This window comes from Pseudomonas sp. PDNC002 (assembly GCF_016919445.1).
Lineage (GTDB): Bacteria > Pseudomonadota > Gammaproteobacteria > Pseudomonadales > Pseudomonadaceae > Pseudomonas.
In genome coordinates this window covers 4,212,815-4,269,894 of the sequence record NZ_CP070356.1, presented here as the reverse complement: position 1 = coordinate 4,269,894, position 57,080 = coordinate 4,212,815, and the positions used below count along the sequence as shown (strand labels likewise).

The window sequence follows — 57,080 nt, the reverse complement described above, 5'->3', positions numbered from 1 at the left end:
GTTCAGGGAAAAACCATGCATTCGCCTAACCTGCTGGGAGATTATGTTGGCATGGTGCTGCATGGCGTTATCCAGGTACAGACTGCCCCATAGAGCCTTCTTGGTATTTGGAATCACATAGCACGGCATTCCAGCGCCCTTTGCATACTTAAGACCTGGGACAGTAAGATTTTCAATGGGCTGCCAGTCACCAATAATCGCATCAGCCAAGACATCTACCGCATCCTGGGCACTCACTTCGCTCCTAAATACCAACCGTTTTGCCAGTACGCACTCGCTGCAACTCTCAACAGCAGCAATCATCCAGAATCTGCTAATCAGCCGCCGAACCACAATGCCAGGTGTGGGCTCGATGAGAATTGTGAAATGCCCATCAACATAATAAGCATCTAGCTGAACCACGTCATATGGGGTGATCGCCTCAATTAACCGTTTGTCACCCGTCCCTACCTGTATGTGTGCACGCCCACCCACGTCAGCCATTGCGGTCACGGCAGATTCGAAATCTCCTGCTAAGATAGAGTCCACCAAATGCAAAACGCTACGCTTCCCACCGGAAGGCAAGCAAAAAGGCCATTCAGTGTCTTTGACGCCCGCGTCTCTTAGCAGGCGAATAAACTCAGCATAATAGAATGCCTTCTTGTATTTTAGGCCGCGAAAAGCATCAGTATTCTCCTGCAAAACAATTGCTGCAAATTCACCCAGAAGTCCCGGATGACTCCGTAGCGTTAGATCCATTATTCCGCTAAGCCCTCCCCGCTGCTCCGTTCTTTTACTAAACTCAAAGTCACTCCTTGAATACTTCTTTATGTGCCTATTAGGCACAAGGCCATTTTCACCCTGATAGCCGCCGCGGGAGTCCATGGAACAAAACCTATCCATGAACCGACAAACTTCAGAGCCTGGAATTCCAGTTAGCTCAAATATTCTCGCCAGATCAACGCCATCTAGTCGCAACTCAACGGCTTTTCTCCTGCGCAAAAATAACTGCTGATCTGCTACTGGCAAGCAAGAAACCTCAATCTTACCGTAACCGACCCGCTCCAACTCCTTCAATGAAATACATTTCTTCATAGCAACACCCATCTCGTGCTTTTAGAGAAGAATGATCTTTCAAATTCAACATCAACAACTCCCTCCAAGTATTCCTTGCAGAAGACATACAAAATCAAATCAATATCATAATTACCAAACTCCAAGAGAAAATCATTCAGCCTCCCAGCTTTTCGGCTATACAAATAGCTTTGGGCATCCATAAGAAAGGTCGAAGGCACATAGCAGTCACGCCCCGCGGACAAACATGCCGCGACCCTAAGAAGAGGCATAATTCTGATTTTGTTCGGAAACAAGTCAGAGTCATTAAATATCAAATACCTAGCATTGCACCGTTCGGCAATAGCGCGCTGCAGGTCTATCTGCTCATTCGAAAGTGCTTGCTTATCAAAATTGCCCATTTTAACTTCATGGAACTCTAATGGACCATGCTTAAGCACTACTTCTGCGTCGAATATGGTTTGCTTTGAGTGCAGCTGATCACCCAATGAGCGAGCAGTCGGATTTAGATCAAAGGACAAGACATTGGGATTGTACTCAAGGTGAAGAATCCAGTGAGCCAGTTCCCGATCACTAGGCAAAACAAAGCTCTTATCACACTTTGCGCTATACACCCTCCACATATTCCCGAAGGTTTTGGCACGATTAGTGAATGCGGACGTTCTGCTGTGGCCGGCCATAAATGCGTCCTGCGCCATAAAGCGCCGGTGCTATCAAGCATTTATCACACACTAGAACCTTAAGAATATTAAGTAAAGAACCGAGTAATGCTAATAACACTAACTTATAGCACTTCCATTTATGATATTTAGTTCCCTTAATGAAGCGTGCACACCCTTGATAGAAAATTCTTTGCAAACATCGCTAAAATAAACTAGAATTATTCTCACAAAGTATGCCAGCCCACTGCTTTGTAAGATTATTTTTTAATTTAGAACTTTATACTTTTACTTCAGGCTACTGGCTCTTTTCTTTGTAGTACCCGGATAACGAAATCCTGCTCGGGCGCCCACTGGACCTGAAGCATCTCCGCAACAGGCTGCTCCAACTTTGGGACTGGGCAGGCTTGCAACGCTTGGGACACCGAGCCCTTTCCTCATGACGCCAGTCCATCCTGGTTGGCGCGGCAAGAAGAACGACCACCGTTACGGCTGATCGCGACTGATGCTGGATGGAGCACGCTCCAGGCGTTGTGCTATTTGCCGAATCGACTGCCCAACAGCAAGTGCTCGCGAACCTCTCCGCGTTCAGCCAGTGTCCGCGACAGCCTGGAGCGCCGTCGCGCAGCTGAAGTGATTCCCATGAGCTACTCGCTGCCCATGCATGCAACGGCCGATGGCGAGGTACTGTTCTCCACCCTTGATGACGCAGTCATCAAGGGTGACTCGGGGCCAAGTCCGCCCCCTGCCCTACACTCGCGACCTGCCATACTAGCTCTCGGAGGCGGACCTTCACTGCTTGATGCCCTTGACCACGATGTACAGCAGCGGGCCCAGCGAAACGAACACCAGCGCCAGCAGCAGATAGGGCAGCACGCTGAGCGCAGCGCCGACGAACCCGATACTTGCAACAATCCATGGCAATGTAGCTGTCAGCCGGTGCTTCAAAGCCCAAGCCGTTATGCCTATACCCACCAGCATGCCGGCGTTCGCCGATGGCGCGCAGTGTCGCAATGCAGCAAGTGCTTACGACAGTCTCTCTGTTCAGCGCCGGGTATCGAGCACGATCTTTCCGCGTGCGTGGCCAGCCATGCTCTTTTCCACGGCATGCTGAGCCTGCGAGAGAGCGAATGTTTCGACCTCGACCTGCAGGTGTCCGGCATTGAACAGCTCAGCGATGGCGCTCAACTGCAAGCCATCCGGCCGCGTGGCAAAGTGCTTTGCTTGCACCGCGTGAACTCTGGCCAACTCCGGGTTGGGAGCGCTGACCGGAGACACCAACACCCCGCCGGGCTTCAAGACCTGCCAGGAGCGTGCTTGAGTCTCGCCACCAATGAGATCCAGCACCACGTCTACATCTGCCACAACTTTTTCGAATGGCTGGAGGCGGTAGTCGATCAATTGGTGCGCACCGAGTTCCTCCAGGTAGGCGTGCTTGCTGGTAGAGGCCGTCGCGATAACCGTTGCACCAGCGTGTCGCGCCAGCTGAACGGCCATGCTCCCGACACCACCCGCGGCGCCATGAATCAGGACGGTCTGCCCCGGCTTTATGCCTGCGTGCTCATGCAACGCTTGCCAAGCCGTAAGCGCCGCAGCCGCCACTCCGCTTGCCTGCACGTTGGACAAACTGCGCGGAACCAGTGCCAATCGCTCAGCCGGCACAACGGCTTTGGTGGCGTACCCACCCGCAATGCCGATGAAACCGAAGACTGCATCTCCAATCGCGAAGCCCGTTACATCCGGACCGATGGCGGCAACGGTGCCGGCAACCTCGACGCCAGGGGTGTACGGCAACGCCAGCGGAATCACCTCCCTCTTCGAGCCGGAGAGTATTTTCCAGTCGATCGGGTTGACCGCAGCACCCTCTACGTCGATCAGCACCTCACCCTTCCCGGCGACCGGGTCGGTAACTTCCTCCAGCTGCAGCCCCGCCGGGCTGCCGTATTCCTGCACTCGTATGGCCTTCATCGGTGTTCCTGAAAAAGTGGCAAAGAAAGGAATCACATCGGCGCCGCAAGCCTCAGCTGGTACGGCGCGATGCACTCAACGACGACGGGCGTCGAGGCTGAAGCGACCTGCACCAAACGCAGCGACCTGGAGCAGGCCACCCGCCATGGCGAGGTTCTTGAAGAAATGAATGAACTGATTCTGATCGCCCAGGCTGTTATGGAAAGCCAACGCAGTGATCACGCTGAAAGCAGCCAGCACCCACGCAACGGTGCGTGTGCGGTAACCCGCGATCAAGGCGATCCCACCAACGATCTCGACGGCGATGGCGACAATCAGTGCCAGTTGCGGGAACGGTAAGCCCACCGAGCCGATGTAGCCGATCATCATCGCCGGGGCGCCCAGTTTGGACAGGCCGGAAAGGATGAAGATGGCGCTGAGCAGCACGCGGCCGACGAACGCCGCAGTCGCTGTGGTCACAGCGGCACGGGACAGTTCAGGGGTGTCTTGGGAAGTAGTTGCAGCAGAATGGGACATGGGGTTTTCCACCAGAGAGATGGGCGCATCCACCATGGCGCGCCGCATTGAGAAAAAGTCTGGCACTAGCCCTAGCATCTGAATAGCCGGCTAATTTCGACGATTACGTTCTAGAATTTGGAAATGCTCCTGTACCCAACCGATCACGAAACGGCTTAACCACTGCCCGAGGACACCCCATGATCTCCGACCCAGGCACCCCGACCCTCGATCAACTGAGGGTGTTTCTCACCGTGGTCGAGGTGGGCAGTTTTGCCGCAGCGGCACGCAAGCTGAGCCGGGCTACATCGGTCATCAGCTATTCGATAGCCAACCTTGAAATGCAGCTCGGGGTTCAGTTGTTTGACCGGCAGACCACCCGCAAACCGCAGTTGACCGAAGCCGGGCGCACCGTACTCGCCGAGGCACGCACCATCGCCAACGGCGTCAGCGGCCTGCGCGCCAAGGTGAAGGGTTTGTTGCATGGGCTGGAGGCGGAGCTTCACCTGGTGCTCGACGTAATGCTCCCAGCCGAGCGCGTGGTGTATGCCCTGAAGTCATTTCAAGAGCACTTTCCGACGGTCTCTCTGCACCTGCATATGGAGGCTCTGGGTGCCGTCACGCAGCTCGTGCTCAATCGTGGAGCCAGTGTCGGGGTGAGCGGCCCGCTGGAAGGCAATATCGATGGCATCGAGCGAATCGCCATCGGAAGTGTCGAACTGGTACCCGTCGCCGCACCCAGCCACCCACTGGCAATGACCGCCAAGAACGCTCCGGGCGCCGGGCGCGAGCATGTTCAACTGGTGCTGTCGGATCGATCACCGCTGACCGATGGCAAGGACTTTGCCGTGATCGGCACGCGAACCTGGCGCCTCGCGGACCTGGGCGCGAAGCACATGCTGCTCAGGGAAGGTGTCGGCTGGGGCAACATGCCGTTGCCGATGGTGCGGGATGACCTGGCGTCCGGCCGCCTGGTGCGACTGGGACTGCCTGACTGCGAACGTGGCATCTACCATTTCGACGCCATCTATCGTACGGACACTCCACCCGGCCCTGCTGCGCGGTGGTTGATCGAGCACTTTGTTCAGCACGCCGGCTAATCCAGCCACTATTCCAAATTCTCGATCACCAGCGTCGATTTAATTCGGCTACTGCGACACTTCACCCTGTGCCAGAGTTCTCGTCACCGCGGCAGCCTCGCCGCCCTGACCAAGAATCTCGCCATGACTTACCTGAAGCACGTATTGATTTCGCTTCTTTGCGCCGCCTTCTGCGCGGGTGCGAATGCCGCGCAGTCCGATCAGGACAGAGCTACCGTTGTCCGCTGGTATGAGGCGTTCGACCAGAACTCCCCGAGCGTGCTCGACCAGATACTGAGTGACGACTGGGAGGACATTCCTGCCGCCAAGGGGCAGGCCGCTGGCCCGGCAGGTGCCAAAGCGGTGCTCGAGCACCTGCATGGCAGCTTTTCCGACTTCAGCATCAAGGTCGAGGAAGTGCTGCAGGATGGCAACAAGGTCATCGTTCGCTCGCGTATTTCCGGCATCCAGACCGGCGTATTCCTCGGCAGGGCACCCACCCACCGCAGAATCGACATCCGCGCTACTGACATCCACGAAATCAACGCAGGGAAAATCGTCCGAACCTGGCACATGGAAGATTGGATGACCGGCCTGCACCAACTCGGCGTACTAGAACCCTGAAACCACCCGCGCTATCGAGGAGAACCGTCATGAGTTCCGCTGCGGACCTGCTCCACCTGCACTTCGAAACATTCGTCGACAAGCACGAAACGTGGAAAACGCTGATTACCGATGACCTGTTATGGGAGCTTCCCTACGCGCCAAGCCTGGGACATCCCGAACGACTGGTTGGCCGGGAGCAGGTGCTCCATCACGTCGGCTGGTTCATTCAGGCCGTGGAGGATTTCCGTTTCCATGACGTGCGAATTCATGCCTTCGCCGACTCCAGCATGGCTGTAGCCGAGGTCAAGGCCGAGGGGCTGATCCGCACGACTGGCCGAATCTATCGCCAGGAGTACGTCCTGTTCTGCCGAATCGAGAACGGCAAAATTGCCTTCCTCCGCGAATACTTCGACCCTGTCCGTGCTGCCCATTCACTCGACGAACCGATAGCGCCGGCACCGCAACAGGCCGAATGACCAACGATTGTTCGGATTACAAGAATGGCGAGATGTTATCCAGGGCGCGATTGTTACAAGAGCAACTCTGATGACTATTCATTTAATGGTGGCCATTCTTGTCGCTGGGGTAATTATCTTGCACTCAGGCATAACCAGTAGAGGCTCACCCCACTCCAATGTCAGGCCGGCGGCATGGCGCTACCGGCACTATTGAAAAAGTTCAATTAAAAATAATATCCAGCCATTCATCCGAATATCCTCTTGTCGTCGCAAAAAAGCCGAAAAACCCTCATCCGCCTGTATACTCAATCCTCCCCTGCCGTGTTTAGCGGCCCCGTCTTGATGTATGGCAATCATCTCCTCGGCCCACTTCACTCTGCAGCCATTCTCGAGGAGATCACCATGGCTACTCGTCAGACTGGAACCGTAAAATGGTTCAATGCAGTTAAAGGTTTTGGCTTCATCACACCTGAAATGGGGCCGGATATATTCGTCCACTTTCGCGAAATCGACACGCCTGGCTTCAAGTCCCTGGATGAAGGGCAACGCGTAAGCTTCCTGGTGGGCGTTGGCCCTAAAGGCGACCAAGCCGAACAGGTCAAGGTACTGTGAAATCCCCAAGCCCCGCTCGCTGCGGGGCTTTTTCATTGGATTCAATCAATGCGACTCACAGGGAAAGCATGGGGATTCAACATGAAAGAGAAGCGCTTTGGGCAAAGTCTGAATATTGCGAGCAGCTGCCTGACGCAGGCGATAAATGATCTTCTGGCGGAAGAAATGAGCGCCGAGGTGCCCGACAGCAAAGAGAGTCTTGCCAGAATACGACAGCAACTCGAATGTGTTGCCGTAATAATGGAGTCACTAAAGCGTGTAAACGCTCAATCCATCTCGAATATATTCCCAATCCGCTGAATTAATGAGCGCCCGGCCTGTCTCGCTTGAATTGGCGAAACATGGCCGGGCGAAGTCAATTAGAACCTGGAGTCCTGGATTGGCTTGGTTTCATAATAGGCATGTATATCCCGTCCCCATGTCGGGTCCTGCATGTCCGGCCAGTCATCCTTATCGAATCCTGGCGCGCTGCTGAGTCGGTCCTTGTCGACATCGAGTACGAAGCGTTTGTTTACCGTATCCAGCCTCAAGAGACTCCACGGCACCGCAAACAGCTTTTCGCCCATCCCCAGGAACCCGCCGAACGACAGCACAGCATAGGCAACCTGCCCGCTTTGCGTGTCCAGCATGATTTCCTTGATGTCGCCAAGATCCTCGTCCTCGGCGTTGTAGACGTCATTCCCGATAAGCGTGTCCGCGCCCATCAAACGGGGGCCGGGACCGGCACTGGAATGGTCATCGGCGGCAATGCCGTTATGGCCCTTGTACATACCGTAGGTGTCGCGATCTTCGTAGTTCATGGAAAACTCCTGGAACGATGCGATGAAATGGTCGTACGAAGCGCCAGATCAACATCCGCCGCCACGAATTCCAGACTGAGCGCAAACGCGACTGCGGTCTGTGCGATAGGGAACTTTGCGCGGCCGGCGGAGGACTGTAACTGTATGCTTCCCTTATCCCAGGACGCCCGCGCGCGGAGGCCGCCATGCCAGAAACTCCCTCCCCCACGCAAAACCATCTACTGGCAGCGCTCCCCCCAGAGGTGCAGGAACGCCTGTTCCCCCATCTGGAGCTGCAACGCCTGGAGTTGGGCAAGGTTATCTACGAACCCGGCGACGCCATGCGCTACGTGTTCTTCCCCACCGACTCCATCATTTCGCTGTTGTATGTGATGGAAAGCGGCGCATCCGCCGAGATATCCGTGGTCGGCAACGAGGGCCTGGTCGGCATCGCGGTGTTCATGGGCGGCGAGAGCACGCCCAGCCGCGCCATCGTGCAGAGCGCCGGTAGCGTGTACCGGCTCGCGGGGCAGCGCATGAAGGACGAATTCGGCCGCCATGGCGACATGCTCCAGCTGATGCTCCGCTACACCCAGGCATTGATTACCCAGATGGCCCAGACGGCGGTCTGCAACCGCCATCATTCCATCGACCAGCAGCTCTGCCGGTGGCTGCTGTTGTCGCTCGACCGTCTGCCCAGCAACCAGCTAACCATGACCCAGGAGCTCATTGCCAACATGCTCGGCGTGCGCCGCGAAGGCGTTACCGAGGCGGCGGGCAAGCTGCAGAAGCTGGGTGTGATCGAGTACAGCCGTGGGCGCATCACGGTGCTCGACCGCGATCACCTCGAAGCCTTGAGCTGCGAGTGCTACGCCGTGGTGAAAACCGAGACCGATCGGCTGCTGCCCTACCTCCCCCGCAAGTCCAAATGACACGCGCTTAGAGGGACAGGTCGAGGCGATGCTCGCCCGCCAGCAGGGGCACACGCACCGCGCTGTCGCCGCAGGGTAATGGCTGACCGTCCAGCAGCGCGCGCTGAATACCCCGGCAGCGTTCTCCTGCGCTGACCACGTGTATCCCGTAGTGGCAGTCATCCAGCGTCACCGTGATATCGAAGCCCGGCCAATCCAGCGGGATACAGGGATCGAGTAGCAGGTCCGCGCCTTCGCGGCGCAGGCCGAGAATGCCTTCCAGCCCGGCGCGGTACATCCAGCCGGCGGACCCGGTGTACCAGCTCCAGCCACCGCGTCCGACATGGGGCGCCACCGAATAGACGTCGGCGGCGATGACGTAGGGTTCGACTCGGTAGCGCTCCACCTGCTCCGCCGTGCGCGCATGGTTGATCGGATTCAGCAGGGAGAACAGCCGAGCCGCCTTGTCGCCTTCGCCGAGCCGGGCGAACGCCAGGATGCTCCACATCGCCGCGTGGCTGTATTGCCCACCGTTCTCCCGCAGGCCGGGCGGGTAGCCCTTGATATAGCCCGGATCACGCGGTGAGTGGTCGAAAGGCGGCGTGAACAGCAGTGCCAGCCCCTCGTCGTGGCGGATCAGCCAGCGCTCCAGCGACGCCATGGCGATGGCCGCGCGGGCGGGACTCGCGCCACCGGAGAGCACCGCCCAGGATTGGGCGATGGAATCGATCCGGCATTCCTCGCAGTTGGCCGCGCCCAGCCAGGTTCCATCGTCGAAGGTCGCCCGGCGATACCAGTGGCCATCCCAACCATGTTCCTCCAGCGCCAGGTTCAGCGCCGCCCGGTGCCGCCGCCAACGCTCGGCCCGCGCCTCGTCACGGCCCTCGGCCAAGGCGACGAAGCGATCCAGGGTCTGCAACAGCAACCAGCCGAGCCAGACGCTCTCGCCCTGCCCTGCGACGCCCACGCGATTCATGCCGTCGTTCCAGTCGCCGCTGCCCATCAGCGGCAAGCCGTGCGCGCCAGTCAGTTGCAGGCATTGGTCGAGTCCGCGGGCGCAGTGCTCGAACAGCGAGGCGCTTTCCTCGGCCAGCATCGGCTGGAAGAACGCATCGCTTTCGCCAGGATGCAGCTGCGGGCCTTCAAGGAACGACACCGGCTCGTCGAGCACCGCTCGATCTCCGGACGACTCGATGTAGCTGGCGCAGGCGTAGGCCAGCCAGACCCGGTCATCGGAGATGCGCGTGCGCACGCCCTGCCCTGTCTGCTCCAGCCACCAGTGCTGCACGTCGCCTTCGACGAATTGGCGTCCGGCAGCCCGCAGCAGATGGTGACGGGTGTGCTCGGGAGCGGCGAACGACAGCGCCAGGCAATCCTGCAACTGGTCGCGGAAGCCATAGGCGCCGCTGGCCTGGTAGAACGCCGAGCGGGCATGAATACGGCACGCCAATGTCTGGTAAAGCAGCCAGCCGTTGAGCATCAGGTCCATGGCGCGATCGGGCGTTTGCACTTGCACCGCGCCGCGCCGTTGCTCCCAGTACCGTGTCACCTCGGCCAGCACCGTATCCAGGTTGGCGCCGCGATAGCGCTGCACCAGTTGTCGAACTTCCTCTTCCGAACCGGCCTGCCCCAGCAGCGCCAGTACCTCGACCGACTCGCCGATACCCAGTTCCACCGTGCATTGCAGTGCGGCGCAAGGATCGAGGCCAGCGCCGGTTGTCCCCGACAACACGGCCTCGCCGCTCAGCGCGCGAGGAGCCGACAGGCTGCCGGTATGGCCGATGAACTCGCTGCGGTCGGCACTCCAGCGGCTTTGCCGGCCACCCAGGTCGGCGAATGCCAGGCGCTCGGCGTACGCGATGCTCCATGGGTTACGCGCTATCAGCGCGCCACTGACGGTATCCACCTGGGTAAGGATGAACGGTGCGCAGCCCCCTCGCGAGGCTCCCAGGACCCATTCGACATACGCAGTCACCGAGATTCGGCGCGGCCGGCCAGAGGTGTTGCGCAGCGTAAGCCGCGAAATCTTCAACGGGTCCTCCAGCGGCACGTACTGCAATAGCTGCGCCTCGATGCCATGGGCGCTGTGGTTGAAGCGGCTGTAGCCGAAACCATGGGCAGCGCGGTACACACCACCGTCGCGGATCGGCTGGGCAGTGACGCTCCATAGCGCCAGGCTGTCTTCGTCGCGGAGGTAGAAAACCTCGCCGGCCGGGTCGATGACCGGGTCGTTGGACCAGGGGCTGAGCTGGTTGTCGCGACTGTTGCCGGCCCAGGTGTAGCCGCTGCCCTCCGCCGAGACCTGGAAGCCGAATGCCGGATTGGCGATGACGTTGATCCACGGCGCCGGCGTGGTGTGGCCGTTGCTCAGGACGATGTGGTACTCGCGCCCGTCGAGGGCGAAGCCGCCCAGGCCGTTGAAGCTCTCCAGTGGCGGCTCGCTGCCGCTGACGTCGACTGCCGGCAACATCGGCGTACCGGTCCGTACACGTCGAGCAATGGGTTCGCGCGGCCTGGACGGCGGCACCCGGCCCAACTGGGCGGCGATGGAGCCGCGACGTGCCAGCAGGCTGACCCGCGCCACCGCATTGAGCAGTTCACGCGCCTCCAGGGTCATGAGGTCGGCGCGCAACGTATAGACGCCGCCGCGCGGCGCCTGCTCTTCCGCTCGCTGCCGCGAAGGGCTGCTGCGTACGGCGGTTTCGATCGCCACCTGCAGGTCCTGAACGTAGGACGAGGCCCGTTCGTTGACGATCACCAGGTCCACGTCCAGGCCCTTCATCCGCCAATATTCGCGGGCGCGCAGGAGCTGCCGGAGCAAGGCCAGGTCGTCGACTTCATCGATCCGCAGCAGGACGATGGGCAGGTCGCCGGAAATCGCCAGCGGCCATAGTCCGGACTGCCGCCCGGCACCGCGGCGGATGGCTTCCTGCGGGGCGCGCCAGCGGGCATCGGCGTACAGGATCGGCGCCGCCAGGCGCTGGAAATCGGCCGCTTCCTCGGCATCGATGCCCAGGTCGCGCAATTCCACCTGGGCCTGGGTCCAGGCCAGGGTCTTGGCGCGCTCGAAGGCGTTGCGTTCGTGGTGCTTGTCGATCAGGTCGAGCAACGCCTCGCGGGTACTGGCCACCAGCGTCCAGAATGCCACTCGCGCGACCTTGCCGGGCGCCACCCGCAGGCGTTGACGCAGGGAGAATATCGGATCGAGCACGCTGCCCTGGCTATTGCCCAGCGCCCGGTGGCCAACGATTGCCTGCGCTTCCCGCAGGGTCCGGCCTCGGCCGAGGAACCCGGCACGGTCGGACTCGTACTGCGTCTCGCCAATCACCTCGCCCTCGACCACCGCGAAATGCGCCGCCCAGATCGTCGGGTCGCCCGGCGAGCGCAGGCGCCGGGTAGCGATCAGGGCACCGAACTCGGCCAGGTACTCGGTCTGCACGAACATCCGCGAGAACACCGGATGCGCGCTGTCGGCGGCCGGCGTGGCCAGCACCACCTCGGCATAGGAAGTCAGCTCGATCTCGCGGGCGCGGCGGCCGTGGTTGGTCAGCGAAACCCGCCGCACCTCACCATCGTCCTCGCCGGACACCAGCACTTCCAGGCTGGTCAGCAGCGCGGCATCGCGCTGGATGAACTCGGCGTGATCCTCGTCGAACAGCACTTCGCCATGCTCCACCGGCTGCCCGCCGGGCTGCGCCGTGGCCGACCACAGCGCCCCGCTCTGCAGGTCGCGCAGGAAGATGAAGCTGCCCCAGTCGTCCCGCGTGGCATCCTCGCGCCAGCGTGTCACCGCGATCTCGCCCCAACGGCTATAGCCTCCGCCGCTGGCGGTGAGCATCAGCGCGTAACGGCCATTGGACAGCAGATGGGTGATCGGCGGGCCATTGAGCGTGGCGTCCACGCGGCGCAGCGTGGAGGCATCGCTGCGCGTCTCGCTGGGCGCCACCGTGACTTCCTCGGCGCGCGGATGCCCCAGCGCCACGTCGCGCGGCACGCGCTCCTGCAACAGCAGTTCGCTGGCCTGGATCATCGGCTCGCGGTGCAGGCGACAACGCATGCGCCCGTGCTGCAGGGTATTGGCGATGGCGACGATGCTCATGCCCTGGTGGTGCGCCATGAAGCTGTAGATGATGGCCACGCTTTCGCCGTCCTGCAGCCTGGCGCGGGTGAAGTCCAGGGCCTCGTAGAAGCCATGGCGGCCCAGTGCACCGACGGCCGCCAGGTGGTCGAAATTACGCTGCGCCGCCTGCGCGTCGACCATGGTCGCCAGCGCCGTGGCATAGGGCGCGATAACGACGTTTTCGGCCAGCCCCCGCTTGAGGCCCAGGCCTGGCACGCCGAAATTCGAATACTGGTAGGTGAATTCCAGGTCGCGCGCGTTGAAGGCTGACTCGGAGATTCCCCACGGGATGCCCAGCGTGGCGCCGTAGGCCTGTTGTCGCGCCACTACCAGGCGATTGGTCTGCTCCAACAGGCTGCCGGCCGGTGCGCGCATCACCAGCGAAGGCATCAGGTATTCGAACATGGAGCCGGACCAGGAGATGAGCGCCGAGCCACCGGGTACCGGTGTCGCCGTGCGCCCCAGGCGGAACCAGTGGCGGGTCGGCAGGTCGCCCTTGGCAATGGCGAACAGGCTTGCCAGGCGTGCTTCGGAGGCCAGCAGGTCGTAGCAGCTGGGATCGAGCCGGTTGTCGTCCACGCTGTAGCCGATGGACAACAGCTTGCGCTCCTGGTTGAGCAGGAAACCGAAGTCCATCTCCAGTGCCAGTCGCCGCGCCAGGTCCGCCAGGGCCTGCAGGCGCCGGTCCAGCGCCCTGCCCTGGACCTGCTGACGGTCGCGACTGTGTTCGACGAAAGCCTTGTTCAGCGCCTGGAACCAGAACGACAGATCGCCGCCCACATCGCTGGCCGGCGCCAGGGCGGCGATGCTGCGGGCGATCTTGTCGGCGAGCCGGCCAAGGGCGGGCAGCAAGGCGTCGAGTGATTGCGGTCCGATGAGCGCACGGTGGATTTCCCGCACATCATCCTTCACCTGCAACAGCGCGGCGTCGCCGGCCAGCCCCAGGGCTTCGACGGCCCGCCACGCCAGGTGCAGGGTGTCGAGCAGGCCCTGGCGGGCCTCCACCACCAGCGGGTTGCCGCACCATTCCTCGCAGGCGTTGGCCAGCACCACCAGATGCCCGGCCAGGTTGCCGCTGTCCACCGAGGACAGGTACCTCGGCTCGAGCGCCCGCAGGTCACGGGTGCCGTACCAGTTGAAGAAGTGGCCGTGGCTGCGCGGGAGTTTCTCCAACACGGCCAGCGTGCCCTCCAGCCGCTCCAGCGTCTCCAGACCACCCGCCCAGCCGAAATCGCGCGCAGCCACGGCGGACAACAGGTAGAGGCCGATATTGGTGGGTGAGGTGCGGTGGGCCAGCACGGCTTTGGGCTGTTCCTGGAAGTTGTCCGGGGGCAGCAGGTTGTCCGCCGGCGTGACGAAGGTCTCGAAGAAGCGCCAGGTCCGGCGCGCGCACAGGCGCAAGGCATCGCTGTCGTCCGCGTGCAGGGCCAGGCGGCGCGGCGGTTGCGTGGGCTTGCTGCTGTAGAAGGCCAGGAGCGGCGCGCTCAGCCAGAGCAGCGTCAATGGCAGGATCAGCGGCCAGTTCGCCGGCTGCAGGGCCAGCCCTGCCACGGCGGCTACGGCGGCAAGTGCCGTTCCGCCGGTCATCTGCCGGTAGCTGCCCAGCCAACCTGGGCGCGGCTTGCGCGCGGACTGCGCGGCGGTAGTCCACTCCAGCAGGTTGCGGCGACTGACGTACATCCGCCAAAGCGTCCGCAGGATGGCATCGACCATGCTCCACGCCTGGTGCGGGAGGAATGCCAGCGACAGCAGGATCTGTATCGTGGTGAGCTTGAAGTCGACACCCAGCATGGCGAAGTGGCTGCGCAGGCGTACGCCGGGGCGCGCCGGGAGCAAGGCGCAGTAGATCGGCAGCAGCGGCGGGACCACTTGGGTAAGCAACACCAGGCAGGTGGCCAGCAACGCCTGGGGCAAGGGCAGCCACCAGCAGAGCAGCAAGGCCGCCAGGGCGAACGGCGCGACCAGCGAGCGGCGCAGGTTGTCGAACAGCTTGCAGCGGCCGATCACCGGCATCGCCCGCGGCCCGTGCCAGTGGCCGAGCATCCACGGCAGCAACTGCCAATCGCCGCGCGTCCAGCGATGCATGCGACGGGTCGCGACATCGAAGCGAGTGGGTGATTCCTCCACCACCTCGACATCGGACGCCAGCCCGGCGCGGGCGAAGATGCCTTCGAACAAGTCGTGGCTGAGCAACTGGTTGTCCGCCACCCGCCCCGCCAGCGCGCGTTCGAATGCATCCACATCGTAGATGCCCTTGCCGGTGAAGGAGCCTTCGCCGAACAGGTCCTGGTAGACGTCCGACACCGCCGCCGCGTAGGGGTCCATACCCGCCGGGCCGGAGAATGCGCGCTGGTACAGCGAGCCCTCCCCGCCCATCGGCAGCGCGGGCGTCACCCGCGGCTGCAACACCGCATGGCCGTCGATCACGCGCTGCTGCTCGGCGTCGAAGCGCGGCTGGTTGAGCGGGTGCGCCATCTTGCCGATCAAGCGCAGCGCCGCTTCGCGCGGAAGGCGGGTATCGGCGTCGAGGGTGATGACCAGGCGCACGTCGCTCGGTACGCGCGGCGCTTCGCCGGCAACCGCCACGAAACTGGTGTCGGTGGCGCCCCGCAGCAGCCGGTTCAGCTCGTGCAGCTTGCCGCGCTTGCGCTCCCATCCCATCCAGCAGCCTTCAGCCGGGTTGTAGCGCCGTTGGCGGAACAGCAGGAAGAAGCGCTGGCCGCCGGGGCCAGGCCCGTAGCGCTGGTTCAGCCGCTCGATGGCCAGTGCCGCGGCGCCAAGCAGCGCGGCATCGCTGTCCAGCACCTCCTGTGGTGCGTCAACGCCATCCAGGACCAGCACGAACGCCAGGTCCCCGCCGATGCCGGCGAGGTGGTGGACTTCCAGCCGCTCGATCTGCTCCAGCAGGTCCGCCTCGGTGGTCAGCAGCGTCGGCACCGCCACCACCGTGCGCAGCGCCTGCGGCACGCCGGCCAGCAGCTCCAGCGCGGGCAGCGTGATCGCGCCGAAACTCCAGGTCACCAGGCGATTGATCAGCGCCGTGGCCACTTCGGTCACCGGAATGCACAGGCACAGGAGGAAGGCCAGTATCCAGCCCCAGGCCGGCGCGGGCTGTTTCAGCCAATGGAACGCCAGCCCCAGCAGCACCACGCTGAGCAGGCCGATGGCACCGACGTAGCCGCCCATTCCCAGGCGCACGCCGTAGCGGTTCAGACGCAGGTGCAACGGCGCGCTGAAGCCGATGGCGCGCTCCAGGGCCGGGCGTCCTTCGGCGATCAGGTGGTAGCCGGGGTCGCTGTCGCGGCGTGTGTCCGCGTCGCTTCGAGGCTCATCGGCCGCGCGACGGCAGGCTTGCAGCGCCAGATCGACAACCTGCAGCTCGTTCAGGTGCGAGCCTCGCGCCAACAGTTCGATGGCGCTGCGATAGAGGTTGCGGGTGGGGAAGTCCATGGCTGCGAAATCACTGCCATCGCGCAGCCGGGCGTCGACCAGGCTGACGTTCTCGAACAACTGCGCCCAGTCGATATCGGAGATCAGGCGCATGCTGGTGATCACATTGCGCACGGTCACGTTGGAAGCGCCCAGGCGCTGCTGCGCGTGCTGCACGGCGGCCTCGACGCTGATGCCCTGCTCGTGCAGGCGTTCTTCGAGCCAGCCAAGCGTCGGCGTCGTGCGTGGGTCCTGGTCGCGCAGGCGCTTGGCCAGTTGTGCCGAGAATACCTCGGAAAGCGGCCCGCTCGAGCGGGCGGCGATGTCCGCCTCCAGCGCCGAGCGCGCGTGCCCCGGCGCGAGCAGGCGCTCCGCCAGGGCGTCGGCATCGGCGCGAGCCACGCGCCCGGCGCCGATCTGCTCGGCAAGACGGCGCAGGTTCTCGATCAGGACGATCCGCAGGGTGATCGCCACCGCCCACAGCTCGCCGATGGTCAGCGGCTGGACCCGTTGGTAGGCGTGGATGAAGCGCTGGAGCAGTTCCACGTCGAGGTGGCTGTCGGTATGCGCGACGAACGCCCAGGCCAGCCCGAAGACCCGTGGGTAGCCGGCGAACGGTCCATCGGCCAGTTTCGGCAACTGTCGGTAGTAGCCCGGCGGCAGGTCGTCGCGCACCTCGCGGATCTGTTCCTCGACGATGTGATAGTTGTCCAGCAGCCACTCGGCGGCCGGGACCACACCGTTGCCCCGTTCCAGCTCGGCGGCGCTGGCCCGGTAGGCGGCCAGCAGGACTGCGGCGTTGTCGTTCAGGCGTACGTGCAGTGGCAGCACGCGCCTTGGCGTGTCCGTCACCTGCTGCGCAAGCGCCAGGCTCTGCGCATGTTGCTCGAGTCGTTCGATGCCGAAGAGTTCTTCGCGAACCGGCACCAGGCTGTCCCAGGGGGGATTCGAGCGGCCGCGGCGCCAGGGCCGGAAATGGAGCGACATCATGGCGGTGCTCCAGAGGTACAGCGAAAGCCTGGGCCCATCAGATGCAGACGCCAGGGTGACGCGCTCCGACAGGGTTCGAACCTTGCGGCGGTTCGTTTTCCGTCGGGTGCAGACGTTGTCATGGCAAACGTATGCCATGCCTGTTCCCAGGCTCGCAGACCGGCGCCACGGCGTCGGTGCGGTTCCGCACGCAAGGCCGACGCAATCGGCCGTGCGGCCCTCCATCATTCTTATCGCACTATTCCGCTTGCCCGCAGGTCGTTTAATCAAGGGCCTGTCCCGATCCCTCCCCTCCACGGATAACGCTGTCTCCGTTCCACGCTCCAACCGCTCCTTCATGCCCCGAGAGCCGCCGTGCCCGGGCAATCCTCAGCGACAAGACGCCAGCCCGCTGGCGAGGTGAATGTCATGGAAACGAACGACGTCAATGCACGCTTCCACGATGACCTGCGCATTCTGATCGCCACGGCGGCGTTCACGCCGGACAGCCCTCAGGATGTGATTGCCCGGTACATCCTGGCCCACGGCTTCGCCGCGCTGTCGGAAGCCCAACTGCAGCAGTTCTGCACCGAGTTGCTGCCCAGGCTGGAGGAGCTGGGTGTGGAAGCGCCGCAGCAGATCGAAGCCACGTTGCCCAAGGAGACCGCCGCCACCTCGGCCCGCCAGGAGGACCCGGCGCCGGGCCTGCCGACGGACACCACCGACAAGCGCTGAACACAGGGTGTGCGCCGCCAACGGAGCACGTAGTCGAAGTTCCCTGCCACATGGGGTTCTTCATGCAAGGGTCGCGAGGCCTGGATGACAACCATATGAGCGCAATCTCACCGCATGTTCTGCTGCTGGAAGACGAGTTGACCGTCCGCATCCTGATGGTGCAGACGCTGAACGACCTCCTGGACGCGCAAGTCACCGACTTCGCCAGCGCCGAGGACGGGATCGAGTACCTGAAGCGACAAGGCGCGAGTGTCGATCTCATCATCACCGACGTTCACATGATCGGCCTGTTGAACGGCTACGACGTGGCCGAGTTTTCCCTCCAGCAATCGCCCACCACGCCCGTCGTGATTACCTCGGGCTTCGACAGGACGGGCCGGGAGGAACTCCCCGGGAATGCCACGTTCCTGGCCAAGCCGTGGGACCTCAAGACACTCGAAGCCACCTTGCGTGCCGTGATGGAACGGGGGCCACAGGACGGCGGCCCATAGCGTCGCTCCAAACCGGGGACACCACGTTCGACCATCGCGAGCGGCGACAGCGCGCTGGTGTTCCGCCGTGGTGCAGCGCACAGACGGATGGCCGCCACGGGAGGAACCTGGGATATGCACCTGGATGTACCGACACGTCTGTGCCTGGGAGGAAATCATGAACCCCATCACCCTGTTCATCGTCACGGTCCTGGCCGCCCTCGGCGCCGCCCTCCTCTACATGGGTCACTTACCCGCCGGCATCGTCGTGCTGGTGTGCGCGCTGGTGGTCTCGCAGTCCCTCAAGATGGCCAACACCTGGCAGAAATTCGTCGTGCTGCGCGCGGGCAACCTGCAGGGCGTGCGCGGCCCCGGACTGTTCCTGATCGTTCCGGTGCTGGACAGCGTTGTCGCGGTAATCGACGAACGCATCCAGACCACGGCATTCAATGCCGAACAGGCGCTGACCCGCGACACCGTGCCGGTGAACGTCGACGCCATCATCTTCTGGCACGTCCACGACGCGCGCAAAGCGGCGCTGGCGATCACCGACTACCGCCAGGCCATCGACCGTGTGGCGCAGACGTCCCTGCGCGAGATGATCGGCTCATCGATGCTGGCGGCGTTGTTGTCGGACCGGCGCAGCTCCGATCAGCAGCTGTGTCGCGAAATCGGCGAGAAGACCATGGAATGGGGCATTACCGTGGGCTCCGTGGAAATCCGCGACGTGGCCATCCCGGTGGCATTGCAGGATGCCATGTCACGCCAGGCGCAAGCCGAGCGCGAAAAGCAGGCACGCATCATCCTCGGTTCGGCCGAGGCGGAGATCGCCGGGCGTTTCGTCGAAGCAGCCAAGGTCTACGCGGATATGCCCACGGCATTGCAGCTTCGGGCAATGAACATCATCTACGAGACCACCAAGGAGCGCGGAACCACCATTCTGATCCCCAGCTCCATGGTCGACAGCATGAATCCGGCCGCTGCCGTCGCCGTTGCCCTGGGCGCACAGCCGGGCGTGGTCTACGCCGGCGCCGGGCCCGCGCACGAGCGTGCGCCGGCCAGCCATGGCGAGACGGGCAAGGAACGGCAGCGGACTGCCGCCGTGCATGACGCGGCGCCCACCAGTTGAGCGCCGATGCCCCTCACGGACAGCGCGTAGCACCACCGGCGTTGGCCTGCGCCACCAGAGCGGCCAGTTTGTGCAGGTTGCTCTGGTGCGCGACCACCAGCCCCTCGACGCTGTCGTTGGCCGACGTCTGCACACTGCTGCGGCAGGTCAGCGCCTTTTGCGCGCCGGGAGGCTGCAACCGCCAGCGCGCATCGAGCAGCGCGTATTGACCGGGCACCGAATCGAAGCGCTGTACGTCCACCCGCAGCAGCGAGGCGCCGGAACCCGGCGCACCGAGCTGGTCCTGCAGCGCGTTGCGGAACTCGTCCACCAGGTTGGCGCCCCACCATTCCGTCTCCAGGATCGACAGCCCGCTACCGCCCTGGCGCACGACGATCTGCGAGCGATCGACCTGCGGCGGCATGGACACCCGTTCCACGCGCACCTGCCCGCTGGCCGGGCTGGCCGGCTGCGCGGGAACCAGCGTGTGGTAGTGGATGGGCGCGCTACTGCAGCCCCACAGCACGGGGAACAGTCCGGCCAGGAGCAGCATGGGCAGCTTTGGCATCTGAAATCTCTCCTTGAACACGAATCAGGGCTGCAGGTTGTCGGCGTCGGCGTTCTTCGGGCGCCCGCGGATCAGCGACTCCGGATGACGGCCGAGGTAGTCGGACAGGTCGCGCAGCGAGCGTGACATCCGGTCCAGTTCATCCAGCGTATCGCCGAGTTTCTCCCGCTGCGGCGAGTTCTCGCCCAGGGCCGAATTGGCCGTGGCCAGGGTCGTGCGCACCTCGGCCAGGGTGTTGGTCACGGCGGGCAGCGTCTGCGTATTGAACTGTTTGAGGCTGCTCTGCAGCTCGCGCAGATTGCCGTCGAGATTGTTGGCGATGCGCTCCAGCGGCAGCTTGCGGATGCGTTCGACCACCGCCTGCAGTTGTTCCTGGAGTTTCTCCAGGCTGCTGGGCACGGTCGGGATCCTCATGGGCCGCGCCGTCGGGTCGAAGGCTACCGGCTTGGCGTCGGGGTAGAAGTCCAGCGAGATATACAACTGGCCGGTGAGCAGGTTGCCGCTGCGTGCCTGCGCGCGCATGCCATGCTCGACGAAGCTGCCGATCACACGGCTGACACCGGCCTCGTCGCCGACGCTGCTGTCGAAGACCTTGAGCATCTTCTGGTGCACCGGCCCGAGCCGTTGGGGGTAGATCACGGCGTCGACGACCACCGGGAAAATCTGCATTTTCTCGTCATAGTCCAGCTGGATGCCCGTGACCTTGCCGAACTCGACGCCCATGAATTCCACCGGCGCCCCGACGCTCAAGCCGCGCATCGACTGGTCGAAGCGCAGCCGCAGGTACTGCGCCAGCCCGGCCGGCGGCGCCAGGGCGGTCTCGTGATCGGCATACAGCTCGAAGGTCTGGTTGTCGTTGGCGGCAGCGGCCTCGGCGCTACCCTCCGGAGAGCCAAAGGCGAGCCCACCGACCAGCAGCGCCGAGAGCGATTCGGTGTTGACCTTGAGGCCATTGGCGCCCACGTCGACGTCGACGCCGCTGGCATTCCAGAAGCGGCTGTTCTGCGTCACGAAGGCGTCGTTGGGCGCCTCGATGAAGATGCCCAGGTCCACGCCCTTGCCGTCGCTGCGCAAGGCATAGGAGGTCACCTGCCCCACCGGGATCTTGCGGTAATAGATGGGCGAGCCGATATCCAGCGAGCCCAGGTCATCGGCGCGCAGCTGGAAGCTCTTGCCCTTCTCGCCGTAGGTAATCGGCGGCGGCGCCTCCAGGCCGGTGAAGCGCTTCTGCGGCGAGGTCGACTCCCCGGTGTCCGCACCGATGAAGTTGCCCGACAGCAAGGTGTCCACGCCGGTCACGCCGCCGGCACCGATGCGCGGACGCACCACCCAGAACTTGGCATCCTTGGTGGCGAAGGACTCGGCCTCCTTGTTGAGCTTGACGCTGGCCGTGACACTGTTCTTGTCCTTGGCCAGCTCGACCGCCTCCACTTCGCCGATCACCACGCTGCGGTATTTCACCTGCGTCTTGTGCGCGACCAGCCCTTCCCCCGTCCTGAAGGAAATCTCGATGGTCGGCCCCTGTTCCATCCAGTTGCGCACGATCAGCGAGGCGCCGACCAGCAGCGCCACGATCGGCACGACCCAGACCAGCGATACGTTCCAGCGCCGCGTGCGCACCTGCGGCTGTCCGGGCGCGGCGTGCTTAGGGGTGTCCTGCTCCATCGATAGGATCTCCGTCGTCCCAGATATGTCGTGGATCGAAACTCATGGCGGACAGCATGGTGAGTACCACCACCATGCCGAAAAACAGGATGCCGGCACGCGGCTCGATGGTGCCCAGTTCGCGCATCTGCACCAGCGCGGCGACCAGGGCCACGACCATGACGTCGAGCATCGACCAATAGCCGATCAGCTCGACGAAACGATAGAGCTGCGAGCGCTGCCTGCGCGCCCAGGTGCTGCGCCGTTGGGCAGTCCAGAGCAGCAGGGCCAGGGAGAAAAACTTGATCGCCGGCACGCCGATGCTGGCGATGAAGATGATCAGGGCGATATCCCAGGCGCCGCTCTCCCAGAACTCCAGCACGCCGCCGCCGATGGTGCTGTCGATGCCCTGCCCGAGCATCTCGGTGTGCATCACCGGCAGCAGGTTGGCGGGGACATAGAAGATCAGCGCCGCCACCAGGTAGGCCCAGCCGCGGGTGATGGCATCCGCCTTGCGTCGATGCAGCGGCGCGCCACAGCGTTCGCAGCGGTGGGCGTTGCGTCGGGTGTCGCAGGCACTGCCGCAGCCGTGGCAGAGGCACAGGTGCAGCTCGCTGGCCAGCGGCGGCGCGCTCATACGCGCTCCCACAAGTCGCGAATATCCTTGCCGGCGATGTAGATGATCAGCACGCTGAGCGCCGCCATGGCGACCAGCCCGATGCCGGGGATCACGTCGAGCAGCCCGGCCAGCTTGATCACCGCGACCAGCGTCCCCAGCAGACAGACTTCCAGCATGCTCCAGGGCCGCAGGCTCTCCAGGCAGCGCATGCACAGGGCGAACGCCGGCGCCCGGCGCCCGCCCAGGGCGAAGAGCAGTACCCAGACCAGCAACGCCACCTGGAAGGCCGGCGCAAAGATGATGGCCAGCGCGGTGACCAGGGCGATGAAGGTAATGGGGCCGTTGCTGAGGATCATCACCGCGTCCCACAAGGTCGCCGAGTTGCTCAGCCCCTGCATGCTGATGGTCATTACCGGATAGCTGTTGGCGAACGCCAGCAGCACCGCGCCGGTCAGCGCGAGCGCGAGGCGCTGCTGCGGCGACAGCGTATTGTGCCGATGCAGCACCCCACCGCAGCGGACGCAAAGGGCGCGCTGGTGGCGCTGTAACGGCTGGCGGTGGTACACCGCATCGCAGTATTCGCAGATGATCAGATCGTTGGCTGAGGCCATGAGCACTCTCGTGATGCGCCGGCCTGGGTCGCCGGCCCTGGGAATCGCCATCCACGACGAGAGCCCTGCCACGGGCCCCCGGAGCGATCCGAAGAAGCTGAGCACAAGACTAGTCGAGGTTTTTCCGTGGCGACGGGTGCGAGACGAAGCGTCCCCTTTTTCGGGGCGAGCCCCGCGCCCTCCCCTGATGCGCGGGGCGAATGGCCGAAGGCACCCGCCATCGCCTGGAAACCCCCGGCCTAGAGGCATCCGGCACGACTGACGAATGCTGCACGGCTTTCCTGCGAGCGCCTCGGTTGCCGTGAAGTGCATAGCAATACGCGAATAATTCCATCGGGCGGTTGCGCATCGGAAGCGCGTAACTACGCTGATTCCTTGTCACAGCCGGGCGTCCGGATGCCCCGGTGCGCGCACCGCACCGAGGGATCGCTCCTGGAGCCAGCACCGGAAGTGCTGTGGCTGCCCATTTTCAGCAGGGGATGCTCTATGACGACAGCCCGCGTCGGCGTTACTCGTCTCGTCTGCTCTACCGTATTGTTGACTGGCCTGGGCGCCCTGGCGCAAAGCGCCAATGCCGGTGGCATCTTCATCTATGAAGCCGGCCAGGAAGGCAACGGCCTGGCCAATTCCGGCGCCGCCGCACTGGCAAACGATCCCAGCGTGCTGATGAGCAACCCCGCCGGCATCGCCGAGCTGAAGGGCACGCAGATCAGCGCGAATGCCCAGGTCATCCTCGGCGACATCCGTTTTTCCCGCGACAGCGACAACCAGTTCGACGGCAACGAAGGCGGCAACGCGTTGCAGTGGCTGCCCGGTGCGAGCTTGTTCATCAGCCACCAGCTCGACGAGCGCTCGGCCATCGGCTTCGGCATGTACGGCAACTTCGGCCTGGCGCTGAACTATGACGACGACTGGGCGGGCCGCTACTTCACCCAGGAAGCGGCGCTCATGAGCGTGTCGTTCCAGCCGACCATCGCCCACCAATTCACCGATCAACTGTCGGTCGGCATCGGTCCGCGCATCATCTATGGCTATTACCGCAACGAGATGGCCATCAATAACAATCTGCTGGGGCTGGCCGATCGGCCCGATGGCCAGCTGGAATACAAGGACACCGACGTTGGCACCGGCGTCAACCTGGGGCTGCTGTACAAGCTCGACGAACGCACGCAGATCGGTCTCGCGTACACCAGCAAGGTGAAGTTGGAGTTCAAGGACAGCCCCGAGGTGCGCGACGTCAGCAACCCGATCATCAACGCGGCCCTGCGACGCCTGGACGTCGATTCGCTGGAACTGGACATGAACGTCCCGCAGACCGTCCTGTTCAGCGTGGCCCACCAGCTCGATCCACAATGGAAGCTGCTGGGCAGCCTCGGCTGGCAGGACTGGAGCGACTTCGGCCAGATCGGCGTGGAAGTCGACGCCAACGCCGGCGGCGTCAACCGCACCGTCGAGCGGCAGTACAAGGACACCTGGCACGCCTCCATCGGCGCGCAATACCAGGCCAACCCGCGGTTGCGCTGGAGCATGGGCCTGGGCTACGACAGCTCGGCGGTGGACGACAAGGATCGTACCGTGGACAACCCCATGGGCGAGGCCTGGCGCCTGGCTACCGGGGTGAACTACGCGTTGGACGAAGGGCTCGATCTGCACCTGGCCTACACGCTGGTCTGGCTGGGTGACATGGAGGACCAGCAAACCAAGGCGCGCTCGGGCGAAACCCTTTCCGGCACCTATCGCAACAGCGCGCTGCACATCCTCGCCGGCGGCGCGACCTGGCGTTTTTGATAACCCCGTGCAGCGGGGCGTGGCACCCAATAGAACCGGCTCATCCACAAGGAGATACAGCATGAAGTTGAAGTTACTCGGGGTATCGCTCTGCCTTGGCGCGCTCGCGCTGTCCGGCTGCGCCAGCAAGTACGTGCCACCGGAGCAGTATTCCGGCTTCCTCAAGGACTACAGCGTCCTCAAGGAAGACAAATCGCCCTCCGACGCACCGGTGATGCGCTGGATCAAGCCGGGCATCGACGTCAGCAAGTTCACCAGCGTGTACGTCGAGCCGAGCCAGCTCTACCCGCAGCCGCAACCCAGCGAGAAGATCCCGCAGAGCACGCTGGACGGCATCACCAAGTACTACGACCAGACGCTGAAGACGCAATTCTCCAAGGTCCTGCCATTGGCTGAAGGTCCCGGCCCGGGCGTGCTGATCGTGCGCCCGGCGATCACCGCCGTCAGCGCCTCGACCAAGGGCCTGCAGCCCTATGAAGTCATTCCCATCGCGCTGATCGCTGCCGGTGTCAGCACCGCCACCGGCATCCGTGACCAGGACACCAGCATCGCCACCGAAGCGGCCTTCCTCGACGGCAGCGACGGCAGGGTCGTCGCCGAAGTGGTGCGCAAGGGCGCCGGCACCGAGCTGGAAAACTCCGCCCAGGTCATGAGCGCCAACGACGCCAAGGCCCTGCTCGATGGCTGGGCGCGGGACATGGTGAAGTCCTTCGAAAGCCTGAAACGCAAGTAACCCGTGCGCCCGGCAACGACCCCACAGCGGGGCCGGGCGCCGCTCCACTCCTGTGAAAGCCTCAAGCGGCGGGCGCTTGCGCCAGGTAGCAACGGGCCAGGTCCAGGCAGGACGAAATACCGTTCTCGATGGCCTTCATGTTGCGTCGGCGCTGCCAGTCGAGCCACAAGCCATCGAGCATGGCCATGATCGCATCGGCGGCCTTCTCGATCCGCTCGTGGTCGCTGCCGCGCTCATCGGCGATGCGCCGGAGGATTTCCACCAGGCGTTCGCGATACACCGCATAGAGCTTGCGCTCGGTCTCGGCGATGTCGTCCTGGAACAGTGACGCCGACCACAGGTCGATGCGCACCGAGAGGTAGCTTCGGTCGAGGAAGGTCGCGCTGAAGCCGCTGCGCAGGAATATCTCCAACTGCTCCATCGGCGGATTGCCCGGCTCGGCGCTGAGGCTGGCGTAGGTCGCCTCGTACAGGCGGCGCGAGGCGTACTGGTAGGCCTCCATCAGCAACTGGTTCATGTCCTTGAAGTGGTAGCTGATGTGCCCCAGGGACATGTCGGCGCGCGCGGCGACCTTGCGCGCCGAGAGCTTCGCGTAGCCTTCCTCGCTGAGGCAGAGAAAAGCTGACTTGATGATCTCCTCACGGCGCTGTTCGGGGCTTTCGTAGGTTTTCTTGCGCGTCATCTCGCCGTTCCTGAGCCTGTCGATCCTGGGAGGCTGGATTATCCAGCCCCCTTGCCCACCGGGTCAAAACTCACAGGCGTATCCACGTCGCCTTCAGCTCGGTGTACTTGTCGAAGGCGTGCAGCGAGCGGTCGCGGCCGTTGCCGGACTGCTTGTAGCCGCCAAACGGCGCGGTCATGTCGCCGCCCGAATACTGATTGACCCACACCGAGCCAGCACGCAGTGCGCGGGCCATGCGATGGGCGCGGGACAGGTCCGAGGTCCACAGCGCCGCCGCCAGGCCATAGGGCGAATCGTTGGCGATGGCCACGGCCTCTTCCGGGGTGTCGAAATCGATGACCGAGAGTACCGCGCCGAAGATTTCCTCGCGGGCGATGCGCATGCCGTTGTGCACCCCATCGAACAGCGCCGGCGCCAGGTAGCAACCGGACTCTCCCGCCAATCCTTCTTCGCCGCCGAGGATCAGGCGAGCGCCCTCCTCCTCCGCACCCTGGATGAAACCGCGCACCTGTTCGACATGCTGGCGGTCGACCATCGCGCCGTAACGCGTTACCGGGTCCAGCGGATGGCCGGGCGCCCAGCCTGCCAACGCGCTGCGCAGGTGTTCGAGGAATTCCTCCTTGATCGATCGCTGCACGAGCAGCCGCGAGCCGGCGGTACACACCTGCCCCTGGTTGTAGGCGATGGCCGCTGCGGCACTGCCGGCCGCCTGGAGCAGATCGGGGGCATCGGCGCAGACGATGTTCGGGCTCTTGCCGCCGGCTTCGGTCCAGACGCGCTTCAGGTTCGACTGCCCGGCGGCGATCATCAGTTGCTTGGCGATGCGGGTGGAACCGGTGAAGGCGATGGCATCCACGTCGTTGTGCAGCGCCAGGGCCTGGCCTGCTTCGTGACCGTAGCCACCCAGCACGTTGAACACGCCATCGGGAATGCCGGCTTCGCTGGCCAGGGCGGCAATCCGGATGGCGGTCAACGGCGAGCGCTCGGACGGCTTGAGGACCACCGAGTTGCCCGCTGCCAGGGCTGGCGCGAACTTCCAGCTGGCCATCAGCAAGGGGAAATTCCAGGGCACGATGATGCCCACCACGCCCACGGCTTCGCGGGTCACCAGGCCCAGTTGGTCGTCGGCGGTGGCGGCGACTTCGCCGTAGACCTTGTCGATGGCCTCGGCCGTCCAGCGCATGGCGTTGACGGTACCGGGCAGGTCCGCCGCCAGCGCATTGGCGATGGGTTTGCCCATGTCGAGGGTTTCCAGCAGCGCCAGTTCCTCGGCGTGCGCCTCGATCAGTTCGGCGAAGCGCAGCAAGGTGCGCTTGCGCTGCACCGGCGCCAGGCGCGACCAACTGCCGGAATCGAAAGCACGGCGTGCGGCGGCGACGGCCAGTTCCACGTCGGCCGCATCGGCGCGGGCAATGGCGGCCAGATGGCGACCCTCCACCGGGCTGATTTTGTCGAAGGTGCGGCCGTCCATGGCTGCGCGATAGTCGCCATCGATGAAGCAGCGGCCTTCGATGGCCAGTGTGGCGGCGGTGTTTTTCCAGTCTTGCAGGGTCTTGGCGGGCACGGCTCGCTCCCTTCCTTTTCTGTCTGTGAACGTTGCGTAATCAGGCGAAACCGCGACGCACCAGCGCGTCGAGCCAGTCCGGATTCATCTGCGGCATGCTGTTGAGCAGGCGCGTGACGTAGCTGTCGCACGGCGGCGTGAAGACGCTGTGCTTGTCGCCGAACTCGACGACGCTGCCGGACTTCAAGACCAGCACGTCGTCGGCGATGGACTGCACCACCGACAGGTCGTGGGTGATGAAGAGGTAGGCGATGCCCAGCTGGTTCTTCAGGTCATCGATCAAGCGCAGGATGCCTTCGGCCACCAGTTGATCCAGCGCGCTGGTGATTTCGTCGCAGACGATCAGCGCCGGGTCTGCCGCCAGCGCGCGGGCAATGCCGACCCGCTGCTTCTGCCCGCCGGAGAGCTCCTGCGGCCGCCGCGCGAGGAAGCGCGAAGGCTCCAGGCCCACCGCCGCGAGCAGCTCGCGCACCCGCGCCTGCTTGGCGGCACCCTTGAGCCCGCCGTAGAACTGCAGCGGCCGCCCCACGATGTCCTCGATGCTGTGCCGTGGGTTCAGCGTGGTATCGGCCATCTGGTAGATCATCTGGATCGAGCGCAACTGCTCGCGGCTGCGCTTGGCGTAATGCCGCGGCAGCGTCTCGCCGCGGAACAGCACCTCGCCCTGGCGGATCGGCAAGGCGCCGCTGATGCAGCGCCCCAGCGTTGATTTGCCCGAGCCGGACTCGCCGACAATGGCCAGCGTGCGTCCCGGATGGACCGTCAGCGACACGCCGTCCAGCACGCTGCGGCTGCCATAGCCGGCGCGGATATCGCGCAGTTCCAGCAGCGGGCTGGCATCGGCGCGCACCGGCGGTTGCGGCGTGCAACTGAGGTTGCGCACCGCCCACAGCGAGCGCGTGTAGTCGGCGGCCGGCTGCTCGATCACCCGGCGCTTGTCGCCGGCCTCCACCACCGCGCCATCCTTGAGCACCATCACCCGGTCGGCCATCTGCGCCACCACGGCGAGGTCGTGGGAGATATAGATGGCGGCCACCTGGAACTCGCGGACCAGTTCGCGGATGGTCAGCAGCACGTCGATCTGCGTGGTGACATCGAGGGCGGTGGTCGGCTCGTCGAAGATGATCAGGTCCGGCCGGCAGGACATCGCCATGGCGGTCATGATCCGCTGCAACTGGCCGCCGGAGACCTGGTGCGGGTAGCGCTGGCCGATGCTGTCCGGCTCGGGCAGGGAGATTTTCCGGTACAGCGCCACGGCATCGCGCTCGGCCTCGGCGCGCCCGGCCAACTGGTGCTCCAGCGCGCTTTCGCAGTGCTGGTCGATCAGCCGGTGCGCCGGGTTGAAGCTGGCGGCGGCCGATTGCGCAACGTAGGCGATGCGTGCGCCGAGCAGTTCGCGATGGCGCGCTTCCGGCAGGCTGCGCAGGTCCTGGCCTTCGAACAGGATCTGCCCGGCGGAGATCCGGCAACCGTCGCGGGTGTAGCCCATGGCGGCGAGGCCGATGGTGGACTTGCCGGCACCGGACTCGCCGACCAGGCCGAGTATCTCGCCGCGCTTCAGGCTCAGGTCGACGCCATGGACGATTTCGTTCCATTCGTCCCCGGCACCGGCTTCGATGCGCAGGCCGGTAATGGTCAACAGGGTATCGCTCAATAGTTTCTCGCTCATTCCCAGAATCCTCGAAGTCTCAGCGGCGCTGGGCCAGGAACCAATCGGCGACGAAGTTGACCGCAATCGCCAGCACGCCGATGGCGGCGGCCGGGACCAGCGGCGTGAGATCGCCAAAGGAAATCAGCGAAGCGTTCTCGCGCACCATGCTGCCCCAGTCCGCCAGCGGCGGTTGCAGGCCCAGCCCGAGGAAGGACAGCGAGGAGATGGTCAGGAAGACGAAGCAGAAGCGCAGGCCGAACTCCGCCACCAGTGGCGCGCGGACGTTGGGCAGCAGCTCCACCGCCACCAGCCAGACCAGTCCCTCGCCGCGCAGGCGGGCGACTTCCATGTAGTCGGTGACCACCACGTTCATCGACACCGAGCGCGCCAGGCGGAAGATCCGCGTGGCGTCGACCAGGGCGATGACCACGATGAGGTTGGCGATGCTGGTGCCGAAGATGGTCAGCAGCAACAGCGCGCAGATCAGCTGCGGCACTGCCATCAGCACGTCCACCAGCCGCGACAGCGCGCCGTCCAGCCAGCCGCCGACGGTGGCGGCGATCAACCCGAGGGTGCCGCCGATGAAGAACGCCAGCAGTGTCGATAGCAGCGCGATGCCGATGGTGTTGCGGGCGGCGTAGATCACCCGCGAGAGCATGTCGCGCCCGAGGTTGTCGGTGCCCAGCCAGTGGGTGGCGCTCCACGGGTCGTACTCGCCGCCGACGATCTCGGTTTCGCCGAAGGGCGCCACCACGGGGCCGAACAGCGCGAGGAACAGATAGAACAGGATGATCAGGGTGCCGATCCGGGCGGTCCAGGTCATGCGCCCGAAGCTGTGCAGGAGTGTCATGGTTTCACCTCACTGACGATGCAGCAGACGCGGGTTGGTGGCGATGGAGATGACGTCGGCGAGCAGGTTGATGCCGATGTACACCACCGCGAAGATGCAGCAGCAGGCCTGCACCACCATCACGTCGCGCTTGATCACCGAGTCGACCATTAGTTGCCCGAGGCCCGGGTAGACGAACACCACCTCCACCACCACCACGCCGGTGATCAGGTACGCCAGGTTTACCGCCACCACGTTGACGATGGGCGCCCAGGCGTTCGGCAGTGCATGGCGCAGGACGATCTTCACCCGCGACAGGCCCTTGAGCCGCGCCATCTCGATGTAGGGCAGCTCCAGCAGGTCGAGCACGGCGATACGGGTCATGCGCATCATGTGCGCGGTGATCACCAGGGTCAGGGTCAGCGCCGGCAGGAAGGCGGCGTGCAGGTGCTCCAGCAGTCCGGCCGAGGGCGGCAGGTCGGCGATGGAGGGAAACACCGAGAACTTCACCGAGAACACCAGGATCAGGATGTAACCGAGGAAGAATTCCGGCAGCGACACCGCCGCCAGGGAGATCACGTTGACCACGCGGTCGTACAGCGAGTCCTTGTACAGCGCGGCGAACAGCCCCAGCAGCAACGCCAGCGGAACCGCGATCAGCGCGGTGTAGCCAGCCAGGAACAAGGTATTGGCCAGGCGCTGGCCGATCAGCTCGGCCACCGGCCGACCGTTGGACAGGGAGACGCCGAAGTCGCCCTGCAGGCTGCCCAGCAGCCAGCTGACGTAACGCTGCAGCGCCGGCTGGTCCAGGCCCAGTTCGTGGCGCAGCGCGGTCAGCGCCTCGGGCGTGGCGGACTGCCCGAGGAGCTTCTGGGCCATGTCGCCGGGCAGCAACTGCACGGCGGCGAAGATCAGCGCGGAAACCCCCAGGAGGGTCAACGAGCCAAGAAGGATGCGACGCAAGAGAAGCGGGTAGATCAGTGCCATGTGGGTGCCCTGCGGGTGTTTTTCTTGTAGAGGGGCGGACGGGCCGAAGCCCGCCGGCCAATCGGCAGGATCAGTGGGTGACGGTGTCGTAGAAGGCTTCCAGGTGCGGGATGACCCGCTCGCTCGCTTCGATGAGGATGGCGTGCTTGAGGTCCTGGAGGATCACCAGTTCGGAGTGCGGCAAGGCATTGGCGATCTGCTGGTTGAGCTGCGGGTTGCAGCCGCCATCGAATTCGCCGGTGAGCACCAGGCAAGGCTGCTCGACTTCGTGCAGCCAGGGCGCCATCTCGGTCTCGGCATAGATGCGGAAGACGTTGAGGAAGACCTCCGCGTCGGTGTCCACCACCTGCTGCTTGCGCCACTGGATCACCTCCGGGTGCGCGACGCAGAAGTCTTCGGTGAACCAGCGCTGGGTCAGGGTATCGAGCACCGGGCCGATGCCCTTCTCTTCCATGGCGCTGACCACCTTGCGCACGTTGGCGCTGTCCTGCTCCGAGCGGAACGCCGCGGTGGACAGCAGGCCGACGCTAAGCACGTGCTGCGGGTACTTGCGCGCATAGGCCGGGCCGATCATGCCGCCCAGCGAGTGGCCGACCAGGTGCATCTTCTCCAGGCCGAGCTTGCGGCGCAGCGCCTCCAGGTCCTCCACCAGCTCGTCGAGGCCGAACGGTTCGCTCGGCAGCGGCGACTCACCGTGGCCGCGCAGGTCATAGCGCACGCAGGTGAAACGGTCCTTCAGGGCCGCGGTGACCTTGTCCCAGCCGGTCTTGCGCGCGCCGATGCCGTGGATCATCACCAGTGCCGGGCCCTGCCCGTCCACCGCCACGGCGCAATCGATTGCCTTGCTCATGAGTACCCTCCTCAAGCGTTGCGCGACTGTTCGATGATCTCGGCGTAGCTCTGCCCGCCCGAGCCCCAATCCGCCGGATCGACTTCCTTGAGCAGGATGGTCACCGCCTGGGGCTTGCCGCCGCAGACCTCGACGTAGGTCTCGGTGAGCGCCTTGATCAGCTCGCGCTTCTTCTCGGGGGTACGTCCGGGGAACATCTCGACGGTCATCAACGGCATTGGCCGATCCTCTTGCTGGGGGTGGTCGCCTGGCTGGATTTCAGCTGGCTGAAGAGTGGAATCACCTCGTCGCCGAAGCGCTGCATCATGTCCAGGGTGTCGGCCTGGGACTGGCCGAAATTGGCGGTCATGATCACTTCGTCGATGCCTGCCTCGGCGTAGGCGGCGAGCTGGTCGATCATGCGTTCGCGGGTACAGATCAGCAGGTTGTTGCCCAGCTCCTCGAGGCTCTGCTTGCGTGGCAACGGCTCGATGCCGCCGTCATGCACGATGCCGGGACCGGTGAACACGTTGTCGAAGCGCATGTAGTACTCGTGGGCCATGCGCAGCTTCTCCCGCGCGTCCGCTTCGTCCCGTGCCAGGTAGGTGGCGCGCTGCAGGGACAGGCGTCCGCCGGAGCCGCCCTTGCTCGCCGCCTTGCCCCGGCGGAAGGCGTTGACCTGGTCGAGCAGCATCTGGTGGTCGCCCGACAGCGGCGTGGTCTGCACCGACAGGCCCTGCTCGGCGCAGGCCTGGATGCCCTCCGGCGCCATGGTGGCGACCATCAGCGGAATCTCCCGCTCCGGGCGCGGCATCACGGTGAGCGCCGGGAACTGATAGTACTTGCCGTCCCACGCGACTTCCTTGCGGGTCAGCAGCGCACGCAGCACGGCGAGGGATTCGTCGAAGCGCTCGCGGGTGGAATCCATCGGCACGCCCAGGTGCTCGATCTCGTACTTGAAGGCCCCACGGCCAACACCCAGTACCAGGCGGCCATCGGTCATGGCGTCGGCCTGCACCACCTCGCCGGCGAACACCCGCATGTCGCGGATCGGCAGGACGACAATGGACGTCACCAGTTCGATGCGCTGGGTGACGGCGGCGATCTTCACCGCCATCTGCAACGGCGAGGGCACCAGCAGGATGTTGATCAGGTGGTGCTCGGGGATGGAAATGCCGGCGTAGCCGACCTGCTCGGCCACCACCGCCTGCTCCACCATGTCGTCGTACAGGCGCTTGCCGGACCCTTCATGGTCGGGCAGGTACGCGCTGAGGAAATGATTGAATTCCATGTTCTCGTCCCGTTTCAGTGTTGCCAGTCCTGCCAGTGCACGGGCTTGCCCGCGATGCCGGCGATTCGTCCGCCATCGGCGGTGTCGCAGTAGATGCCGAAGTTGTCGGCCTCGCGTTCCTTGAAGAAGCGCCGGATCATGCTCACCGTGTAGTCGCCGCTGACCCGCAGCCAGGGCTGCTCGGCGGCACCGAACACCCGCACTTCCAGCCCTTCGGGCGCCTTGTCGGTGCGACCGACCGCATCGCCCCGGAAGATCAGCCGGGTGAAGCCTGAGCCGCCTTCCTCGAAGATCGAGTAGATGAAGGCCACATCACCGGCCAGGCCGACCCGGCGGAACACCTCCCCGATCACCGCGCGCTGGCTCACGCCTTCGCGCCAGAACACCTCGGGCAGGCTCCACTGCTCGCGGCCCGGCTCGCGCACCAGCACCAGGCCGTTGTCGACGGAGATCAGGCACCCCACTTTGACCGCCGTGCGCAGGTCGGCCTGGATCGCCTTGCTGCCTTCGGCGAAATCGATGTAGCTGCCGCGGAAGTAGCCCAGCGGGCTCCCCACGCCGTCGCGGTAGCGCAGCACCTCGCCGATCAGGATCAGGTGGTCGCCGGCGTCGATCAGTTGCCGCCGCGCACAGCACAGCACGCTGAGGCTGTCGGCCAGGCACGGCGCCGAGCGTTCCGAGTCGAGCAGCGTCACCCCGGCGAATTTGTCCGGCGAACGCCCGGCGAAGGTGTTAGACAGGTCGCGTTGCCAGTCGCCAAGGATGTTGATGGCGAAGTGCTCGGCGGCCTCGTAGACCGGCAGGCCGTTGGCGCTCTTGGCGATGCACACCAGCACCAGCGCCGGGTCCAGCGACACCGAGGTGAAGGAGTTGGCGGTGAAGCCGCGCGGTGCGCCGTCGGCATCCCAGGCGGTGACGATGGTCACGCCGGTCATGAAGGCGCCAAAGGCATTGCGCAGGCTGCGGGTGTCGTCCGCGCTCACGGCGCGCCATTGAAGTGGGCTCATGGATACGTTCTCCACGGGATCAGGCAACCGACCAGCGTTCGATGGCGCGCATGCCGTCCAGCGCCATGTTGCCGGCCACCGGGCCACTGGTGACGACGTCGCGGCTCATGCCCATGATGTGGTTCATGAACATCGGCACCACGGTGGCGCCCTCCTCGTGCAGCATCTTCTGCATGTCCCAGTACATCGCCGTGCGGCGCGTTTCATCGAGTTCCGAGCGGGCCTGCAGGAGCAGCTTGTCGAAGCGTTCGTTGTTCCACTGGGTGTCGCCCCAGGACGCGCCTCTGGCGTAGATCTGGCTGAAGATCCAGTCCGGCGTCGGGCGGCCGGTCCAGTAGCACATGCAGAAGGGCTTCTTGGCCCAGACGTTGATCCAGTAGCCGTCGTTGGATTCGCGCACCACCTTGAGGTTGATGCCGGCCTTGCGCGCGCTTTCCTCGAACACCACGGCCGCGTCCACCGCGCCGGCGAAGGCCGCGTCGGCGGCACTGATGCTGATGTCGAGGTTCTCCAGGCCCGCCTGCTTGAGGTAGAAGCGCGCCTTGTCCGGGTCGTACTGACGCTGCGGCAGCTCCTTGTTGAAGTACTTCTGGTTGGCGCCGATGGGATGGTCGTTGCCGACGCTGCCATGGCCCCGCAGGATCGACTTCACCCACTGCTCGCGGTCCACCGCGTACTTCAGCGCCAGGCGCACGTTGTTGTCCTGGAACGGCGCGTCCTTGGCGATCATCGGCATGGTGGCGTGGTTCAGCCCGGCCACTTCCTCGATGCGCACCTTGTTGCTGCGCTGCAGCAGCGACAGGGTCTTCAGCTCGACGCGGTTGATCGCGTTGACCTTGCCGGTGAGCAGCGCGTTCTGCCGCGCCACCGGGTCGGCGATGGCGATCAGCTCGGCTTCGTCGACATGTGCCCGTCCGGCTTTCCAGTAGTTCGGGTTGCGCACGACATAGGCGCGCACGCCGGGGTTGTAGTCCTTCAGCGCGTAGCCGCCGGTGCCTTGCCCCGAGCGCCAGTCGGCCTGGCCGTCGGCGCCACGCGGGAGGATGCCCAGGTGGTAGTCGCTGAGCAGTACCGGGAAGTCGGCGTTGCCGCCCTTGAGGCTGACGCGCAGGGTACTGTCGTCCACTGCCTTGATCTCGTCGATCTGCGAGACGATGGATTTCGACAGTGAGCGCGAGCCGTCCTTGCGGTGGTAATCCAGGGTCGCCACCACGTCATCGGCAGTGAAGGGCTTGCCGTTGTGGAACTGCACGCCGCTGCGCAGCTTGAAGGTCCAGACCTTGGCGTCCGGCGAGGATTCCCACGACTCGGCCAGCTCGGGAATCGGGTTGCCGGCGGCGTCGATCTCCACCAGGTTGCCGCGCAGGGCCTGGGTCAGCAGCATCATGAAATCGTCTTCGGCCAGGCCCGGATCGAGACTGTCGGTGGTCGACGCGCCGGCCAGGCCGAACACCAGCTTGCCGCCCTTCTTCGGTTCGGCGAATGCCGGCAGAGGCAGGCCATTGAGCACTACGCCAGCCCACAGCAGACCCATCGCTCCCTTCACCACGTCGCGACGCGAAAAACCCAGGGTGTCGTCCCCGGGACGCTTGTCCTTCATGCCACACCTCATTGTCTTTGTTATGGGTTGTACGACCGTACAGCCTGGTGGCAAAGAAAAGCCCCGTTCACTTCATCAGTCGCTGGGGCTCAGTGCCTGCACGCAAGGCTTTGATCGGCATTTCTGTACATCTGTACAAATTATTAACCTGCGGAGCCTGCGGCTGCAAGCATTTTCTGTACAGTCGTACAGAATGACTGCCAAGGTCTTCCCGGAGGTTGCCGATCCCGCACCTGCGGCGGTGCGCTCAGGTCATGGAGGTGTCATGGGGGGATTCTTCGTTGCTGCGCTCATGCCGTGGAAACTGCCGCGGCAGGCAGGGCCGGCAGCAGGTTGGGCGATCATCCGCTGGCACGGACAGGCAGGCGCCCTCGCCCGGTCGGTACCTGCGCGAGGCGTGCTCAGAGCGCTTCGCGTCCGCGCCCGGTGATCACATAGAGGATGTCGAAGCCCAGCCCGTCCAGCAGGCTGAGCAGGTCCGCGTTGGGCATCGAGGCGCCGGTCTCGTAATACTGCCAGGTGCGGCGGCTGCAGCCGACGCGCGCGGTCACTTCGTCGACGGTAAAGCCCAGGCGTACGCATTCGCGCCGGAGGCGCCCGCCAATCTGGTCGCGCAATCGCTGCCGCTCGCCCGAGCGCAGGCTGATCGAATCGTCACATCCTGTCTTGTCCACGCCGCTTACCCTGATGCCGGATTGGCTCCTACCTGTCTAGTCGGATGAGACAGGAAAAACAGGAACCTACGACAGCCGAAAACAATCTCAGCGTGCCCGCAAGGACTGGACTGTCAGTCGTCGTATTCGTCGTGCCTGCGCCACCAGTTGCCGAGTTCGTTCCGCCCAAGAGGCGCTCGGTCGAGCCATTGGAACAGCCCCCAGAGGACGTCGAGCCCTCGCGCATAGGTCGAGTAGCAGTGGTAGATCGCGTCGCCGTCGCGAACGAAGCTGCTCATGCCGGGGCGGTCGCGACTGAAGGTCGGCACGTCGGTGCCGCAGCAGGCGGCGGTTTCCACCACGGCAGCCGGCGCGGGCGACTGCCCCACCGCACGCCCCTCCTGGCGGAAGTTGTACTCCAGCTCCCCGCTTCGCTGCTGCGCCTCGGTGAAGGACACGTTGAAGTCGTAGTTGAAGGCGGTGCCATGGGACGATGCCCAGGGGAAGGTCCAGCCCATGCGCTGGCGATATTCCAGCAACCGCGCCAACGGGGCGCGGGAGACGGCCAGCAGACTCACGTCGTGCTGCGCCAGGTGGGCGACGAACCCCTCGAAGCCATCGGCGATGTTCGAGCAGGACGGGCAGCCGGCGCGGTAGTCCGGGCCGAACATGAAGTGATAGACCAGCAACTGCGAGCGGCCGCCGAACAGGTCGGCGAGCGTGGCGACGCCTTGTTCGGTGTCGAAGCGATAGTCCTTGTCGATTTTCACCCAGGGCAACGCCTGGCGTTTGCGTGCCAGTTCGTCGCTGCGCCGGGTCAGCGCCTTTTCCTCGACCAGCAGTGCCAGGCGTGCGGCCAGCCATTCTTCGCGGGTGCCTGTGGGGTGGGCAGTCATGGGATTCTCCTCCGCCAGCGGCGGCTCGGTGGGCATGGCTTAGACTAGGCAGCGGGCCGACGTCGACGGGAGTGACAAAGGTGGCGGGATTTCCATGGATTCGCTGATCACGGCGGCGGCCTGTGCCCTCGCGGCCGGCGACCCACTGGGCGCGCTGAACCGCGTGGCGTTGCGCGAGGACCCTCCGGCGCTGGCCTTGCGCGGCATCGCCATGGCCCAGCTGGGCGATTTCTCCCTGGCCCGCCAACTGCTGCGCCGCGCCGCTCGGGCTTTCGGCGCCCATGAGCCGATGGAACGCGCCCGCTGCCGGGTGGCCGAGGCGGAAGTGGCGTTGGCCAGCCGCGAACTGAGCTGGCCGATCGAACCGCTGGAGCAGGCGGCGCAGGTGCTGCAGAGCCATGGCGATACGATCAACGCTGCCCAGGCGCGCTACCTGCTGGTGCGCCGGGCGCTGCTGATCGGCAAGCTCGATGAGGCCGGTGCGTTGCTCGGCTCGCTGGACCCGGTTTCGCTGCCGGCGCCCCTGCGCGCGGTGCACTGGCTGATCGCTTCCGGCATCGCCGTCCGCCGGTTGCACGCGGCTGAGGCACGGGCCGCGCTGCGCAAGGCCGCCGAAGCGGCTTCCGCGTCGGGCATCCCAGCCCTGCGCGCCGAGGTCGACCAGGCGGCGCGCATTCTCGATGCGCCGGCCGCCCGGCGGATCGACCGGCAAGCCACGCGACTGCTGTCGCTGGATGAGGTGGAAAGCCTGCTGCGTTCCGATGCCCTGGTGGTGGACGCCTGCCGCCATCGCATCGGCGGCCTGTCGCTGGGCAGCCGCCCGGTGCTCTTCGCACTCGCCCGCGCGCTGGCCGAGGCCTGGCCGGGCGATGTCTCCCGTACCGAACTGATCGGCCGGGTGTTCCGCACCCGCCACCCGGACGACACCCACCGGGCACGACTGCGGGTAGAGATCGGCCGTTTGCGGCGCTTGCTGCAACCCCTGGCGGGCATCGAGTCGACGCCTCGCGGTTATGTGCTACTCGCCGCCAATCCGATCGTCCTTGCGCCGCCGCTGGAGGACGCCAACGCTGACGTGCTGGCGCTGCTCAGCGATGGTCAGGCCTGGGCCAGCTCAGCCCTGGCGCTGGCGCTCGATACCAGCCAGCGCAGCGTACAGCGCGCCCTCGAAGCGCTGGCCGATGCCGGTCGGGTGGAGGCACTGGGGCAAGGGCGCGCGCGGCGCTGGAGCCTGCCGCCGGCGCCGGGATTCGCGACGACCTTGTTACTCCCCGCGCCCTTTGGCGCCTGAATAGGCTCAAGCCTCCCACCCACAACGTGCAGGGCCAAACCATGACTCGCTACAAGCAATCTCCCGCAGAAGTACTCCAGGAATACGGCCCATACCCGGGCGTCGAGACCGTCGCCGGCGTGACCTGGGACGGCGAGCGCGTCTGGATCGCCACCGGTGACCATCTCCAACGGCTGGACCCAGCCAGCGGCGAGCTGGAAGCGTCGATCGCGGTTCCCGCCCACGCCGGTACGGCCTTTGACGGCAAGTTCCTGTACCAGATTGGCGAAAGCATCATCCAGAAGATCGACCCGGCCAACGGCAAGGTACTGGCCACCATTCCCGCGCCGGGCAGCGGCGGCGACTCCGGCATGGCCTGGGCGGAAGGTTCGCTCTGGGTCGGCGAGTACCGCGCCAGGAAAATTCATCAGATCGACCCGGAAACCGGCGAAGTCCTGCGTACGATTGATTCAAATCGTTTCGTCACCGGCGTGACCTGGGTCGAAGGCCAACTCTGGCATGGCACCTGGGAGCCGGAAGCGACCTACAGCGAGCTACGCCGCATCGACCCGCAGTCCGGCGAGGTTCTGGAGCAGTTGGACATGCCCGAGGGCGTGCACGTTTCGGGGCTTGAGGCGGACGGAGGCGAACGTTTCTACTGCGGCGGTGGCAACAGCGGCAAGGTGCGCGCGGTACGTCGGCCGCGCTAAGGGCGGCAATCTGGGCTAGTGTGGGCACCTCACTGGAGATGGCCGCACTGGCCCGGAGAACAAGCATGGATTGGCTGGAACACCGCATTCCCCCGCCCCTGGTAGCGATCATCAGCGGCCTGCTGATGTGGCTGGCTGCCCCAACGTTGGCGCCGCTGGGCGGTCGCTTGTGGCTGGCACTGCCGGTGGTCCTCGCCGGTGTCGCGGTGTGCCTGGCGGGCGTCGCCTCATTTCGCCGCGCCCGCACCACGGTCAATCCGCTGAAACCCGAAAGCGCCTCCTCCCTGGTGATCGCGGGCATTTACCAGTACACGCGCAACCCCATGTACCTGGGCTTCGCCATCATTCTGCTGGGTTGGTGCGTGTTCCTCGGCTCGACGCTGGCGTTGATCGGCGTGGCGCTCTTCGTGCTGTACATCAACCACTTCCAGATCCGCCCGGAAGAGCGTGCGCTCCGGGAATTGTTCGGTGCGGAGTTCGATGCCTTCTGCGCCAGGGTGCGACGTTGGGTCTGAGCCGCGTTTGCCAGACAGGCATTTGGCAGACAGGCATTTGGCGAATTGCCATTGCCTTCTGACAGAAAGGAATGAGATATTTGCAAATGCTAAATATTCTCAACAAGGTTTATCGTGTCCCCTTCGCTCCTGCTGGTGGAAGACGACTCCCGTCTGCGCCTGGACCTCGAACGTCATTTCTGCCAACGCGGTTTCTCCGTCACCACCTGCGCCAACGGTGATCAGGGCCTGGTGGCCGTGCACCAGAACGACTTCGACCTGGTGCTGCTGGACATCATGCTGCCGGGGGTCGATGGCCTGTCCCTGCTGGATACCTTGCGCAGCGCCCGCGCCACTCCGGTGATGCTGATGTCCGCATTGGGCGCGGAGCAGGATCGCATCACCGGCTTCACCCGTGGCGCCGACGACTACCTGCCCAAGCCCTTCAGCCTGGCGGAACTGGACGCGCGCATCGATGCCTTGTTGCGCCGGGTGCACCTCGACCGCGCCCACACCACGCCACACCCGCAGGGATCGCTGCATTTCGATGATGAGCTGCAGGACGTTTCCCGCAATGGTGAACACGCGGGACTGACACACTCCGAGTACCGCCTGCTGGCCACGCTGAACGCCCATGCCGGCGAGGCGCTGTCCAAGAGTTTCCTCTACCAGAGCGTGCTGCATCGCGCCTACACCCGCCTCGACCGGGGGCTCGACGTGCACGTCTGCAACGTACGCCGCAAGCTCGCCGCCATCGGCGCGCAGCAGGTGCAGATACAGGCCGTGCGCGGCCAGGGTTACATCCTGGTGGATGCGGAACGTCACTGATGCGGCGTCATCCGCTGCTGTGGAAGATCGCCGCGTTACAGGTCGGTTTCTGCCTGTTGTTGACCTGGCTGATCTGGACCTGGGGCCTGTCGCTGGAACGCAGCACCTATTTCCTCGGTGAACCTGACCGTGAGTACCTCGCGCGTTACGCCGAGCAGGCGGAAATGGTCTTCGACCAGCGCGGCGCCGCAGGTGTCGAGCGCTTCCGCCAGGAACTGTCCGCCGCCGAAGACACCTGGGTGGCGGTGATCGGCGACCACCTGCAGAGCCTGGGCACTACGCCGCTGACGGCGGAGGAATCGAGCCACCTGACCTTCATGCGCAAGCTCGACTGGCCCATGAGTCGGCGCCTGCAGGACGAGCTGCCCTACGTCAGCATCGAATTTCCCCGGCACCCCGAGCGCGGCCGGTTGGTCATGCAGTTGCCGGAGCGCCTGCTGCCCAGCGGGCTGACACCCTGGACGCACCTGTTCAGCCACGGTGTGGTGCCCACGCTGCTCGCCGCCCTCCTCGGCCTGCTGATCTACCGTCACCTGGTGCTGCCGTTGAACCGCCTGCGCGCCCGCGCCGATGCCCTGCGCGCCGACGACCTCGACAGCGAAGGCCCAGGATCGACATTGGCCAAGCGCCGCGACGAACTGGGTGAGCTGGCCCTGGCCTTCGACCACATGGCAGAGCGCCTGCGCCACAGCCTGGCGCAACAGCGCCTGCTGCTACGCACCCTGTCCCATGAGCTGCGCACGCCGCTGGCGCGCCTGCGCATCGCCCACGACTCCGATCTACCACCGGAGCAACTGCGCGAACGGCTGGACCGTGAGATCAACGACATGCAACGGCTACTGGAAGACACCCTGGATCTCGCCTGGATGGACACCGAACGTCCGCAGCTGGAACGCGAGCCGGTACTGGTGCTGTCGGTGTGGGAAGCCCTGCGCGAGGACGCCTGCTTCGAGAGCGGCTGGGATGCCGAATGCCTGCCCTGCTCGCTGGGCACCGACTGCGTGGTGCAGGTGCACCTGGACAGCTTCGCCCAGGCCATCGAGAACCTGCTGCGCAACGGCATCCGTCATTCCCCACGCGGCGGCAGCGTGCGTCTGGACGGCTGGCGCGAAGGCGGGTTCTGGCACCTGTGCGTCAGCGATGATGGCCCCGGTGTCGCCGAGGAAGACCTGGAACGCATCTTCCAGCCCTATCAGCGGTTGCAGCCATCGGAGTCCAGCGGTTTCGGCTTGGGCCTGGCCATCGCCCGGCGTGGCGTCGAACTGGCGGATGGGCGCCTATGGGCGGAGAACGGCCGGACCGGTCTGTGCCTGCACCTGCTGCTCCCCGCGGTCTGCGCGAAAAGTTCCGCGCACAAGTGTTTAGAAAGTTAATGCGCTTTACTGGCAAATAGCAGTCATTATCATTTGTGATCTCTTAGTAATAGCCCTCCGCCGGAGATCACCGATGTCCTCCCGTCCGATGCAGTTCCTTCCGCCCTTCCTGCTGCTGTCCAGCTGCCTGCTGTCCTTCGCCGTACAGGCCGCCAGCGCCGATTCCGATGTCGTCGAATTCGACAGCGAGACCATCGTCGCTACCGCCGCCGAGGAAGCCAAGCAGATGCCGGGTGTGTCGATCATCACCGCCGAGGACATCAAGAAACGCCCGCCCGCCAGCGACCTCTCGCAGATCATCCGCACCATGCCCGGCGTCAACCTGACCGGCAACTCCACCAGCGGCCAGCGCGGCAACAACCGGCAGATCGACATCCGCGGCATGGGCCCGGAGAACACCATGATCCTGGTGGACGGCAAGCCGGTCAGCAGCCGTAATGCCGTGCGCTACGGTTGGCGCGGCGAGCGCGATTCGCGCGGCGACACCAACTGGGTGCCGGCCGACCAGGTGGAGCGTATCGAGGTGCTGCGCGGCCCGGCGGCGGCGCGCTATGGCAACGGCGCGGCCGGCGGCGTGGTGAACATCATCACCAAGCAGGCCGGCAAGGAAACCCACGGCGACGTCACCGTCTACAGCAACTTCCCGCAGCACAAGGACGAAGGCGCTACCCAGCGCATGACCTTCGGCCTCAACGGCCCGCTGACCGACACCCTGAGCTACCGCGTCTACGGCAACGTCGCCAAGACCGATTCGGACGACTGGGACATCAACGCCGGCCACGAATCCAACCGCACCGGCAACCAGGTCGGCACCCTCCCCGCCGGCCGCGAAGGCGTGCGCAACAAGGACGTCAACGGCCTGCTCAGCTGGCACCTGACGCCGGAACAGACCCTCGATTTCGAGGCCGGTTTCAGCCGCCAGGGCAACATCTACACCGGCGACACCCAGAACACCAACAGCAACGCCAACGTGAAGTCCATGCTCGGTCACGAGACCAACCGCATGTACCGCGAGAACTACTCGATCACCCACCGCGGCGAGTGGGACTTCGGCAGCTCCATGGCCTACCTGCAGTACGAGAAGACCCGTAACAGCCGCATCAACGAAGGTCTCGCCGGCGGCACCGAGGGCATCTTCAGCAACACCGATTTCTACACCGCCACCCTGCGCGACCTGACCGCCCACGGCGAAGTGAACCTGCCGCTGCACGCCTGGCGCGACCAGACCCTGACCCTGGGTAGCGAATGGGTGCAGCAGAAGCTCGACGACCCCAGCGCCAACACCCAGACCACCAGCGAGGGCGGTTCGGTACCGGGCCTGACCAGCAGCAACCGTGACACCACCTCGCAAGCGCAGATCTTCTCGCTGTTCGCCGAAGACAACATCGAACTGCTGCCCGGCACCATGCTCACTCCGGGCCTGCGCTGGGACCACCACAGCATCGTCGGCGACAACTTCAGCCCGTCGCTGAACATCTCCCACGCGTTGACCCAGAGCGTCACCCTGAAGGCCGGCATCGCCCGCGCCTACAAGGCGCCGAACCTGTACCAACTCAACCCCGACTACCTGCTCTACAGCCGCGGCCAGGGCTGCTACGGCCAGAGCACCAGCTGCTACCTGCAGGGCAACGAAGATCTCAAGGCGGAAACCAGCGTCAACAAGGAATTGGGCATCGAGTTCCAGAAGGACGGCCTGGTCGCCGGCCTGACCTACTTCCGCAACGACTACAAGAACAAGATCGAGTCGGGCCTGTCGCCGATCGATCAGGCTACCGGCGGCAGCGGCAGCTACGCCAACGCGGCGATCTACCAATGGGAGAACGTACCCAAGGCGCTGGTCGAGGGCCTGGAAGGCACACTGACCATCCCGCTGATGGAGCAGCTGAAGTGGAGCAATAACTTCACCTACATGCTGCAATCCAAGAACAAGGAAACCGGTGACGTGCTCTCGGTAACGCCGAAGTACACCTTGAACTCCATGCTCGACTGGCAGGCCACCGACGCCCTGTCGCTGCAGGCCAGCGTCGCCTGGTACGGCAAGCAGAAGCCGAAGAAGTACGACTACCACGGCGACCGCGTCACCGGCAGCGCCAACAACGAGCTCTCGCCGTACGCCATCGCCGGGCTGAGCGGCACCTACGTGTTCACCAAGAACCTGAGCTTCACCGCCGGGGTGGACAACGTCTTCGACAAGCGCCTGTTCCGCGAGGGCAACGCCCAGGGCGTGAACGGCATCGAGGGCGCGGGCGCCGCGACCTACAACGAACCGGGCCGCACGCTCTATACCAGCCTCACCGCGTCCTTCTGATTCGTAGAACGAGAAAAGCCTGATGAGACTCCGCCTCCTGGCCCTGGCACTGGCATTCGCCGTGCCGGGGCTGGCAGCGCACGCCGCGCCTGCCCCTGACCAGAAAATGGACACGACCCTGCTGCAACGCAGCGACCTGGCCTACCGCTTCAGTGAACTCAAACTGGATTCCGCCGATGGCCAGCGCCACTACCAGCTGTGGATTGCCCGCCCGCGCCACCCGGCTCCGGCCACCGGCTATCCGGTGGTGTGGATGCTCGACGGCAACGCCGCCATCGGCGCACTGGACGAAAAGCTGCTCAACGACCTGAACAACGGCAAGGCGCCATTGCTGATTGCTGTGGGTTACCAGACGCCCCTGCGCATCGACCGCACCGGCCGTACCCGCGACTACACCCCGCCGCGTCCGCAACTGGCCGTGCAGAAAGACCCGCTCACGGGGGACCCGAGCGGCGACGCCGACGCCTTCCTCGACCTGATGCGCGACCGCATGCTCCCGGCAGTGGCCGCCCAGGCGCCCATCGACCGCTCGCAGCAGACGCTCTGGGGCCACTCCTACGGCGGCCTGCTGACACTCCATGCGTTGCTCACCCGCCCACAGCAGTTCAGTTTCTACGCTCCGGCCAGCCCTTCGCTGTGGTGGGGCGACGGCGCCATTCTCCAGGAGCAGGAAGGCTTTGCCCAACGTCTAGCCGGGCACTCCGCACAGCTGCTGCTGATGCGCGGCGGCAAGGAGCCCTTCAAGCCGCGCGAGGACATCACCCCCAGCGCGCCGCGCGCCGCGCAGCAACTGGTAGAAAACGTGGGCAAAGTGCCCGGCATGCAGGCGCGGTTCCATGCCTTCGACGGCATGAGTCACGGGCAAACGTTGGAGGCTTCGCTGCGCTACCTGCTGCAGTCTCGATTCGTGCAGTGACCTGATGCGGCGCTGTGTGCCGGATACACCCTCTCCCCAGCCCTGGCTAAGCGCCCCGCTCCGAAGGGAGAGGGAGCCGCCCTTTCGCGGCTGACGCCATCGCTTCATCCTGCGCGGAACTGTCCCCTCTCCCTCTGGGAGAGGGTTAGGGTTAGGGAATACCCCGCGCAGGACTCTGATCAATGCACCCTGTAGGAGCGAGCTTGCTCGCGAACCGCCCAGCGCCGTACTCGCCGGCGAGTTTGTTCGCGAGCAAGCTCGCTCCTAAAAAAGCATCAACGCTCAAACTGACGCCGCAATCTGCTCCCGCAACCACCGATGCGCCGGATCGCGGTGCGAGCGCTCGTCCCAGAGCATCGACATCTCGTACCCCGGCACCTCCACCGGCGCTTCCACCACCCGCAGCGCCGGGTTTTCCCGCACCAGCCGTGCCGGCACCATGGCCACCAGATCGCTGCTGGCCACCGCCGCGATAACGAAAAGAAAGTGCGGCACCGACAGCACCACGCGCCGGCTCAATCCCACCGCCGCCAGCGCCTCGTCCGTCACACCGCTGAAGCCACCGCCATCGGGCGAAACCATCACGTGCTCCAACTGGCAGAACTGCGCCAGGCTCGGTTTGCGCTTGAGCTTCGGATGCCCCGCACGGCCAGCCAGCACGTAGCGCTCGCTGAACAGCGTGCGCCGGCGCATGCTCGGCGGGCTGCCTTCGGTGGTGTGGAAGGCCAGGTCGATCTCGCCCTGCTCCGCCTGCCGGGCAATACGCGGTGGCGACAGTTCCAGCAGCGCCAGGCGAGTGCCCGGTGCGCTGGTACGGATAGCACTCAAAGCCGGCAGCAGGATGGTCGACTCACCGTAGTCGGTCGCGGCGACGCGCCAGGTGTTCTGCGCCACGGCCGGGTCGAAGGGATCGGACGGAGCTACTGCCTGTTCCAGAGCTTCCAGCGCTAGACGCAGGGGTTCGCGCAGGGATTCGGCACGCGCTGTCGGCCGCATGCCGCGCGGGCCGGGCAGCAACAGCGGGTCGCCGAAGATGTCGCGCAGCTTGGCCAGATGGACGCTGACCGAGGGCTGGGAGAAGTTCAGCTGCTCGGCGGCACGCGTGACGTTGTGCTCGCGCAGCAACACGTCGAGGGTCACCAACAGGTTGAGGTCGAGGCGGCGAAGATTATTCATCCGTATACCTGGGATACTGGATATTCATTTCCACTATACCTGGCGAGATCGCATCCTGCGCGCATCCCCACCTGACGGATGACCGCCACCATGAACGTACTGATCGTCTACGCCCACCCGGAACCGCGCTCGCTCAATGGCTCACTGAAGGACTTCGCGGTGCGCCGCCTGCAGGCTGCCGGCCACGTCGTGCAGGTCTCCGACCTGTACGCGATGAACTGGAAAGCCACCTTGGATGCGAGCGACAGCCTGGATCGCGACCCCGAAGCGCGCTTCGCCCCATCGCTGGACTCCGAGCGTGCCTACGCCTCCGGCAGGCAAAGCATGGACATCGCCGCCGAACAGGAAAAACTGCGCTGGGCGGATACCGTCATCCTGCAGTTCCCGCTCTGGTGGTTCACCATGCCGGCAATTTTCAAAGGCTGGGTCGAGCGCGTGTATGCCTATGGCTTCGCCTACGGCGTGGGCGAGCACTCCGACGCACGCTGGGGCGACCGCTACGGCGAAGGCAACCTGTCCGGCAAGCGGGCCATGCTGATGGTCACCATGGGTGGCTGGGACTCGCACTACAGCCCGCGCGGCATCAACGGGCCGATCGACGACCTGCTGTTCCCGATCCACCACGGCGTGCTGCACTACCCCGGCTTCGACGTGCTGCCGCCGTACCTGGTCTACCGCACCAGCCGGGTGGATGGCGAGCGCTACAGGCAGATCGAACAGGAGCTCGGCGAGCGCCTGGACACGCTCCAGACCACCGCTCCCATACCCTTCCGCCGGCAGAATGGCGGCGATTACCAGATTCCCGCGTTGACCTTGCGCGATGAGATCAATCCTCAGGCAACCGGTTTTACTGCGCATCTGGATTGAGCCCCTGTTCGCGAGCAAGCTCGCTCCTACAAGGAGCTGCGCGCATGCACCTGTAGGATTTTCGTAGGGCGCATAACGCGTCAGCGTTATCCGCCGAACCATCGCCGGCGGATAACCTGTTCCAGGTTATTCGCCCTACAGTCTGCCAGCCTGATTATTGGGCGGGATTGCCCACGAACCGCCCAGCCCTCAGGGCTGAACACGCGGCTCTGCCTCGAAGGCGCTGCGCAGCAACTCGACGAACTCCGGCGCCGGGGAAAATTCCACGTCACCGATGCGACTCACCGGCACGGCCGGCGTCCAGGAGTTCATCACCACCGCACCGGTCAGCCGCGGCAGGTCCTGAAGGTCAATACCGCGCGTAACCTGGCGGGCCCCGAGGCGTTCCAGTTGCCGCTGGAGAATGCCCATGGTGGTGCCGGTGAGCATCTTCGCCCTCGGCCAGACCACCGTCTCGCCGTCCCAGAAGGCCAGGTTCCAGATCGTGGCCTCACTGAAGCGGCCGCGATGATCGACGAACACGGCGTCGTCGAAACCGGAGGCCACTGCCTCGCGCAGGTACCAGGTCTTGGCGATCTCGCCGACGTGCTTGATCTCCGGCAGCACCCTTTCATGTCCGGCGATGGCCAGTGCCAGCGGGCCTTGCGGGCCGTCGGAAGGCGGCGCGGTGCGCACCAGCAGTTCGGGCCGATGCTCGGGACCGGCAACGGTGAATTCTCCGGCGGGCGAGTAAACGGTGGCCATCAGCGACACATCCGCCGGCGCTTCCTCCAGCGCGGCACGCAAGGCGGCGCGGATTTCCTCGTCGGAATGCCCCTGGCCGAATAGCCGTTGCGAAGCGTTGCGCAGACGATCCAGGTGCAGGTCCAGGCCGCGAATGCCGCCGTCACGCACCTGCATGGCGGTGAAGTGCGCATAGCCGGCAAAGGCCAGGGGCGCGAGGTCGTCGGCGCTGGCCGGCTGCGCGTTGCGCTGGGTGATGTAGGGTTGGATGGCGGCTGTCATGGGGTGGCTTCCTCTGCTCGGTGATCTTCAAACTCAGATCAGGTGAAGCCACTATCGGCCTTTGACGAAGCCAGGAAAAACGAGTATTTCTCGACGGATTATCAAGCAGGATTTGAAGATCGATGAGTCGCTCCTTTCCCGGCATCCGTGCCCTGCGCACCTTCGAGGCGGCTGGCCGTCACCTCAATTTCACCCGTGCGGCGGAAGAAGTCGGCCTGACGCCCGCCGCGGTCAGCCACCAGATCAAGGAGCTGGAAGACCAGCTCGGCCTCGGTTTGTTCGTGCGCACCAGTCGCAGCATCCAACTGACCCCGGCGGGCGCGTTGCTGCTGGAAGCGGCGGTCGAATCCCTCGGTCTGCTGCACCGCGCCACCGTCCGCGCCCGGCGGCTGGCGCGAACGTCCGAGCAGCTACGGGTCTCGCTGACAGCCCGGTTCGCCACGCACTGGCTGCTACCGCGCCTGCCAAAGTTCCGCGCACTGCATCCGGGGCTGAAGCTCAGTTTCGATATCAGCGACGAGCTGCGGGATTTCGCCGTCGACGACATCGACCTGGCCATCCGCTTCGGCAGCGGACACTACCCCGGCCTGGTCGCGGAGCGCCTGTTCGATACCCAGATAGTGCCGGTGTGCTGCCCGAGCCTGCTCAGCGAAGGCCCGCCCTTGCGCGAGCCGCGCGATCTGCAGGCGCATACCTTGTGCCATGTGGTGTGCGAGACCGAAGGCGCCGCCTGGCCGGACTGGTCGCGCTGGATGGCAGCCGCTGGCGTGGAAGACTTCGACGCCAGCAGCTGCGTGATCTTCGAGGACACCAGCCATGTGGTGCAGGCCGTGCTGGAAGGTGGCGCGGTCGGGCTGGCCGACCAGGCCATGGTTGCCCGCGAACTGGAACAGGGCCTGCTGGTGCAGCCGTTCGAGCTGGGCGTGCGCGTCGCCCAGGACTATGCCTATAACCTGGTCTACCCGCAGGCCAGTGCGGAAGACCCACGGGTAAGGGCCTTCCGCGACTGGGCACTGGCCGAGCTGGTCGACTGACCTCAGTCGTTCTGCGGCACCACGCGGGCGCCGGCGCCCTGCCCTTCGATGTAGACCTTGCTGCCGGGCTTGAGCTCGGCATTCACCGGCTGGGTCACCGAGACCAGCACGCCGTTCTTCATCCGCACGATGATCTGCTGCGCTTCCTGCGGCTTGTCGTACTGGCGCTGCTCGGCGTAGTTGCCGCCCACGCCACCGGCCAGCGCACCGGCGATCATCGCCACGTCGCGCCCGGTACCCCGACCGATCAGGCTACCCAGCGCCACGCCCCCGAGTCCGCCCAGAATGGCGCCAACGCCGGTGTCATGGTTGGTCTTCACCTGAGTATCGGTCACCTGCTCGACCACACCCGTACGGATCTCCATCTCTCCCGGCCCGGCGTTACCGCTGCCACCCCCGCCCGTATCCATAGCGGCGCAGCCGACCAGGAAAGCGCAGAGCCAGGCGAGGAATCCATGCTTGAGGTGCTTCATGTAGGTCTCCTTGTGAGGTTCGATTGCCGACCCCGATGGCGCGTGCCATCCAGCTTGCTGAGCATTGCCCGGATTCCACGGATTTCCCGTCGCCACGGCGTTTTGCGACGGACGGTCAGGCTCGACGGCCATCCGTGACCGGAGCAGACTGCTCGCCTGTTTCAGCGAGGAAACGGCACATGTTCGAGCGCGACGGCGTCACCTACGAGTTCCACCACATGGGCATTCCCAGCGATGAGCCGCGCGAGGGCGAGCGCTACAGCGCGCTGTACGACATGTACACCAGCGATGCGAGCACCGAGTTGCTGCACGTGCAGTACCACCGATTCGGCCCTGGCAGCACCTTGCACGTACTCATGCGTACCCAACCGCATCCCGCCTTCAAGGTCTCCGACCTGGAGCGCGCGGTGCGAGGCAAGGAAGTGATCCTCGGCCCTTACGAGCCTATCGACGACTACCGCGTCGCGGTGATCATCGACGGCGGCGTTCCAGTGGAGCTGATCCAGACCGGCCTGAGCGATGAGGAAATCTGGGGGCGCGCCCGCAGCGGCCAGCAGGCGAGCCTCTACGCCAAGCCCGAATGAGGCTTGCCAGCGCCGGACTTTCCTGCGAAAACGCACGCCCTTCGCCACCGCAACACGAGAACACCCCATGAGCAACGAACTGCAGATCGAAGATATCGTCGTCGGCGACGGCAAGGCCGTGGTCAAGGGCGCCCTGATCACCACCCAGTACAAGGGCACCCTGGAGGACGGCACCGTCTTCGATTCGTCCTACGACAAGGGCCGTCCGTTCCAGTGCGTGATCGGCACCGGCCGGGTGATCAAGGGCTGGGACCAGGGCCTGATGGGCATGAAGGTCGGCGGCAAGCGCAAGCTCTTCGTCCCGGCGCACCTGGCCTACGGCGAGCGCCAGGTCGGCGCGCATATCCAGCCCAACTCCAACCTGCTGTTCGAGATCGAACTGCTGGAAGTCCTCACCCGCGACGATTGATCGTCAGGCGGGCGCAGCTTCCACGTTGCGCCGCATGGCCAGGATCGCCGTCGGCCCCTGGGCCTTGCGGGTGAACCAGAACACCCGGCTCACGCCACGGGTGATCGCCACGTAGGCCAGGCGCAGTTGCTCATCCTGCTGGGCCTGGTCATAGCTGCTGGTGAAGAAGCCCGAGGCTGCGTACACGGCGCTACGCAGCGGATGCTTTTCCGGCGGTGCGCAGTCGTCGACGATGATCGCCACCTCCGCCTGCAGGCCCTTGGCGCGGTGGATGGTCATGCCCTTCACCGGCAGCTTGCGATCCAGTGCGCCGAGAATGGTCTGCAGGGTCTCGTTGCGCCGGCTGAGCAGCAGCACGGCGGTCTTCTCCCGCGAGCCACGCGCGGCCACGTGCTCGCACTGCTTGCGGATTTCTTCCAACAGGATTGGCAGGTTGTTCCGCGCATCGAAGCGCTGCACCAGCTTCACGCCATGGTCGCCCGCTTCTGTCGACTTGAAGGCTCGACAGGTCTTGGCCTGCTTGTTCGCCACGCCCACCAGCACCCGCTCGCCGTCGCGGATCACCGGGTCAATGCTGCGGTAGTTGGTTTCCAGCAGCAGCACGCGGCTCTTGCGCCGGCCCTTGCTGGGGAAGTGGCGATCGAAGTCCATGAACAGCTCCGGCGAGCTGCCGCGCCAGGCGTAGATGGACTGCCAGTCATCACCGATGGCCATCAGGCTGACCGCCTCGCCACGCTTGGCCAGGTCTCGGTGCAACGCCTGCAACCACTGGACGATCTGCGGAGAGACATCCTGGAACTCATCGATCAGCAGATGCTGGAACGGTGCCAGGGCTGCGGCCGGCAACTTGCCGTCGCCGAGCTGGTCGGTGAGGCGCTGGAAGGCCAGGTTGAAGGTCAGCAGGCCCTGCTCCTGCAGCGCATTGTCGAAAGCGGCCCAGAACAGTTGCAGCGCTTCGACGAACTGCCGTTCGCGCGCCGGACAGCCGAGCTTCTTCGGCTGCAACTGGGCGATGCGCAGGCCGATGCTCTCGATGAATCCGGCCTGGGCGTAGAAGGCTTCGAACAGCGGGAGTGCCGTGAACTCGCCGCCGAGCTTGAAGGCATCCAGTGGCGCCTTGCCGATGCGTGGCGGCTTGCCGTCGTCCCCGGCTTCGGGAGGTGGCGGAAGCTCCAGCAACTGGTGCACCAGGACGCGGAATTCGTGCTGGTCGGCATAGCACTGCTGGTAGACCTGCTTGAGCAGCCGCTGCTGCGCCGGGCGCAGGCGGCCGGCGAGCAAGGGGTTGTCCAGCTCGTCTGCCGGGGTGCGTTCGTCCAGCTGCTCGAACCAGCGCGGATTCTTCAGTGCCACTTTCGCCAGGGTGCCCATGGCCGAATGGAAGGTCCGCACGCACTGGCGCGCCTGCGCCGCGTCGAAGGGATGGCCCCAGTAGCCGAGCACTTTCACCAGTTGCTCGCGCAGTTGCGCGCAGGAGGCATTGGTGAAGGAAATCACCGTCACCCGCTCGGCCTGGATGCCCAGATGGCAGAGCATGTAGACGACACGCAGGACCAGCGTCGTCGACTTGCCGGAACCGGCGCCGGCGAAGATACGGGTCAGCGGATCGGGCGCGAGGATCATCGCCCACTGTTCGTCCGACGGCAGGCTGATCACCCCGTGGGCGGCGGCCTGGGCCACTCGCTGGCGCATGTCGAGGGCGTGCTGTTCATCGGGGGCCTTGGCGGTGCCATAGATACCCGCTGCGGCTGGAGCTCGCGGGCGCCTGGGCGCAGGCCCTTCGCCGTTCTTCGCTTTCGCCGTGCGCTTGGCCGGCGCCTTGGCATTGCCCTTTGTCTTGCCGCGTCCACGAGGCTGCGCCGCTTCGCGTTCGGCGCGCAGGTATTCGGTGGTACGGGGGAAATAACGCGCCAGGGCCTCGGCGAGCAGGCGTTTGTAGCGTTCGACAGCAGACTCCATGGGCCCTACCCGATCAATTACAGCGTTGAATCATAAGCGCTTTCGGACAGTGACAGGTAAGCGATCGGGCGGTTCCGCAAGGCCTTGGAAAATTGATAACCATTAGCGATTGGATTAGAGTCGGGCTCCCGCTTTTTCCGGCCACGCCGCCCATACGGATGACCCCATGTTCGAACTGGAAAATGTCAGTTTCAGCGTCCCCGGTCGCACCCTTCTGCAACCGCTGAGCCTGCAACTGGCCGACGGCAACATGATCGGCCTGATCGGCCACAACGGTTCGGGCAAGTCCACCCTGCTCAAGCTGCTGGCCCGCCAGCAGCAGGCCAGCGGCGGCAGTATCCGCCTGGACGGCAAACCGTTGCAGGACTGGGGCAACCGCGACTTCGCACGCCAGGTGGCCTACCTGCCGCAGCAACTGCCGCAGACCGACGGCCTGACCGTGCGCGAGCTGGTCGCGTTCGGTCGCTACCCGTGGCACGGCGCGCTGGGCCGCGTCACCGGCGAAGACCGCAAGCAGATCGACCGAGCGCTGGAGCTGACCGATACCCAGGCCTTCGCCGATCGCCCGGTAGACCTGCTTTCCGGTGGTGAACGCCAGCGCGTCTGGCTGGCCATGCTGCTGGCGCAGAACAGCCGCTACCTGCTGCTGGACGAACCCACCTCGGCGCTGGATATCGCCCATCAGGTGGAAGTGCTCTCCCGTGTCCACGAACTCAGCCGCGAACTGGGCCTGGGCGTGCTGGTGGTGCTGCACGACATCAACATGGCGGCGCGTTACTGCGATCACCTGATCGCCCTGCATGGAGGCCGCCTGCTGGCCCAGGGCTCGCCGGCGGAGCTGATGCGCGGGGAAACGCTGGAAGATATCTACGGGATTCCCATGGGCGTGCTGAACAACCCGGTGGATGGGTCGCCGATCAGTTATCTGCGCTGAGTTACTGAACGCGGAATCAACCTGCGAATCCACAGCGACGCCTGACCGATCGCGGACAGAGTCCGCTCCTACGGAGATGCAAGCTTCGGCGATCAGTGGCGAGACAGTTCCTGTGCTAGAGCTTCCACTCCGTCTGGTGAGCGACGGGGTATTGCATTGGTGGCATCTCGTAGGAGCGGACCTTGTCCGCGATATCCTGCGCGGATGAATCCTTGCCAACCGGCGAGCGGAGGCATATTGCGCGTGCATGGGCGCGGGCTTTGCCCGCGATCGCGGAGAAGCTCCGCTCCTACAAAAGCACCGTAGGACGCATGACAAAGCACCGTAGGGCGCATAACCTGGAACAGGTTATGCGCAGAATCCTCGATGGCGGATAACGCTGACGCGTTATGTGCCCTACAGATCGCTCGCTTCGGCGGGTGGCTCATCGATCAGCGGGCAGTTGTCGCAATTGCCGATCTCCCCCAGCCGATAGCGAATGCAGCAGGTACGCCGCTGCCGCCATAGCCCGTCCGGGCGCTGCGCGCAGGGCACCTCGACGTACTGGATCGGCTTGTACAGCGGATTGCGCGTGCCATCCGGCCGGCGCTCGGTTTCCAGCAGCTCCCGCCCCTGTCCCAGCAGCGGCGCCAACGGCGGCAACTTGCCCATCTCGCCGATGAACCATTCGAAGTAATTCCCGGCGTTGCTCCAGAGCACCTTGGGCGACAGGCGCACCTCGGCGGCGAGCCGTTGCACGAAGGGTTGCAGGTGACCTTCCAGCAGATGGGCGAAGCGCTGGAACGGATCACCCGGCGGCGCAGCGAACGGCCCACCCTCCCCTGGCAGCTTGAATGCCTCGGGAATGCCCTGGGCATCCAGCACCACGTCCACGTCGTCGAAGTCCAGCGGCAACGTGCGACCGAGCACCAGCGCGGCGGCCACGACCGGCGGGACGATCCGCACCAGGTACCACTTGGACCACTGCGAGGCCAGCGCGCGCCGGTCGCCATCGGCGTGGGGCGGGTCGAAGCGGCGCAGCACGCTGTCGAGCATCTCCCGCTCCAGCAACGCGCGGACGGGGATCGAAGGCCGGGGATCGTCGCGCGTCACCAGCACCTCGCGGTAGCTGGCGAACTCGCCGAAGTACAACGGTGCGAGGGCTGCGATCACACGCAGCCCTCAGCGTCGGAGCACCAACCTGTCAGCACAGGCCGCAACGCTCGAAGAAGGTTTCCCGGCTCTGCACCATCAGCGCGGCGCGCTTGTGCGGGAAGTTGAATTCCTTCTCGCGCCAGAAGCCCAGGCGCTGCATGTGGCCGATCATCTTCGCGTTGTCGGCGCGCGGCTCGGCGACGATGCGCTGGGTGCGCGGGTCGTCCAGCAGCAGGTAATGCACCAGGGCGGTCATCCAGCTTTCCACCTTGTGCGGGCCGCGATGGGATTCCTCGCCCACCAGCATGTGGATGCCGCGGTCGTAGTCGCCCACTTCGTAGAACGGCGCGATGCGGTCTTCCTTGGCCCAGTAGGCTTCGTAGTAGGCGAAGGGCTCGTCGTCGATGCAGCCGATCAGGGTGGTGGTGTGCGGGTCGGCCGCGGCTTTTTCCAGATAAGTACGGTGCTGCTCCAGGGTGCCGCCTTCCTGCCAGAACTCCAGCACGCGCGGGCTGTTCTGCCAGCGGTTGAAGCGCTCCAGGTCCAGGTCGATGTCGAGGGTGCGCAGGGAAATCCATTGGCCCAACTTCGCATCGAAGCGGCGATAGACCTCACCCTGCGGCTTGGGCGCGCGCAGCGGATGACGGCGGCCGCTGCTCATGCGATAGACCTGCGGGTAGTCCGCGCTGGCCACGCCCTTGTGCCAGGCAGCAGGCAGTTGCCAGAACGCCGCGCGCTCGATCTGCAGGCGGCCACCGACTTCATCGCGGCTCACCAGACCTTGCTCGAAGGCCTCGGCGGGCACGCTGGCGGCAGCGAACTGCACACGCTCGCTCCGCGCGTCGACGGCAAAGCTCCAGTAGGCCAGCGCCCAGAGGGCTTCGCGGGTGACTGCACCACTGAGCTGCCAGCACTCGCCTTCGCGTTGCGCAGCCAGCAGCGGCTCGCCGTCGAGCAGCAAGGTCAGGCCAGCGGCGCCGCTGTCGGCGGACAGTTGGCGACCATCGGGCAGCGGCAGGGAAAAATTGGGCGTCATGATGGATAACCTTTCGTGAATGCAACGACCCCGCCCGTATGACGAGCAGGGTCGGCAGGAATTTAGTCGGCCCGGAAGAAATCTCCGGGCCGTTGGCTTCAGGCGCTTTCGGCCGTCAGCGGACGCGAGGGTTTGTGCGCCGACTCCTGCGGCGGCAGGTGCTCGAACATCGACGCGGCGATTTCCTGGGCGCGCATCGGCAGCACCGACAGCAGGGTGTCGCTCAGGCCGTGGCTGTCCTGGGTGAAGCCCTGCAGGTAGATGCCGGCGTGTAGGCGCGCGTCGGTTTGCAGGCGGTAATCGCGACCCACGTCGAAGTCGCCCAGGTAGTCCTGCAGCGGCGCGAGCAGTTCGCGGTGGGATTTGCGCTCGTAGCCGGTGGCGAGGATCACCGCGTCGTAGCGGTGGGTCTCCACCGCGCCGGTGGCGCTGTCGCGCAGGGTCAACTCGATGCCCTCGGCATCGGCATCGGCCTTGGCGGCCTCCACATTGCGGCGGCAGAGGAATGCGTGACGGTCCACGCCCGCCACTTTCTGGCGATAGAAGATGCCGTAGATGCGCTCGATCAGGTCCAGGTCCACCACCGAGTAGTTGGTGTTGTGGAACTCCTGGATCAGTTTCTCGCGCTCGGCCTTGGGTTCGTTGAACACCAGGTCGGTGTAGCGCGGGGCGAAGATTTCGTTGACGAAGGGGCTGTCGTCGGCCGGCTTGAGCACGGCGGCGCGCAGGACCATGTCGACCTGCACCGATGGGAAGCTGTCGTTCAGGTCGATGAAGGCTTCCGCCGCGCTCTGGCCGCCGCCAATCACCGCGATGCGCATCGGCTCGTTCTGGTTGCAGCGCTGCTTGGCCATGCATTCCAGGTAGCGGGCATGGTGGAACACGCGCGGGTCATCGCGCAGGTGACTGAAGGCGGACGGGAAGCGCGGCGTGCCGCCGGTGCTCACCACCACGCTACGCGCCAGGCGGAAGCGCTCGTGACCGCGCGCATCGGTGGACAACACCTTGAGCAACTCGATGCCGTCCGGCCCCTGCACCGGCTCGACACGGCTGACCGTCTCGCCACTGGCGCGCTGCTCGGCGAACTGGTCGCTGACCCAGCGCAGGTAGTCGTTGTACTCCATGCGGCACGGGTAGAAGGTGCCCAGGTTGGTGAAGTCGATCAGC

The 57,080-nt window shown here is 64.8% G+C and carries 52 protein-coding genes and 1 pseudogene (2 of these 53 running past the window's edge); 23 read left to right on the top strand and 30 right to left on the bottom strand.

Annotated elements, in window-relative coordinates; translation table 11 throughout:
- The 5 genes and pseudogenes from JVX91_RS19410 to JVX91_RS19385 form a co-directional block, all read right to left on the bottom strand.
- Positions 1-1,074, bottom strand: partial view of a hypothetical protein gene (locus JVX91_RS19410; protein WP_205335799.1) — the 5' portion only. The gene continues 870 nt to the left of window position 1, outside the view; 1,074 of the gene's 1,944 nt are visible here — the first part of the coding sequence; the start codon lies at positions 1,072-1,074; the stop codon falls past the left edge of the window.
- Positions 1,071-1,733 (bottom strand): hypothetical protein, encoded by a 663-nt coding sequence (locus JVX91_RS19405; RefSeq protein ID WP_205335798.1) that lies wholly within the window; start codon positions 1,731-1,733, stop codon positions 1,071-1,073. Before JVX91_RS19405 ends, JVX91_RS19410 begins: the two co-directional genes overlap by 4 nt.
- A gap of 771 nt (positions 1,734-2,504) precedes the next feature.
- A pseudogene (locus JVX91_RS19395) lies at positions 2,505-2,603 on the bottom strand (DUF2834 domain-containing protein); the annotation flags it as partial.
- Between the two features lie 153 nt (positions 2,604-2,756).
- The gene (locus JVX91_RS19390; RefSeq protein ID WP_205335797.1) at positions 2,757-3,680 is read right to left on the bottom strand and encodes an NADP-dependent oxidoreductase; all 924 of its coding nucleotides are present in this window, start codon (positions 3,678-3,680) and stop codon (positions 2,757-2,759) included.
- Positions 3,681-3,755: 75 nt separating this feature from the next.
- Positions 3,756-4,196, bottom strand: coding sequence for a DoxX family protein (locus JVX91_RS19385; protein ID WP_205335796.1), 441 nt, complete (start codon positions 4,194-4,196; stop codon positions 3,756-3,758).
- Between the two features lie 179 nt (positions 4,197-4,375).
- Here JVX91_RS19385 and JVX91_RS19380 point away from each other — a divergent pair, with 179 nt between their 5' ends.
- The 5 genes from JVX91_RS19380 (at position 4,376) to JVX91_RS19360 (ending at position 7,230) form a co-directional block, all read left to right on the top strand.
- Positions 4,376-5,275, top strand: coding sequence for a LysR family transcriptional regulator (locus JVX91_RS19380; protein WP_205335795.1), 900 nt, complete (start codon positions 4,376-4,378; stop codon positions 5,273-5,275).
- A 123-nt stretch (positions 5,276-5,398) separates the two neighbouring features.
- Positions 5,399-5,878, top strand: a complete 480-nt coding sequence (locus JVX91_RS19375) for an ester cyclase (protein WP_205335794.1) — start codon at positions 5,399-5,401, stop codon at positions 5,876-5,878.
- A gap of 29 nt (positions 5,879-5,907) precedes the next feature.
- On the top strand, positions 5,908-6,336 hold the full coding sequence (locus JVX91_RS19370; protein WP_205335793.1) for a nuclear transport factor 2 family protein: 429 nt from the start codon (positions 5,908-5,910) through the stop codon (positions 6,334-6,336).
- A 384-nt stretch (positions 6,337-6,720) separates the two neighbouring features.
- The gene (locus JVX91_RS19365) at positions 6,721-6,930 is read left to right on the top strand and encodes a cold-shock protein (protein WP_205335792.1); all 210 of its coding nucleotides are present in this window, start codon (positions 6,721-6,723) and stop codon (positions 6,928-6,930) included.
- A gap of 81 nt (positions 6,931-7,011) precedes the next feature.
- Positions 7,012-7,230: a hypothetical protein gene (locus tag JVX91_RS19360; protein ID WP_205335791.1), complete on the top strand. Its 219-nt coding sequence runs from the start codon at positions 7,012-7,014 to the stop codon at positions 7,228-7,230.
- Positions 7,231-7,289: 59 nt separating this feature from the next.
- Here JVX91_RS19360 and JVX91_RS19355 read toward each other — a convergent pair whose 3' ends face one another.
- Positions 7,290-7,730: a PRC-barrel domain-containing protein gene (locus JVX91_RS19355; protein WP_205335790.1), complete on the bottom strand. Its 441-nt coding sequence runs from the start codon at positions 7,728-7,730 to the stop codon at positions 7,290-7,292.
- A gap of 185 nt (positions 7,731-7,915) precedes the next feature.
- Here JVX91_RS19355 and JVX91_RS19350 point away from each other — a divergent pair, with 185 nt between their 5' ends.
- On the top strand, positions 7,916-8,641 hold the full coding sequence (locus JVX91_RS19350) for a Crp/Fnr family transcriptional regulator (RefSeq protein WP_205335789.1): 726 nt from the start codon (positions 7,916-7,918) through the stop codon (positions 8,639-8,641).
- Positions 8,642-8,648: 7 nt separating this feature from the next.
- On the opposite strand, the gene JVX91_RS19345 is transcribed toward JVX91_RS19350, so the two are convergent.
- On the bottom strand, positions 8,649-17,159 hold the full coding sequence (locus JVX91_RS19345) for a glucoamylase family protein (RefSeq protein ID WP_205335788.1): 8,511 nt from the start codon (positions 17,157-17,159) through the stop codon (positions 8,649-8,651).
- A gap of 408 nt (positions 17,160-17,567) precedes the next feature.
- Between JVX91_RS19345 and JVX91_RS19340 the strand changes: the two genes are divergently transcribed.
- From JVX91_RS19340 to JVX91_RS19330, 3 genes are all read left to right on the top strand, one after another.
- Positions 17,568-17,873 (top strand): hypothetical protein, encoded by a 306-nt coding sequence (locus JVX91_RS19340; protein WP_205335787.1) that lies wholly within the window; start codon positions 17,568-17,570, stop codon positions 17,871-17,873.
- Between the two features lie 95 nt (positions 17,874-17,968).
- On the top strand, positions 17,969-18,364 hold the full coding sequence (locus JVX91_RS19335; RefSeq protein ID WP_205335786.1) for a response regulator: 396 nt from the start codon (positions 17,969-17,971) through the stop codon (positions 18,362-18,364).
- Positions 18,365-18,521: 157 nt separating this feature from the next.
- The gene (locus tag JVX91_RS19330; protein WP_205335785.1) at positions 18,522-19,472 is read left to right on the top strand and encodes a slipin family protein; all 951 of its coding nucleotides are present in this window, start codon (positions 18,522-18,524) and stop codon (positions 19,470-19,472) included.
- A 13-nt stretch (positions 19,473-19,485) separates the two neighbouring features.
- On the opposite strand, the gene JVX91_RS19325 is transcribed toward JVX91_RS19330, so the two are convergent.
- From JVX91_RS19325 to JVX91_RS19310, 4 genes are read right to left on the bottom strand one after another with little or no spacing between them, the layout of a single operon-like run.
- Entirely contained in the window at positions 19,486-20,019 is a 534-nt protein-coding gene (locus tag JVX91_RS19325; RefSeq protein ID WP_205335784.1) for a PqiC family protein, read from the bottom strand.
- Positions 20,020-20,043: 24 nt separating this feature from the next.
- A complete protein-coding gene (locus JVX91_RS19320; protein ID WP_205335783.1) occupies positions 20,044-21,684 on the bottom strand; it encodes an MlaD family protein in 1,641 nt (546 codons plus the stop codon).
- Positions 21,665-22,300, bottom strand: a complete 636-nt coding sequence (locus JVX91_RS19315) for a paraquat-inducible protein A (RefSeq protein WP_205335782.1) — start codon at positions 22,298-22,300, stop codon at positions 21,665-21,667. The genes JVX91_RS19320 and JVX91_RS19315 overlap by 20 nt, the downstream gene beginning before the upstream one ends.
- On the bottom strand, positions 22,297-22,893 hold the full coding sequence (locus JVX91_RS19310) for a paraquat-inducible protein A (RefSeq protein ID WP_205335781.1): 597 nt from the start codon (positions 22,891-22,893) through the stop codon (positions 22,297-22,299). Before JVX91_RS19310 ends, JVX91_RS19315 begins: the two co-directional genes overlap by 4 nt.
- Positions 22,894-23,379: 486 nt before the next feature.
- Here JVX91_RS19310 and JVX91_RS19305 point away from each other — a divergent pair, with 486 nt between their 5' ends.
- Both JVX91_RS19305 and JVX91_RS19300 read left to right on the top strand, forming a co-directional pair.
- Complete coding sequence (locus JVX91_RS19305; protein WP_205335780.1) at positions 23,380-24,681, top strand: OmpP1/FadL family transporter; 1,302 nt, start codon at positions 23,380-23,382, stop codon at positions 24,679-24,681.
- A gap of 61 nt (positions 24,682-24,742) precedes the next feature.
- Positions 24,743-25,414, top strand: a complete 672-nt coding sequence (locus JVX91_RS19300; protein ID WP_205335779.1) for a DUF3313 family protein — start codon at positions 24,743-24,745, stop codon at positions 25,412-25,414.
- Positions 25,415-25,475: 61 nt separating this feature from the next.
- On the opposite strand, the gene JVX91_RS19295 is transcribed toward JVX91_RS19300, so the two are convergent.
- From JVX91_RS19295 to JVX91_RS19240, 12 genes are all read right to left on the bottom strand, one after another.
- Positions 25,476-26,096, bottom strand: coding sequence for a TetR/AcrR family transcriptional regulator (locus JVX91_RS19295; protein ID WP_205335778.1), 621 nt, complete (start codon positions 26,094-26,096; stop codon positions 25,476-25,478).
- A 70-nt stretch (positions 26,097-26,166) separates the two neighbouring features.
- A complete protein-coding gene (locus JVX91_RS19290) occupies positions 26,167-27,660 on the bottom strand; it encodes an aldehyde dehydrogenase (protein WP_205335777.1) in 1,494 nt (497 codons plus the stop codon).
- A gap of 40 nt (positions 27,661-27,700) precedes the next feature.
- Entirely contained in the window at positions 27,701-29,329 is a 1,629-nt protein-coding gene (locus JVX91_RS19285) for an ABC transporter ATP-binding protein (RefSeq protein WP_205335776.1), read from the bottom strand.
- Between the two features lie 19 nt (positions 29,330-29,348).
- Positions 29,349-30,161: an ABC transporter permease gene (locus tag JVX91_RS19280; RefSeq protein ID WP_205335775.1), complete on the bottom strand. Its 813-nt coding sequence runs from the start codon at positions 30,159-30,161 to the stop codon at positions 29,349-29,351.
- A gap of 9 nt (positions 30,162-30,170) precedes the next feature.
- Complete coding sequence (locus tag JVX91_RS19275) at positions 30,171-31,127, bottom strand: ABC transporter permease (RefSeq protein WP_205335774.1); 957 nt, start codon at positions 31,125-31,127, stop codon at positions 30,171-30,173.
- Between the two features lie 70 nt (positions 31,128-31,197).
- A complete protein-coding gene (locus JVX91_RS19270) occupies positions 31,198-31,977 on the bottom strand; it encodes an alpha/beta fold hydrolase (protein WP_205335773.1) in 780 nt (259 codons plus the stop codon).
- Positions 31,978-31,988: 11 nt separating this feature from the next.
- Entirely contained in the window at positions 31,989-32,195 is a 207-nt protein-coding gene (locus JVX91_RS19265) for a tautomerase family protein (protein WP_205335772.1), read from the bottom strand.
- A complete protein-coding gene (locus tag JVX91_RS19260) occupies positions 32,186-33,247 on the bottom strand; it encodes an LLM class flavin-dependent oxidoreductase (protein ID WP_205335771.1) in 1,062 nt (353 codons plus the stop codon). The genes JVX91_RS19265 and JVX91_RS19260 overlap by 10 nt, the downstream gene beginning before the upstream one ends.
- 14 nt (positions 33,248-33,261) lie before the next feature.
- A complete protein-coding gene (locus JVX91_RS19255; RefSeq protein WP_205335770.1) occupies positions 33,262-34,254 on the bottom strand; it encodes a flavin reductase in 993 nt (330 codons plus the stop codon).
- A gap of 19 nt (positions 34,255-34,273) precedes the next feature.
- On the bottom strand, positions 34,274-35,854 hold the full coding sequence (locus JVX91_RS19250) for an ABC transporter substrate-binding protein (protein WP_205335769.1): 1,581 nt from the start codon (positions 35,852-35,854) through the stop codon (positions 34,274-34,276).
- Positions 35,855-36,255: 401 nt separating this feature from the next.
- Complete coding sequence (locus JVX91_RS19245) at positions 36,256-36,528, bottom strand: helix-turn-helix transcriptional regulator (protein ID WP_240201624.1); 273 nt, start codon at positions 36,526-36,528, stop codon at positions 36,256-36,258.
- Between the two features lie 113 nt (positions 36,529-36,641).
- Positions 36,642-37,403, bottom strand: coding sequence for a thioredoxin family protein (locus JVX91_RS19240; RefSeq protein ID WP_205335768.1), 762 nt, complete (start codon positions 37,401-37,403; stop codon positions 36,642-36,644).
- Positions 37,404-37,497: 94 nt separating this feature from the next.
- Here JVX91_RS19240 and JVX91_RS19235 point away from each other — a divergent pair, with 94 nt between their 5' ends.
- The 7 genes from JVX91_RS19235 to JVX91_RS19205 all read left to right on the top strand — a co-directional run bounded on the left by JVX91_RS19235 (position 37,498) and on the right by JVX91_RS19205 (position 45,302).
- On the top strand, positions 37,498-38,694 hold the full coding sequence (locus JVX91_RS19235) for a helix-turn-helix domain-containing protein (protein ID WP_205335767.1): 1,197 nt from the start codon (positions 37,498-37,500) through the stop codon (positions 38,692-38,694).
- Positions 38,695-38,735: 41 nt separating this feature from the next.
- Complete coding sequence (locus JVX91_RS19230; RefSeq protein WP_205335766.1) at positions 38,736-39,383, top strand: glutamine cyclotransferase; 648 nt, start codon at positions 38,736-38,738, stop codon at positions 39,381-39,383.
- A 65-nt stretch (positions 39,384-39,448) separates the two neighbouring features.
- Positions 39,449-39,898, top strand: a complete 450-nt coding sequence (locus JVX91_RS19225) for an isoprenylcysteine carboxylmethyltransferase family protein (protein ID WP_205335765.1) — start codon at positions 39,449-39,451, stop codon at positions 39,896-39,898.
- A 114-nt stretch (positions 39,899-40,012) separates the two neighbouring features.
- Positions 40,013-40,705 carry a response regulator transcription factor gene (locus JVX91_RS19220; protein ID WP_205335764.1) on the top strand — a complete coding sequence of 231 codons (693 nt, stop codon included), beginning with the start codon at positions 40,013-40,015 and terminating at the stop codon, positions 40,703-40,705.
- The gene (locus JVX91_RS19215) at positions 40,705-42,078 is read left to right on the top strand and encodes a sensor histidine kinase (RefSeq protein WP_205335763.1); all 1,374 of its coding nucleotides are present in this window, start codon (positions 40,705-40,707) and stop codon (positions 42,076-42,078) included. The genes JVX91_RS19220 and JVX91_RS19215 overlap by 1 nt, the downstream gene beginning before the upstream one ends.
- Positions 42,079-42,151: 73 nt before the next feature.
- The gene (locus JVX91_RS19210; protein WP_205335762.1) at positions 42,152-44,386 is read left to right on the top strand and encodes a TonB-dependent siderophore receptor; all 2,235 of its coding nucleotides are present in this window, start codon (positions 42,152-42,154) and stop codon (positions 44,384-44,386) included.
- A 22-nt stretch (positions 44,387-44,408) separates the two neighbouring features.
- Positions 44,409-45,302 carry an alpha/beta hydrolase gene (locus JVX91_RS19205; RefSeq protein ID WP_205335761.1) on the top strand — a complete coding sequence of 298 codons (894 nt, stop codon included), beginning with the start codon at positions 44,409-44,411 and terminating at the stop codon, positions 45,300-45,302.
- Positions 45,303-45,584: 282 nt separating this feature from the next.
- Here the strand turns inward: JVX91_RS19205 and JVX91_RS19200 are convergent, their stop codons facing one another.
- Positions 45,585-46,478, bottom strand: coding sequence for a LysR family transcriptional regulator (locus JVX91_RS19200; protein ID WP_205335760.1), 894 nt, complete (start codon positions 46,476-46,478; stop codon positions 45,585-45,587).
- A gap of 90 nt (positions 46,479-46,568) precedes the next feature.
- Between JVX91_RS19200 and JVX91_RS19195 the strand changes: the two genes are divergently transcribed.
- A complete protein-coding gene (locus JVX91_RS19195) occupies positions 46,569-47,345 on the top strand; it encodes an NAD(P)H-dependent oxidoreductase (protein WP_205335759.1) in 777 nt (258 codons plus the stop codon).
- Positions 47,346-47,534: 189 nt separating this feature from the next.
- Here the strand turns inward: JVX91_RS19195 and JVX91_RS19190 are convergent, their stop codons facing one another.
- Positions 47,535-48,350, bottom strand: coding sequence for an aminotransferase class IV family protein (locus JVX91_RS19190; protein WP_205335758.1), 816 nt, complete (start codon positions 48,348-48,350; stop codon positions 47,535-47,537).
- Positions 48,351-48,472: 122 nt separating this feature from the next.
- Between JVX91_RS19190 and gcvA the strand changes: the two genes are divergently transcribed.
- On the top strand, positions 48,473-49,384 hold the full coding sequence (gene gcvA / locus JVX91_RS19185) for a transcriptional regulator GcvA (protein ID WP_205335757.1): 912 nt from the start codon (positions 48,473-48,475) through the stop codon (positions 49,382-49,384).
- A gap of 2 nt (positions 49,385-49,386) precedes the next feature.
- Here the strand turns inward: gcvA and JVX91_RS19180 are convergent, their stop codons facing one another.
- Positions 49,387-49,794: a glycine zipper 2TM domain-containing protein gene (locus tag JVX91_RS19180; RefSeq protein ID WP_240201781.1), complete on the bottom strand. Its 408-nt coding sequence runs from the start codon at positions 49,792-49,794 to the stop codon at positions 49,387-49,389.
- A gap of 242 nt (positions 49,795-50,036) precedes the next feature.
- On the opposite strand from JVX91_RS19180, the gene JVX91_RS19175 reads away from it, so the two are divergent.
- Both JVX91_RS19175 and JVX91_RS19170 read left to right on the top strand, forming a co-directional pair.
- The gene (locus JVX91_RS19175) at positions 50,037-50,441 is read left to right on the top strand and encodes a hypothetical protein (RefSeq protein ID WP_205335755.1); all 405 of its coding nucleotides are present in this window, start codon (positions 50,037-50,039) and stop codon (positions 50,439-50,441) included.
- A gap of 67 nt (positions 50,442-50,508) precedes the next feature.
- Complete coding sequence (locus tag JVX91_RS19170) at positions 50,509-50,850, top strand: FKBP-type peptidyl-prolyl cis-trans isomerase (protein ID WP_024766480.1); 342 nt, start codon at positions 50,509-50,511, stop codon at positions 50,848-50,850.
- A gap of 3 nt (positions 50,851-50,853) precedes the next feature.
- Here the strand turns inward: JVX91_RS19170 and JVX91_RS19165 are convergent, their stop codons facing one another.
- Positions 50,854-52,809: a DEAD/DEAH box helicase gene (locus JVX91_RS19165; RefSeq protein WP_205335754.1), complete on the bottom strand. Its 1,956-nt coding sequence runs from the start codon at positions 52,807-52,809 to the stop codon at positions 50,854-50,856.
- 166 nt (positions 52,810-52,975) lie between these two features.
- On the opposite strand from JVX91_RS19165, the gene JVX91_RS19160 reads away from it, so the two are divergent.
- Complete coding sequence (locus JVX91_RS19160) at positions 52,976-53,743, top strand: ATP-binding cassette domain-containing protein (protein WP_205335753.1); 768 nt, start codon at positions 52,976-52,978, stop codon at positions 53,741-53,743.
- Between the two features lie 396 nt (positions 53,744-54,139).
- Here JVX91_RS19160 and fhuF read toward each other — a convergent pair whose 3' ends face one another.
- The 3 genes from fhuF to JVX91_RS19145 all read right to left on the bottom strand — a co-directional run.
- Positions 54,140-54,895 (bottom strand): siderophore-iron reductase FhuF, encoded by a 756-nt coding sequence (gene fhuF / locus JVX91_RS19155; protein WP_205335752.1) that lies wholly within the window; start codon positions 54,893-54,895, stop codon positions 54,140-54,142.
- Positions 54,896-54,926: 31 nt separating this feature from the next.
- Positions 54,927-55,913, bottom strand: a complete 987-nt coding sequence (locus tag JVX91_RS19150; protein WP_205335751.1) for a GNAT family N-acetyltransferase — start codon at positions 55,911-55,913, stop codon at positions 54,927-54,929.
- 98 nt (positions 55,914-56,011) lie between these two features.
- On the bottom strand, positions 56,012-57,080 hold the 3' portion of the coding sequence (locus tag JVX91_RS19145; protein WP_205335749.1) for a SidA/IucD/PvdA family monooxygenase. The gene runs 272 nt beyond the window's last position; only the last 1,069 of its 1,341 coding nucleotides appear in the window; its start codon lies off the right edge, out of view — the gene reads right to left on this strand; the stop codon is at positions 56,012-56,014.

Coding starts and splice junctions, on each gene's coding strand:
- JVX91_RS19380 (WP_205335795.1), top strand. CDS start 4,376: ATGATCTCCGACCCAGGCACCCCGACCCTCGATCAACTGAGGGTGTTT.
- JVX91_RS19285 (WP_205335776.1), bottom strand. CDS start 29,329: ATGAGCGAGAAACTATTGAGCGATACCCTGTTGACCATTACCGGCCTG.
- JVX91_RS19215 (WP_205335763.1), top strand. CDS start 40,705: ATGCGGCGTCATCCGCTGCTGTGGAAGATCGCCGCGTTACAGGTCGGT.
- JVX91_RS19205 (WP_205335761.1), top strand. CDS start 44,409: ATGAGACTCCGCCTCCTGGCCCTGGCACTGGCATTCGCCGTGCCGGGG.
- JVX91_RS19375 (WP_205335794.1), top strand. CDS start 5,399: ATGACTTACCTGAAGCACGTATTGATTTCGCTTCTTTGCGCCGCCTTC.
- JVX91_RS19390 (WP_205335797.1), bottom strand. CDS start 3,680: ATGAAGGCCATACGAGTGCAGGAATACGGCAGCCCGGCGGGGCTGCAG.
- JVX91_RS19305 (WP_205335780.1), top strand. CDS start 23,380: ATGACGACAGCCCGCGTCGGCGTTACTCGTCTCGTCTGCTCTACCGTA.
- JVX91_RS19255 (WP_205335770.1), bottom strand. CDS start 34,254: ATGAGCCCACTTCAATGGCGCGCCGTGAGCGCGGACGACACCCGCAGC.
- JVX91_RS19345 (WP_205335788.1), bottom strand. CDS start 17,159: ATGATGTCGCTCCATTTCCGGCCCTGGCGCCGCGGCCGCTCGAATCCC.
- gcvA (WP_205335757.1), top strand. CDS start 48,473: ATGAGTCGCTCCTTTCCCGGCATCCGTGCCCTGCGCACCTTCGAGGCG.
- JVX91_RS19165 (WP_205335754.1), bottom strand. CDS start 52,809: ATGGAGTCTGCTGTCGAACGCTACAAACGCCTGCTCGCCGAGGCCCTG.
- JVX91_RS19240 (WP_205335768.1), bottom strand. CDS start 37,403: ATGACTGCCCACCCCACAGGCACCCGCGAAGAATGGCTGGCCGCACGC.
- JVX91_RS19180 (WP_240201781.1), bottom strand. CDS start 49,794: ATGGATACGGGCGGGGGTGGCAGCGGTAACGCCGGGCCGGGAGAGATG.
- JVX91_RS19225 (WP_205335765.1), top strand. CDS start 39,449: ATGGATTGGCTGGAACACCGCATTCCCCCGCCCCTGGTAGCGATCATC.
- JVX91_RS19200 (WP_205335760.1), bottom strand. CDS start 46,478: ATGAATAATCTTCGCCGCCTCGACCTCAACCTGTTGGTGACCCTCGAC.
- JVX91_RS19175 (WP_205335755.1), top strand. CDS start 50,037: ATGTTCGAGCGCGACGGCGTCACCTACGAGTTCCACCACATGGGCATT.
- JVX91_RS19170 (WP_024766480.1), top strand. CDS start 50,509: ATGAGCAACGAACTGCAGATCGAAGATATCGTCGTCGGCGACGGCAAG.
- JVX91_RS19260 (WP_205335771.1), bottom strand. CDS start 33,247: ATGGAATTCAATCATTTCCTCAGCGCGTACCTGCCCGACCATGAAGGG.
- JVX91_RS19325 (WP_205335784.1), bottom strand. CDS start 20,019: ATGCCAAAGCTGCCCATGCTGCTCCTGGCCGGACTGTTCCCCGTGCTG.
- JVX91_RS19315 (WP_205335782.1), bottom strand. CDS start 22,300: ATGAGCGCGCCGCCGCTGGCCAGCGAGCTGCACCTGTGCCTCTGCCAC.
- JVX91_RS19195 (WP_205335759.1), top strand. CDS start 46,569: ATGAACGTACTGATCGTCTACGCCCACCCGGAACCGCGCTCGCTCAAT.
- JVX91_RS19190 (WP_205335758.1), bottom strand. CDS start 48,350: ATGACAGCCGCCATCCAACCCTACATCACCCAGCGCAACGCGCAGCCG.
- JVX91_RS19250 (WP_205335769.1), bottom strand. CDS start 35,854: ATGAAGGACAAGCGTCCCGGGGACGACACCCTGGGTTTTTCGCGTCGC.
- JVX91_RS19360 (WP_205335791.1), top strand. CDS start 7,012: ATGAAAGAGAAGCGCTTTGGGCAAAGTCTGAATATTGCGAGCAGCTGC.
- JVX91_RS19330 (WP_205335785.1), top strand. CDS start 18,522: ATGAACCCCATCACCCTGTTCATCGTCACGGTCCTGGCCGCCCTCGGC.
- JVX91_RS19275 (WP_205335774.1), bottom strand. CDS start 31,127: ATGGCACTGATCTACCCGCTTCTCTTGCGTCGCATCCTTCTTGGCTCG.
- JVX91_RS19335 (WP_205335786.1), top strand. CDS start 17,969: ATGAGCGCAATCTCACCGCATGTTCTGCTGCTGGAAGACGAGTTGACC.
- JVX91_RS19340 (WP_205335787.1), top strand. CDS start 17,568: ATGGAAACGAACGACGTCAATGCACGCTTCCACGATGACCTGCGCATT.
- JVX91_RS19210 (WP_205335762.1), top strand. CDS start 42,152: ATGTCCTCCCGTCCGATGCAGTTCCTTCCGCCCTTCCTGCTGCTGTCC.
- JVX91_RS19265 (WP_205335772.1), bottom strand. CDS start 32,195: ATGCCGTTGATGACCGTCGAGATGTTCCCCGGACGTACCCCCGAGAAG.
- JVX91_RS19280 (WP_205335775.1), bottom strand. CDS start 30,161: ATGACACTCCTGCACAGCTTCGGGCGCATGACCTGGACCGCCCGGATC.
- JVX91_RS19370 (WP_205335793.1), top strand. CDS start 5,908: ATGAGTTCCGCTGCGGACCTGCTCCACCTGCACTTCGAAACATTCGTC.
- JVX91_RS19310 (WP_205335781.1), bottom strand. CDS start 22,893: ATGGCCTCAGCCAACGATCTGATCATCTGCGAATACTGCGATGCGGTG.
- JVX91_RS19365 (WP_205335792.1), top strand. CDS start 6,721: ATGGCTACTCGTCAGACTGGAACCGTAAAATGGTTCAATGCAGTTAAA.
- JVX91_RS19235 (WP_205335767.1), top strand. CDS start 37,498: ATGGATTCGCTGATCACGGCGGCGGCCTGTGCCCTCGCGGCCGGCGAC.
- JVX91_RS19160 (WP_205335753.1), top strand. CDS start 52,976: ATGTTCGAACTGGAAAATGTCAGTTTCAGCGTCCCCGGTCGCACCCTT.
- JVX91_RS19350 (WP_205335789.1), top strand. CDS start 7,916: ATGCCAGAAACTCCCTCCCCCACGCAAAACCATCTACTGGCAGCGCTC.
- JVX91_RS19320 (WP_205335783.1), bottom strand. CDS start 21,684: ATGGAGCAGGACACCCCTAAGCACGCCGCGCCCGGACAGCCGCAGGTG.
- JVX91_RS19405 (WP_205335798.1), bottom strand. CDS start 1,733: ATGGCCGGCCACAGCAGAACGTCCGCATTCACTAATCGTGCCAAAACC.
- JVX91_RS19355 (WP_205335790.1), bottom strand. CDS start 7,730: ATGAACTACGAAGATCGCGACACCTACGGTATGTACAAGGGCCATAAC.
- JVX91_RS19295 (WP_205335778.1), bottom strand. CDS start 26,096: ATGACGCGCAAGAAAACCTACGAAAGCCCCGAACAGCGCCGTGAGGAG.
- JVX91_RS19300 (WP_205335779.1), top strand. CDS start 24,743: ATGAAGTTGAAGTTACTCGGGGTATCGCTCTGCCTTGGCGCGCTCGCG.
- JVX91_RS19150 (WP_205335751.1), bottom strand. CDS start 55,913: ATGACGCCCAATTTTTCCCTGCCGCTGCCCGATGGTCGCCAACTGTCC.
- JVX91_RS19230 (WP_205335766.1), top strand. CDS start 38,736: ATGACTCGCTACAAGCAATCTCCCGCAGAAGTACTCCAGGAATACGGC.
- JVX91_RS19385 (WP_205335796.1), bottom strand. CDS start 4,196: ATGTCCCATTCTGCTGCAACTACTTCCCAAGACACCCCTGAACTGTCC.
- JVX91_RS19270 (WP_205335773.1), bottom strand. CDS start 31,977: ATGAGCAAGGCAATCGATTGCGCCGTGGCGGTGGACGGGCAGGGCCCG.